This window comes from Salipiger aestuarii, from assembly GCF_003259905.1.
Lineage (GTDB): Bacteria > Pseudomonadota > Alphaproteobacteria > Rhodobacterales > Rhodobacteraceae > Salipiger > Salipiger aestuarii.
Genome location: NZ_QLMG01000008.1, coordinates 1 through 55,393, shown reverse-complemented (window position 1 = coordinate 55,393; position 55,393 = coordinate 1). Strand labels below are relative to the sequence as shown.

The 55,393-nt window shown below is 66.0% G+C and carries 54 protein-coding genes (1 of these 54 cut by a window edge); 15 read left to right on the top strand and 39 right to left on the bottom strand.

Going from position 1 to position 55,393, the window contains the following annotated elements:
- Positions 1–566, top strand: the 3' portion of a protein-coding gene (locus ATI53_RS06375; RefSeq protein ID WP_111549981.1) for an ABC transporter permease. Its footprint begins 160 nt before the window's first position; only the last 566 of its 726 coding nucleotides appear in the window; its start codon lies beyond the left edge, outside the window; its stop codon occupies positions 564–566.
- Positions 567–600: 34 nt separating this feature from the next.
- On the opposite strand, the gene ATI53_RS06370 is transcribed toward ATI53_RS06375, so the two are convergent.
- The 9 genes from ATI53_RS06370 to ATI53_RS06335 form a co-directional block, all read right to left on the bottom strand.
- Positions 601–1,941: a sigma-54-dependent transcriptional regulator gene (locus ATI53_RS06370; RefSeq protein WP_009506183.1), complete on the bottom strand. Its 1,341-nt coding sequence runs from the start codon at positions 1,939–1,941 to the stop codon at positions 601–603.
- Positions 1,942–1,954: 13 nt separating this feature from the next.
- Positions 1,955–2,080 carry a hypothetical protein gene (locus ATI53_RS24190; protein ID WP_009506182.1) on the bottom strand — a complete coding sequence of 42 codons (126 nt, stop codon included), beginning with the start codon at positions 2,078–2,080 and terminating at the stop codon, positions 1,955–1,957.
- Positions 2,081–2,162: 82 nt separating this feature from the next.
- A complete protein-coding gene (locus tag ATI53_RS06365; RefSeq protein ID WP_009506181.1) occupies positions 2,163–3,386 on the bottom strand; it encodes a formate dehydrogenase subunit gamma in 1,224 nt (407 codons plus the stop codon).
- Positions 3,387–3,553: 167 nt separating this feature from the next.
- A complete protein-coding gene (fdh3B, locus tag ATI53_RS06360; RefSeq protein WP_009506180.1) occupies positions 3,554–4,147 on the bottom strand; it encodes a formate dehydrogenase FDH3 subunit beta in 594 nt (197 codons plus the stop codon).
- Positions 4,148–4,158: 11 nt separating this feature from the next.
- Positions 4,159–7,140, bottom strand: coding sequence for a formate dehydrogenase subunit alpha (locus tag ATI53_RS06355; RefSeq protein ID WP_034453263.1), 2,982 nt, complete (start codon positions 7,138–7,140; stop codon positions 4,159–4,161).
- A gap of 146 nt (positions 7,141–7,286) precedes the next feature.
- Positions 7,287–7,487 (bottom strand): twin-arginine translocation signal domain-containing protein, encoded by a 201-nt coding sequence (locus ATI53_RS06350; RefSeq protein WP_111549980.1) that lies wholly within the window; start codon positions 7,485–7,487, stop codon positions 7,287–7,289.
- Positions 7,488–7,550: 63 nt separating this feature from the next.
- Positions 7,551–8,162, bottom strand: coding sequence for a TorD/DmsD family molecular chaperone (locus ATI53_RS06345; protein ID WP_111549979.1), 612 nt, complete (start codon positions 8,160–8,162; stop codon positions 7,551–7,553).
- A complete protein-coding gene (locus tag ATI53_RS06340) occupies positions 8,159–8,749 on the bottom strand; it encodes a DUF3306 domain-containing protein (protein ID WP_111549978.1) in 591 nt (196 codons plus the stop codon). The genes ATI53_RS06345 and ATI53_RS06340 overlap by 4 nt, the downstream gene beginning before the upstream one ends.
- Positions 8,746–9,282 (bottom strand): DUF3305 domain-containing protein, encoded by a 537-nt coding sequence (locus ATI53_RS06335; RefSeq protein ID WP_009506176.1) that lies wholly within the window; start codon positions 9,280–9,282, stop codon positions 8,746–8,748. Before ATI53_RS06335 ends, ATI53_RS06340 begins: the two co-directional genes overlap by 4 nt.
- Positions 9,283–9,654: 372 nt before the next feature.
- Between ATI53_RS06335 and ATI53_RS06330 the strand changes: the two genes are divergently transcribed.
- From ATI53_RS06330 to ATI53_RS06310, 5 genes are read left to right on the top strand one after another with little or no spacing between them, the layout of a single operon-like run.
- Positions 9,655–11,601, top strand: coding sequence for a 4Fe-4S binding protein (locus ATI53_RS06330; protein WP_170134533.1), 1,947 nt, complete (start codon positions 9,655–9,657; stop codon positions 11,599–11,601).
- A 25-nt stretch (positions 11,602–11,626) separates the two neighbouring features.
- The gene (locus ATI53_RS06325) at positions 11,627–11,827 is read left to right on the top strand and encodes a DUF6494 family protein (protein ID WP_009506174.1); all 201 of its coding nucleotides are present in this window, start codon (positions 11,627–11,629) and stop codon (positions 11,825–11,827) included.
- Positions 11,824–12,900 carry an Mrp/NBP35 family ATP-binding protein gene (locus tag ATI53_RS06320; protein WP_009506173.1) on the top strand — a complete coding sequence of 359 codons (1,077 nt, stop codon included), beginning with the start codon at positions 11,824–11,826 and terminating at the stop codon, positions 12,898–12,900. Before ATI53_RS06325 ends, ATI53_RS06320 begins: the two co-directional genes overlap by 4 nt.
- Positions 12,897–13,601: a biotin/lipoate--protein ligase family protein gene (locus tag ATI53_RS06315; RefSeq protein ID WP_009506172.1), complete on the top strand. Its 705-nt coding sequence runs from the start codon at positions 12,897–12,899 to the stop codon at positions 13,599–13,601. Before ATI53_RS06320 ends, ATI53_RS06315 begins: the two co-directional genes overlap by 4 nt.
- On the top strand, positions 13,598–14,113 hold the full coding sequence (locus tag ATI53_RS06310) for a DUF6505 family protein (protein ID WP_009506171.1): 516 nt from the start codon (positions 13,598–13,600) through the stop codon (positions 14,111–14,113). The genes ATI53_RS06315 and ATI53_RS06310 overlap by 4 nt, the downstream gene beginning before the upstream one ends.
- An 88-nt stretch (positions 14,114–14,201) precedes the next feature.
- Here the strand turns inward: ATI53_RS06310 and ATI53_RS06305 are convergent, their stop codons facing one another.
- From ATI53_RS06305 to ATI53_RS06285, 5 genes are all read right to left on the bottom strand, one after another.
- On the bottom strand, positions 14,202–15,011 hold the full coding sequence (locus ATI53_RS06305; RefSeq protein WP_111549976.1) for an ABC transporter substrate-binding protein: 810 nt from the start codon (positions 15,009–15,011) through the stop codon (positions 14,202–14,204).
- Entirely contained in the window at positions 15,008–15,721 is a 714-nt protein-coding gene (locus tag ATI53_RS06300; protein WP_111549975.1) for an ATP-binding cassette domain-containing protein, read from the bottom strand. The genes ATI53_RS06305 and ATI53_RS06300 overlap by 4 nt, the downstream gene beginning before the upstream one ends.
- The gene (locus ATI53_RS06295) at positions 15,718–16,422 is read right to left on the bottom strand and encodes an ABC transporter permease (RefSeq protein WP_009506168.1); all 705 of its coding nucleotides are present in this window, start codon (positions 16,420–16,422) and stop codon (positions 15,718–15,720) included. The genes ATI53_RS06300 and ATI53_RS06295 overlap by 4 nt, the downstream gene beginning before the upstream one ends.
- Positions 16,423–16,646: 224 nt before the next feature.
- Positions 16,647–17,639 carry a ParB/RepB/Spo0J family partition protein gene (locus ATI53_RS06290; protein ID WP_111549974.1) on the bottom strand — a complete coding sequence of 331 codons (993 nt, stop codon included), beginning with the start codon at positions 17,637–17,639 and terminating at the stop codon, positions 16,647–16,649.
- Positions 17,636–18,838, bottom strand: coding sequence for an AAA family ATPase (locus ATI53_RS06285; RefSeq protein ID WP_009504820.1), 1,203 nt, complete (start codon positions 18,836–18,838; stop codon positions 17,636–17,638). Before ATI53_RS06285 ends, ATI53_RS06290 begins: the two co-directional genes overlap by 4 nt.
- Before the next feature lie 646 nt (positions 18,839–19,484).
- On the opposite strand from ATI53_RS06285, the gene ATI53_RS06280 reads away from it, so the two are divergent.
- Genes ATI53_RS06280 through ATI53_RS06270 form a run of 3 tightly spaced genes read left to right on the top strand, consistent with a single transcriptional unit; the run spans position 19,485 to position 22,804 of the window.
- Positions 19,485–20,513, top strand: coding sequence for a replication initiation protein (locus ATI53_RS06280; RefSeq protein WP_009504818.1), 1,029 nt, complete (start codon positions 19,485–19,487; stop codon positions 20,511–20,513).
- 26 nt (positions 20,514–20,539) lie between these two features.
- Positions 20,540–22,567, top strand: a complete 2,028-nt coding sequence (locus ATI53_RS06275) for a sensor histidine kinase (protein ID WP_205912128.1) — start codon at positions 20,540–20,542, stop codon at positions 22,565–22,567.
- 9 nt (positions 22,568–22,576) lie between these two features.
- Positions 22,577–22,804, top strand: coding sequence for a sulfurtransferase TusA family protein (locus ATI53_RS06270; RefSeq protein WP_009504816.1), 228 nt, complete (start codon positions 22,577–22,579; stop codon positions 22,802–22,804).
- Here the strand turns inward: ATI53_RS06270 and ATI53_RS06265 are convergent.
- From ATI53_RS06265 to ATI53_RS06250, 4 genes are read right to left on the bottom strand one after another with little or no spacing between them, the layout of a single operon-like run.
- Positions 22,801–24,078, bottom strand: a complete 1,278-nt coding sequence (locus ATI53_RS06265; protein ID WP_111549973.1) for a molybdopterin-binding protein — start codon at positions 24,076–24,078, stop codon at positions 22,801–22,803. The two genes, ATI53_RS06270 and ATI53_RS06265, sit on opposite strands and share 4 nt — an antisense overlap.
- Positions 24,075–24,578 (bottom strand): molybdopterin-guanine dinucleotide biosynthesis protein B, encoded by a 504-nt coding sequence (mobB, locus tag ATI53_RS06260; protein ID WP_009504814.1) that lies wholly within the window; start codon positions 24,576–24,578, stop codon positions 24,075–24,077. Before mobB ends, ATI53_RS06265 begins: the two co-directional genes overlap by 4 nt.
- Positions 24,575–25,252 carry a molybdenum cofactor guanylyltransferase MobA gene (gene mobA / locus ATI53_RS06255; protein ID WP_111549972.1) on the bottom strand — a complete coding sequence of 226 codons (678 nt, stop codon included), beginning with the start codon at positions 25,250–25,252 and terminating at the stop codon, positions 24,575–24,577. Before mobA ends, mobB begins: the two co-directional genes overlap by 4 nt.
- The gene (locus ATI53_RS06250) at positions 25,249–26,127 is read right to left on the bottom strand and encodes a formate dehydrogenase accessory sulfurtransferase FdhD (RefSeq protein WP_009504812.1); all 879 of its coding nucleotides are present in this window, start codon (positions 26,125–26,127) and stop codon (positions 25,249–25,251) included. Before ATI53_RS06250 ends, mobA begins: the two co-directional genes overlap by 4 nt.
- Before the next feature lie 82 nt (positions 26,128–26,209).
- Here ATI53_RS06250 and ATI53_RS06245 point away from each other — a divergent pair, with 82 nt between their 5' ends.
- A complete protein-coding gene (locus ATI53_RS06245) occupies positions 26,210–26,749 on the top strand; it encodes a DUF2478 domain-containing protein (RefSeq protein ID WP_111549971.1) in 540 nt (179 codons plus the stop codon).
- A 1-nt stretch (position 26,750) separates the two neighbouring features.
- On the opposite strand, the gene ATI53_RS06240 is transcribed toward ATI53_RS06245, so the two are convergent.
- The 5 genes from ATI53_RS06240 to ATI53_RS06220 form a co-directional block, all read right to left on the bottom strand.
- Positions 26,751–28,874 (bottom strand): DEAD/DEAH box helicase, encoded by a 2,124-nt coding sequence (locus ATI53_RS06240; RefSeq protein ID WP_111550008.1) that lies wholly within the window; start codon positions 28,872–28,874, stop codon positions 26,751–26,753.
- Positions 28,875–28,999: 125 nt separating this feature from the next.
- The gene (locus ATI53_RS06235; protein WP_009504809.1) at positions 29,000–29,560 is read right to left on the bottom strand and encodes a DoxX family membrane protein; all 561 of its coding nucleotides are present in this window, start codon (positions 29,558–29,560) and stop codon (positions 29,000–29,002) included.
- Positions 29,560–30,240: an HvfC/BufC N-terminal domain-containing protein gene (locus ATI53_RS06230; protein WP_170134532.1), complete on the bottom strand. Its 681-nt coding sequence runs from the start codon at positions 30,238–30,240 to the stop codon at positions 29,560–29,562. Before ATI53_RS06230 ends, ATI53_RS06235 begins: the two co-directional genes overlap by 1 nt.
- Entirely contained in the window at positions 30,237–31,055 is an 819-nt protein-coding gene (gene bufB / locus ATI53_RS06225) for an MNIO family bufferin maturase (protein ID WP_111549969.1), read from the bottom strand. The genes ATI53_RS06230 and bufB overlap by 4 nt, the downstream gene beginning before the upstream one ends.
- Before the next feature lie 59 nt (positions 31,056–31,114).
- A complete protein-coding gene (locus ATI53_RS06220) occupies positions 31,115–31,417 on the bottom strand; it encodes a BufA1 family periplasmic bufferin-type metallophore (RefSeq protein WP_009504806.1) in 303 nt (100 codons plus the stop codon).
- Positions 31,418–31,599: 182 nt separating this feature from the next.
- On the opposite strand from ATI53_RS06220, the gene ATI53_RS06215 reads away from it, so the two are divergent.
- Both ATI53_RS06215 and ATI53_RS06210 read left to right on the top strand, forming a co-directional pair.
- The gene (locus ATI53_RS06215) at positions 31,600–32,154 is read left to right on the top strand and encodes a sigma factor (protein WP_034452597.1); all 555 of its coding nucleotides are present in this window, start codon (positions 31,600–31,602) and stop codon (positions 32,152–32,154) included.
- Positions 32,136–32,738: an NrsF family protein gene (locus ATI53_RS06210; RefSeq protein WP_009504804.1), complete on the top strand. Its 603-nt coding sequence runs from the start codon at positions 32,136–32,138 to the stop codon at positions 32,736–32,738. The genes ATI53_RS06215 and ATI53_RS06210 overlap by 19 nt, the downstream gene beginning before the upstream one ends.
- A 149-nt stretch (positions 32,739–32,887) precedes the next feature.
- On the opposite strand, the gene ATI53_RS06205 is transcribed toward ATI53_RS06210, so the two are convergent.
- On the bottom strand, positions 32,888–33,187 hold the full coding sequence (locus ATI53_RS06205; RefSeq protein WP_009504803.1) for an SH3 domain-containing protein: 300 nt from the start codon (positions 33,185–33,187) through the stop codon (positions 32,888–32,890).
- 950 nt (positions 33,188–34,137) lie between these two features.
- Here ATI53_RS06205 and ATI53_RS06200 point away from each other — a divergent pair.
- Entirely contained in the window at positions 34,138–35,199 is a 1,062-nt protein-coding gene (locus tag ATI53_RS06200; RefSeq protein WP_205912125.1) for an MBL fold metallo-hydrolase, read from the top strand.
- A gap of 20 nt (positions 35,200–35,219) precedes the next feature.
- Here the strand turns inward: ATI53_RS06200 and ATI53_RS06195 are convergent, their stop codons facing one another.
- The 13 genes from ATI53_RS06195 to ATI53_RS06135 form a co-directional block, all read right to left on the bottom strand.
- Positions 35,220–35,801: a DUF1190 domain-containing protein gene (locus ATI53_RS06195; RefSeq protein ID WP_111549967.1), complete on the bottom strand. Its 582-nt coding sequence runs from the start codon at positions 35,799–35,801 to the stop codon at positions 35,220–35,222.
- Between the two features lie 32 nt (positions 35,802–35,833).
- On the bottom strand, positions 35,834–37,039 hold the full coding sequence (locus ATI53_RS06190; protein WP_009506513.1) for a glutathionylspermidine synthase family protein: 1,206 nt from the start codon (positions 37,037–37,039) through the stop codon (positions 35,834–35,836).
- A 175-nt stretch (positions 37,040–37,214) separates the two neighbouring features.
- A complete protein-coding gene (locus ATI53_RS06185; RefSeq protein WP_111549966.1) occupies positions 37,215–39,500 on the bottom strand; it encodes an Erv1/Alr family FAD-linked sulfhydryl oxidase in 2,286 nt (761 codons plus the stop codon).
- Positions 39,501–39,530: 30 nt separating this feature from the next.
- Positions 39,531–40,322: an oxygen-binding di-iron domain-containing protein gene (locus ATI53_RS06180; protein ID WP_111549965.1), complete on the bottom strand. Its 792-nt coding sequence runs from the start codon at positions 40,320–40,322 to the stop codon at positions 39,531–39,533.
- 60 nt (positions 40,323–40,382) lie between these two features.
- Positions 40,383–40,712 (bottom strand): hypothetical protein, encoded by a 330-nt coding sequence (locus tag ATI53_RS06175; RefSeq protein WP_009506516.1) that lies wholly within the window; start codon positions 40,710–40,712, stop codon positions 40,383–40,385.
- Positions 40,713–40,735: 23 nt separating this feature from the next.
- A complete protein-coding gene (locus tag ATI53_RS06170) occupies positions 40,736–41,590 on the bottom strand; it encodes a sugar phosphate isomerase/epimerase family protein (RefSeq protein ID WP_009506517.1) in 855 nt (284 codons plus the stop codon).
- A 9-nt stretch (positions 41,591–41,599) separates the two neighbouring features.
- Positions 41,600–42,037 (bottom strand): PPC domain-containing DNA-binding protein, encoded by a 438-nt coding sequence (locus ATI53_RS06165; RefSeq protein WP_009506518.1) that lies wholly within the window; start codon positions 42,035–42,037, stop codon positions 41,600–41,602.
- 4 nt (positions 42,038–42,041) lie between these two features.
- Entirely contained in the window at positions 42,042–42,938 is an 897-nt protein-coding gene (gene iolE, locus ATI53_RS06160; RefSeq protein WP_009506519.1) for a myo-inosose-2 dehydratase, read from the bottom strand.
- A gap of 12 nt (positions 42,939–42,950) precedes the next feature.
- The gene (locus ATI53_RS06155; protein ID WP_111549964.1) at positions 42,951–43,433 is read right to left on the bottom strand and encodes a hypothetical protein; all 483 of its coding nucleotides are present in this window, start codon (positions 43,431–43,433) and stop codon (positions 42,951–42,953) included.
- The gene (locus ATI53_RS06150; RefSeq protein ID WP_009506521.1) at positions 43,430–44,509 is read right to left on the bottom strand and encodes a ferritin-like domain-containing protein; all 1,080 of its coding nucleotides are present in this window, start codon (positions 44,507–44,509) and stop codon (positions 43,430–43,432) included. The genes ATI53_RS06155 and ATI53_RS06150 overlap by 4 nt, the downstream gene beginning before the upstream one ends.
- The gene (locus tag ATI53_RS06145; protein WP_240778544.1) at positions 44,506–46,401 is read right to left on the bottom strand and encodes a GMC family oxidoreductase; all 1,896 of its coding nucleotides are present in this window, start codon (positions 46,399–46,401) and stop codon (positions 44,506–44,508) included. The genes ATI53_RS06150 and ATI53_RS06145 overlap by 4 nt, the downstream gene beginning before the upstream one ends.
- Before the next feature lie 134 nt (positions 46,402–46,535).
- The gene (locus ATI53_RS06140; protein WP_111549962.1) at positions 46,536–49,256 is read right to left on the bottom strand and encodes an MGH1-like glycoside hydrolase domain-containing protein; all 2,721 of its coding nucleotides are present in this window, start codon (positions 49,254–49,256) and stop codon (positions 46,536–46,538) included.
- A 19-nt stretch (positions 49,257–49,275) separates the two neighbouring features.
- Entirely contained in the window at positions 49,276–51,315 is a 2,040-nt protein-coding gene (locus ATI53_RS06135; RefSeq protein ID WP_009506524.1) for an amylo-alpha-1,6-glucosidase, read from the bottom strand.
- A gap of 262 nt (positions 51,316–51,577) precedes the next feature.
- Between ATI53_RS06135 and ATI53_RS06130 the strand changes: the two genes are divergently transcribed.
- On the top strand, positions 51,578–52,678 hold the full coding sequence (locus tag ATI53_RS06130; RefSeq protein WP_111549961.1) for an N-acetylglucosamine-6-phosphate deacetylase: 1,101 nt from the start codon (positions 51,578–51,580) through the stop codon (positions 52,676–52,678).
- On the opposite strand, the gene ATI53_RS06125 is transcribed toward ATI53_RS06130, so the two are convergent.
- Positions 52,658–53,545 (bottom strand): YihY/virulence factor BrkB family protein, encoded by an 888-nt coding sequence (locus ATI53_RS06125; RefSeq protein ID WP_111549960.1) that lies wholly within the window; start codon positions 53,543–53,545, stop codon positions 52,658–52,660. The two genes, ATI53_RS06130 and ATI53_RS06125, sit on opposite strands and share 21 nt — an antisense overlap.
- A 58-nt stretch (positions 53,546–53,603) precedes the next feature.
- Positions 53,604–54,437 (bottom strand): alpha/beta hydrolase, encoded by an 834-nt coding sequence (locus tag ATI53_RS06120; protein ID WP_111549959.1) that lies wholly within the window; start codon positions 54,435–54,437, stop codon positions 53,604–53,606.
- 176 nt (positions 54,438–54,613) lie between these two features.
- Between ATI53_RS06120 and ATI53_RS06115 the strand changes: the two genes are divergently transcribed.
- Positions 54,614–55,393, top strand: a 780-nt coding sequence (locus ATI53_RS06115) for an SDR family NAD(P)-dependent oxidoreductase (RefSeq protein WP_111550007.1), incomplete at its 3' end; no start/stop codon positions are given.

Here is a 55,393-nt window from a genome sequence, read left to right as displayed (position 1 = left end):
TGGGCCTGGTCGCGCTGTCGTCGCTTGCCGCGACGGCGGTGGCGGTGACGCTTGCGGTGCTGGTGACGCGGCCCTTCGGCGCGGCGTTCCGCCCGCTGGCGCGCACCGTCACCAACCTGGGCCAAACCTTTCCGCCCGTCGCGGTGCTGGCGCTGGCCGTGCCGGTCATGGGCTTTGGCGCGGGTCCGACGCTGGTGGCGCTGTTTCTGTACGGGCTGCTGCCGATCTTCGAAAACGCCATGGCCGGTCTGACCGCCCTGCCTCCGGCAACGCTCGACGCCGCGCGGGGCATGGGGTTCAGCCGCTGGCGTCAGCTGCGGCGGGTCGAGATTCCGCTGGCGTTGCCGGTGATCCTTGCCGGCGTCCGGCTGTCGGTGGTGATCGCGCTTGGCACCGCGACCATCGGGTCGACCGTCGCGGCGCGCACGCTGGGCGAGGTGATTATCGCCGGGCTTCTGACCAGCAACACCGCCTATGTGGTGCAAGGCGGGCTTGTCGTCGGGCTGTTCGCCGTGCTGATTCATGACGCGCTGGTACAGCTTGAACGGCGCCTGACCCGGCGGTGACGCGCGCGACATCATCCGCGACAGCGGCCGAGTGCTAGTCCTGCGACCAGAGCGCCATCTTGCGATCAACGGTCTTGCGCGACACACCAAGGCGGCGGGCGGCCTCGGCCCGGTTGCCCTTGCATTGCGCCAGGATATGCATGATGTGGCGCTGCATCACCAGATCCAGGCTTTCGATGGCCTGCACGCCGGTCACGCTGCCCTGCCCGGCGAATTCATCGGGAAATTCCCCCAGGATCACCGAGCGTTCGATCAGGTTCTTCAATTCGCGCACATTGCCGGGCCAGTCGTAGCGGCGCAGCTTCAGCAGCGTTTCCTCGTTCAGCTCCAGACCCGACATCCCCAATGACGCCTGAAACTGCGACAGGAACAGCGCCGCAAGATCGACGATGTCTTCGGACCGATCCCGCAGCGCGGGCATTTCGATGCGCATCACGTTGATGCGGTGATAAAGATCGGCGCGGAAGGTCCCGGCCTCGACCGCGGCGGGCAAATCGGCGTTGGTGGCAAAGACAAAGCGCAGGTCAAGCGGGATCTCGCGTTCGCCGCCCTCGGGGCGCAGGCGCAGGTCTTCGAGCACGCGCAGCAGCGCCGCCTGAAGCGGTTCGGGCATCTGCGCCACCTCGTCCAGAAACAGCGTGCCGCCGTCGGCCAGCAGCAACAGTCCCGGCGCGGGGCGGTCGCGTCCTTCGACCGTGCCGAACAGTTCGGGCACGATGCGGTCGGGTGCGATGGCGGCGCAGTTGACCGCCACGAACGGCTTGTCGCACCGCGCCGAAAGCCGATGCAGGTGGCGCGCGGCCAGTTCCTTGCCCGTGCCGCTGGCGCCCGTGAGCAGAACCGGCGTCGGCAAGGGGGCGAGCTTTGCCAGCATCGCGCGCACCGCCGCCATGGCATCGGATCGGCCCAGCAGCTTGCCCGCGCCGCTGCCGCCCGCGTGCAATTCGCGCCGCAACAGCGTGTTGTCGCGCCGCAGCACGCGCCGGTCGAGCGCCCGCGCCGCCGCCCCGAGGATCTGATTGGCACGAAACGGTTTCAGCACGAAATCCCCGACCCCGACCCGCAGCGCGGCAATCACGGTGTCCAGATCCGCATAGGCGGTCATCAGGATGGTTTCGGCGAACAGCCCCATGCGGCGCTGTTCCTCAAGCCATTGCAATCCGGTGCGTCCGGGCATGACATTGTCAACGATCACAAGGTCGAAATGGCTGTCATCCAGCTTGCGCGACGCCTCGCCGGGGGATGCCGCCTGTTCGACGCGCTTGACTCGCGGCCCAAGGATCTTGGTCAGGAAATTGCGCATTCCCGGTTCGTCATCGACCACAAGGATCGACGCGCCGCCCAGTTTCCCGCCGTAATCGTCCTTGTCGGTCATCGCCGCCTTCGTGTCAGTCGACCCTTGCGTTCGGGCTGGAATACACCTCTTGCGAGGAGAACCCCAGCGATTCAAGCGTGAAATACGCGCCGACGCCGATGATGACGATGGCGGCGAACCCGCTGAGCATGGCTTTCATGAAAACACCCTCCTTGAGGGGACATAGTCGTTGTGGGGCGTGGCGAAAGGCCCGCGCCGGGGCCTTTCCGAGGCGTCGCGGGTTACTCGGCGGGATCGGGCCGGATCTTGCCCGGCTTTTCTTCCTGAAGATGTTCCAGCCACAGCGAATGGTGCTGGTGCGCCCAGTTTTCATCCACAAGCCCCGAGCCCATGGCATCATAGGCGCCTTCCATGCCCAGCGTGCCGATGTAGATATGCCCAAGGATCACCGCCATCATCAGGAACGCCACGATCGCGTGCCACAGCTGCGCGAACTGCATTTCTTCCTGGGGGGCAAGGTTCACCGGAAGCGCATCGAACCCGAACCAGCCCGGAACGCCCCAACCGTTCAGCACATCGAAGCTATGCGAAAACAGCGGCAGCTCGAACGGGAACAGCAGCGAAATCCCCGAGGCGGACACCGAGACCCCCAGCACGATCACCGACCAGAAGATGATTTTCTGCCCGGCGTTGAATTTCCTGGCGGGCGGGTGCTTGTTGCCGATGATGCCGCCGGCCTGCTTGAACCAGATGATGTCGGTCTTGTCGGGAATATTGTGCCAGACCCACATCACGAACACCATCGCCAGCGCGATCATGAAGGCCCAGCTGACGTTGTTATGGATGAACTTCGATCCGGTCAGCAGCACCGAGTTGAATTCATGGCCAAAGGCCGGGATCAGGTATTTGCGCCCGAACAGCGTGAACAGCCCGGTAAAGCCGAGCAGGATGAACGACCCCGCCAGCACCCAATGCGCCATGCGTTCGACGAACTTGAAGCGCAGCACCAGGGTGCCGGTCTTGCCGCCGTCGATGCGGATGCGCCCACGGATCAGGTAGAACACCGCGAGCACGGCAATGGTGCCCAGCAGCAGCCAGCCGCCATAGGTGCGCAGCGGCCCCTTGCGCAGCTCTTCCCACCACATGCCCCCCGTCTGGATCAGCACGTCGCCGTTGGGGTTCAGCGTCGAATTGCGGATGTCGCCGTCGTTGAACCGGATCTGACGCCAGATGTCGGAATCCGACGACGCCCCCAGCGGCCCCATGCCTGGTGCCTGCAACGCATCGCCGCCAAGGTCATGGCTGCGCACGGGGTTGGCGGGGTCTTCGCCGCGCTGTCGCGCGAGGATGTCTTCCAGCGTCTGGCGCCCCGTGCTTGTCGCGGGGGAATCGTCAACGCTGGTGCCGGCGATGGGCGCCTCCGACGTCGGGTCGGTCTGCGCGGGTGCCGTCATCGGCAACGCCAGCAGAGTAAGGGTGAGTAGAGCCATCAGATGGCGCAGCATGGGAAGCTCCCTGGCATGTCGTTCGGAACGGCGCGGGTCCGGTGGGCCGGACCTCGGCGCTGTGAAATTCGCGGCAACGGCGAGACGTGTCGCCGCCGCCCTGATACGGCAGATAGCGCCCTGTCGCGCGGCGCACAGGGGGCGACGGACGCCCCCCGGTCGAAGGCTTACGGAGCCTTCTTTTCATAGGCCGTGCCCCAGCCCCAGGCGCCCGACCCGAACCCGCGCGCCACAACGCGCTCGCGGTAGATCGCGGACACCATGTCGCCGTCCCCGGCGAGCAGGGCCTTGGTCGAACACATCTCGGCGCAGATCGGCAGCTTGCCCTCGGCGATCCGGTTGCGGCCGTATTTGCGGAATTCCGCCTCAGAGCCGTTTTCCTCGGGGCCACCGGCGCAGAAGGTGCATTTGTCCATCTTGCCGCGAGAGCCGAAGTTGCCCGCCTGCGGGTACTGCGGCGCGCCGAACGGGCAGGCGTAAAAGCAGTAGCCGCAGCCGATGCACAGGTCCTTGGAATGCAGAACCACGCCTTCGTCGGTCTGGTAGAAGCAATCCACCGGACAGACCGCCATGCAGGGCGCATCCGAGCAATGCATGCAGGCGACGGAAATCGAGCGTTCGCCCGGTTTGCCGTCTTCGATGGTCACCACCCGGCGGCGGTTGATGCCCCAGGGCACCTCGTGTTCGTTCTTGCAGGCGGTGACGCAGGCGTTGCATTCGATGCAGCGTTCGGCGTCGCAGAGAAATTTCGCGCGTGCCATATATGGTCTCCTTACGCTGGCATGATCTTGCAAAGAGTCGCTTTGGTCTCTTGCATCATCGTCACCGAGTCATAGCCGTAGGTCTGCGCCGTGTTGGTGGATTCCCCCAGCACGATCGGATCGGCGCCATCGGGGTATTTGTCCCGCAGGTCCTTGCCTTCCATGTAGCCGCCGAAGTGGAAGGGCATGAAGGCGACGCCCTCGCCCACCCGTTCGGTGACCATGGCCATGACGCGAACCCTGCCGCCCTCGGGGCCTTCGACCCAGACATTGGAACCGTCGCGCACCCCAAGGTTGTTGGCGTCGCGGGGATTGATCTCGATGAACATGTTCTGCTGAAGCTCGGCCAGCCAGGGGTTGGACCGGGTTTCATCGCCGCCACCCTCGTATTCGACCAGACGGCCGGATGTAAGGATGATCGGATAGTCCTTCGAGAAGTCGTTCTTCTGGATCGACGCGTACAGCGTCGGCACCCGCCAGAACGTGCGGTCGTCATAGGTCGGGTAATCCTGCACCAGATCGCGCCGACTGGTATAAAGCGGCTCGCGGTGAACGGGCACCGGGTCGGGGAAGGTCCAGACCACGCAGCGGGCCTTGGCATTGCCGTAGGGCGCGCAGCCATGCAGGATTGCCACCCGCTGGATGCCGCCGGACAGGTCCGTCTTCCAGTTGACGCCGCCGATCTTGTCGGTCCAGTCCGACGGGTACGGCCCGGTCAACGTCTGTTCGCCGACCTCGGTTTTGGTCTCGGGCCGGGCTTCGAGATAGCCGGCCACATATTCGATCATGCCGCGTTCATATGCGGTCAGATCGCTGTCCCAGCCAAGGTCGATCAGCATCTGCATGGTGAATTCAGGGTAACCATCCTGAATTTCCGACCCCACGGTGTAGGTGCCTTCGGCCAGCAGGTTTTCCCCGTCGCGTTCCACGCCAAAGCGGGCGCGGAACGGCAGACCGCCTTTGGCCACGGGCAGCGACAGATCGTACAGGTTGGCCGAGCCGGGGTGGTTCATCTCCGGTGTGCCCCAGGCGGGCCAGGGCAGGCCGTAGAAATCGCCGTCGGCGGGGCCGCCATTGGCGCGCAGCGTGGTCTTGTCGAACGTGTGCTGGTTCTGCATGTGCATCTTCATGCGCTCCGGGCTTTGCCCGGTGTAGCCGATGGTCCACATGCCGCGGTTGAATTCGCGGGTGATGCTTTCGACGCTGGGGGTCTCGTCATCCTCCATCTCGATGTTGCGCAGCATCCGGTCGGCAAAGCCGAACTTTTTCGCGAACTTGGTCATGATGACGTGGTCGGGCAGCGATTCGAACAGCGGGTCCACCACCTGTTCGCGCCACTGCAGCGACCGGTTCGACGCCGTGACCGAGCCGCGCGTTTCGAACTGCGTCGCCGCCGGAAGCAGGTACACGCCATCGGTGCGGTCGTTCATCACCGCAGAAACCGTCGGGTACGGATCGACCACGACCAGAAGGTCGAGCTTTTCCATCGCCGTCTTCATTTCCTTGAGGCGGGTCTGCGAGTTCGGCGCGTGGCCCCAGAACACCATCGCGCGGGTGTTGTCGGGCTGTTCGATGTTCTCTTTCGCTTCAAGAACCCCGTCAATCCAGCGCGACACGGTGATGCCGGACAGGCCCATCATGGCCTTGTCCTTGCCATCCTTGCCCTTCATCGTGGCAAAGCGGCCCTTGAGCCAGTCAAGGTCTTCTTCCCAGACCCGCGCCCAATGCGCCCAGGCGCCCGCCGTCAGGCCGTAGTAACCCGGCAGCGTGTCGGCCAGAACGCCAAGGTCGGTCGCGCCCTGCACGTTGTCGTGGCCGCGGAAGATGTTGGTGCCGCCACCCGCGGTGCCCATGTTTCCCAGCGCAAGCTGAAGGATGCAATAGGCGCGGGTGTTGTTGTTGCCGTTGGTGTGCTGCGTGCCACCCATGCACCAGATCAGGGTGCCGGGGCGGTTGTTGGCCAGCGTGCGGGCCACGCGATGCAGCTGGGATTCCGGCACGCCGGTGACGCGCTCGACCTCATCGGGGGTCCAGCGGGCGACCTCGGTGCGGATGTCATCCATGCCCCAGACGCGGGTGCGGATGAATTCCTGATCTTCCCAGCCGTTTTCAAGGATATGCCACAGGATGCCCCAGACCAGCGCCACGTCCGAACCGGGCCGCATCCGCACAAATTCGTCGGCGTGCGCCGCGGTGCGGGTGAATCGCGGATCGCAGACGATCAGCGGTGCGTTGTTCTGTTCCTTGGCTTTCAGCACGTGCTGAAGCGACACCGGATGCGCCTCGGCCGGGTTGCCCCCGATGATAAAGATCGACCGGCTGTTGTGGATGTCGTTGTAACTGTTGGTCATGGCGCCGTAGCCCCATGTGTTCGCAACGCCCGCAACGGTGGTCGAATGACAGATCCGCGCCTGGTGGTCGACGTTGTTGGTGCCCCAATAGGCAGCGAATTTGCGGAACAGATAGGCCTGTTCGTTCGAATGCTTGGCGCTGCCCAGCCAGTAGACGGAATCGGGGCCGCTTTCTTCGCGGATCGCCAGCATCTGGTCGCCGATTTCGTCAATGGCCTGCGCCCAGCTGATGCGCTGCCATTCGCCGCCGACCTTCTTCATCGGGTATTTCAGCCGCCGTTCGCCGTGCGCGTGTTCACGCACCGAGGCCCCCTTGGCGCAATGGGCGCCCAGGTTGAACGGGCTGTCCCAGCCGGGTTCCTGCCCGATCCAGACACCGCCCTGTACCTCGGCGATGACGGTGCAGCCCACGGAACAATGGGTGCAGACGGATTTTCTGACTTCGATGTCTCCCGAAACCGCGGTGGCCGCGCTGGCCTGCTGCACGGTGCCGCCTGTCGCGGCGATGGCGGCAAGGCCGCCGATGGCCAGCCCCGACCCGCGCAGGAACGCGCGGCGATCGACCGAGGCATTGGCCACGTCCGACAGGATACTTGTCCGCTGGGGGCGTCTCGCAACCCCGTTGGTCTTTTTCCTCAACATGGTTCTCACTCCCTGAAAGCAGGAACTGGGCCCTGCCTCTTGGTGGCTGTTTGGGGTGGCGCGTGCAGTCGGGCGTTTCGCAACCAGTCGCAACGTGCCGGGTCTTGGGTGTCGGTCCGATGGCCGGGCCGGCGATTTTCAGGGCCTTAGAATCGGGCCGAGGCGTAATAGGCGCGGGTGTGCGCCGTGTCCTGCATCTTGTCCGACGACAGATCGGGGTCGGCCGGAGCCGCGTTGGCCTGCGAGCCCGCGCTTGTCACGGCAAGCGCCGCCGCGGGCGCGGCGGTGCCGGCCAGTTTCAGGAAATCGCGGCGCGCCTTGTTGGCGCCTTCGGTCTTTCCGGTCATGAGAGTCCTCCCTTGCTGGTTGCTCTCGGTGATGGCGCGCGGGGCGCCGGGTGATCGCGGGGCCTAGCCCGCGCTCATGCGAAAGCTTTCGGTTTCGATCTGCATGAAGCAGCGCCCCACCGTGCCCACGGGCACATAGAACACCGAATTCTTCGCGCCCTCCAGATCGGCAAAGAAATGCGCCGCCCAGGGTGCGATGTGTTTGTTGAAAAAGCCCTTCTGCTGATCCAGGCTGGCCGGGGGGCCGAACCGCCCCACGATCATCGCGCCCATCATTTCCATCAGCGACGCGATGTTGTCTTCGGGTTCGAACACGGTTTCGGCCCGCGCAAGCCCGCGCGCCAGCATATCCCGACGCAGCGCCGCCAGCGGCTTTTCATTCAGGAACCCGGTCAGATAGTAGCTGGCATAGGGCAGCAGCTCGCCCCGCCCCAGCCCGATGAACAGCCGGTTGAATTCGCTTTGCACCGTGGCGGGACGGGTCAGGCGGGCCAGTTTCGCCAGCGTGGCGATGCCCTGCCCCAGCTCGCTGGCATCGCCGTCAAGCCCGGCGGTCTGGTCCAGCAACAGGCCATCGGGCGGCGCGCTGAGCAGCAGGCCCAGAAAATTGTAAAGATCCGCGCGCAGCCGGTCTTCTTCGGCGACGGGAACGGGTTGGGGGGCGGGTTCGGTCATGCGGGGCCTTCGGGGTCGAACTGGAATTGCATCCGGCGCAGCCGGGGCGGCAGGGGGGCGTCTTGTTCCGTCTCCGCATCCGTCCCGGGCGCGGGCTCGGGTGCGGCGGCGATCCGGGCGGGCGGATCCGGCAGCGGGGCGGGCGCGGCTTCGACCATGGCGACGGGGTCGGATGCGGCGTCGGGTCCGGGCAGTTTTTCCGCCACCTCCTGCACCCGTTCGGCAAAGCCCCGGCCCACCTGGTACAGCGTCGTTACCGCGCCCTGCGCCACGGCGGCGTCGGTGAAATCGTCTTCGTAATCGTTCAGCCCGTCAAGGCAGGCCAGCACCGGGTTGCTGCGCCACAACGCCCGCAACGCCCGGCGTTTCAGCCGCTGGGGCAGCTGCGCCGCCAGAAAGCGGCGCAGGTCCTCGCCGCCCACCAGGGTTTCGGGTTCCGGCAGGTTCAGTTCGGCCAGCAGGTCTTCGTCGCTGCGCGCTTCCAGCTCGGCCTCTGTCCGGGAGCGGGCGGCGTCCTCCCGCGCTGCGGATTCGGCGCGGGTTTCGGCGGCGACAGCCTCGCGGCGGCGGGCCCAGAATCCGCTCATGACAGACGCCTGCGTTGCAGCGCGGGCGAGGCGTACACATCGCCCGCCCCGCCGATGCGCGGATCGCCGATACCGTCCTCGACCTTGTCGGTCCGCTCGCGGTGGCGCCGGCGCTTGATGAATTCCTCGTCCTCGTGAAACCGTTCGACGAAATCGCGCACCCAGGCTTCCAGCCCCGGCGTCATCGCGACCTTTTCCACCAGCTCTTCGCCGGTGTCGCAATAATCCTGCGCCTCGTAAGGGGACGCGGTGACCAGCAGCACCTCGAACGGGCGCGCGGCGTCGGTCGTCGCGCGCATCACCACATAGACGCAGGGCACCTGTGCGCCAAGGCCGTGCACATAGGCCTCGGTTTCCGCGCCGAACAGTTCCAGCGTCACGGTGCCGGCGTGAAATTCCACCACGTCGCCCGCGCGGCGCAGTTCGCGCCAGTCGGCATCCGGCGCGCCCGGCAGGATCGACGTCGCCTTCCAGCTGTGCCTGGCCCAACGGGTGACGCCCGGCTGTCGCTTGACCACGACGCCGATGGGCATGTTCCGATAAGGTCTGTCTTGATCGGTCACGATGGCTCCTTGCTGGACGCCCAAATTGAAGGCTTCGCACGGCCCGCGAAAGGGAAAACCGTGGCAAGGGTGCAAAAACCCTTGACCGGGGGACGATATGGGCAGCGCCGATCCGGACGCGGCGGAGAAAGGGACAATTTGTCCATCCCGACAAAATCACTCTGGATTTGGCGGCACACCACCCGAGCAACGGCGACTTGCGAATCGCCCCGATTCGGGGCCTTCCGACGCGGGCAGCCCAAACCGGAAACCCGGTTGCCGAGCCGGTTCGAACCTGCATAGCCTGCACATAGACCAGCGCCAGACCGGCCCCATGCGGGGCCTTAGCCAATGGGGAACAACATGGCCAAGACATTGATTACATGCGATTGTCTGGGCAGTCAGTCGATTGACGCCGAGGCCCTGTCACAGGCCACCGGACTGAACGTCGCGCCGCCCTGTTCGGCGCTTTGCACCACCCAGTCGGACCGGGCGGCACGGGCGCTGACCTCGGACGTGGCGTCGGACACGATCTTGTGCTGTACCCAGGAAGCCCGCCGTTTCGAGACGATGGCCGAAGATCTGGAGGTTGCGCCCCCTGCCCTTCTGGACCTGCGCGACCGGGCCGGATGGTCCGCCGATCCCGCGTCGAAACTGCCCAAAATGTCCGCCCTGGCCGCCGATGCGCTGCTGCCCGCGCCGCCCGAGCGGATGATGGACGTGGTGTCACACGGGCTGTGCCTGGTGCTGGGCGCCCCCGCCGATGCGCTCGCCGCGGCGGAACAGCTGCGCGACTTCCTGGGCGTGACCGTGCTGCTGGACGTGGGCACCGATCTTCCCGACAGTCCCGGTTACGACATCATCGTCGGGCAGCTGCGCCGCGCCACCGGCGCGCTTGGGCATTTCGAACTGGCCATCGACGCGCTGCAACAGGTTGAACCCGGCGGGCGCACGCCGTCCCTGGGCGCTCCCAGGGACGGCGCACGCAGCCAGTGCGACGTCATCCTTGATCTGCGCCGCGCGCCGCCGCTGTTTCCCGCCCATGAAAAGCGTGAAGGCTACCTGCGCGCCGATCCCGGCCGCCCCGCCGCCGTCGGCGCGGCGGTTCTGGCCGCGTCGCATCTGGTTGGCACCTTCGAAAAGCCGCTGTATATCCGCGCCGAACCGCTGCTGTGCGCCCATTCCCGCGCCGGGCAGACCGGCTGCACCCGCTGTCTGGACCTGTGCCCCACCGGAGCAATCACCCCCGACGGCGATCACGTCAGCATCGACCCGCTGATCTGCGCCGGCTGTGGCGCCTGTTCCGCCGCCTGCCCGTCGGGCGCGGTCAGCTATGACGCGCCGCCCGTCGATCTGATCATGCGCCGGGTGCAGACGCTGGCCAAGACCTATCTGGACGCCGGAGGCACCGCCCCCCGTCTGCTGGTCCACGATGCCCACGGCGCCGAGATGATCCGTCTGTCCGCCCGCCACGGGCGCGGCCTGCCCGCCGACGTCATCCCGCTGGATCTGCCCGTCATCGGCGCCTTTGGCCATGCCGAGGCACTGGCCGCGCGCGCTGCCGGGTTTGCGTCGGTCGCGCTGCTGCCCGGACCGGGCGCCGACCGCGACGCGCTGACGGCGCAGGTCGCGCTGGCGTCGGCCATCGCCGAAGGGATCGCGGTGCTGGAGACCCCGGACCCCGACGCGATGAGCGATGCGCTGTACGACGCGCCCGCGCCCGTTCCGGTTGCAACCCCGGTGCGCCCCATGGGCACCCGCCGCCAGATCGCCCGCCAGGCCGCGCGGGCGCTGCACCCGGACGAGGGCGCCCTGCCCCTGCCCCAGGGCGCGCCCTATGGCGCGGTGCTGGTCGATCAGGATGCCTGCACCCTGTGCCTGTCCTGCGTGTCGCTGTGCCCGTCGGGCGCGCTTGGCGACAACCCCGATCTGCCGCAGCTGCGGTTTCAGGAAGACGCGTGCCTGCAATGCGGGCTGTGCGCCACCGTCTGCCCCGAGAACGCCATCGCGCTGGAACCGCGCCTGAATCTGGATGCCGCCGCCCTGTCCCAGGCGGTGCTGAACGAGGAAGAACCGTTCCCTTGCGTCGAATGCGGCACACTGTTCGGGGTGAAATCCACCATTGACCGGATCACCGACAAGCTGCGCGGTCACGCGATGTTCGACGGAGACCGCCTGCGCATGATCCAGATGTGCGATGACTGCCGGATCAATGCGCAGTATCACAGCGCAGACAACCCTCTGGGCGGACCCGACCGCCCGCGCCCCCGCACCACCGACGACTACCTGTCCGGGCGGCGCGACCACTGACACCTTTCGCACAAGGAAGAGCCCCATGAGCGACGATTTCAACATGTCGATGCGCAAGTTCCTCAAGCAGGTCGGCGTGACCTCGCAACAAGCCATCGAAGAGGCGATGCGCAATGCCCCTGACGCCGGGCCGTTTCCCGTGCGCGCCGTCATCACCATCCCCGAACTCGGCCTCACCCACGAGGTGACCGGAGAGATCACACGCGGCGAGGCAGACAAGGAATGACCGGCACCCCCCTGTCGCGCGATGCGGTGCTGGCCGTTCTGAAAACCATCGAAGACCCGGTTGCCGGCGGTGACATCGTCGCCAGCGGCGTGATGCGGGCGCTGAATGTCAGCGACGGCGCGGTGCGCTTCGTGCTGGAAATCGCACCGACCCACGCCACCGCCTATGGCACCGCCAAGACCCGCGCCGAAGAGCTGCTGCGCGCCCTGCCCGGCTGCACTTCGGTGTCGATCGTGTTGACCGGACACACGGAAAAGGCGCCTCCGCCCGATCTGAAACCGCAGCGGGCCGCCGAACCGAAGGGCCCGCAAAAGGTGCCGGGGATCGACCGGATCCTCGCCATCGCCAGCGGCAAGGGCGGCGTCGGAAAATCCACCGTGGCCGCGAATCTTGCCGTGGCGCTGGCGCAGCAGGGGCGCCGCGTCGGGCTGCTGGACGCGGATGTCTACGGGCCAAGCCAGCCGCGCATGCTTGGCGTGTCGGGCCGCCCCGCCAGCCCGGATGGCAAGACCATCCTGCCGATGCGCAATCACGGTGTCACCATGATGTCGATCGGGTTGATGACCAACGAAGATCAGGCGGTGGTCTGGCGCGGTCCGATGCTGATGGGCGCGCTTCAGCAGATGCTGTCTCAGGTGCAATGGGGCGCGCTGGATGTGCTGATCGTCGATCTGCCGCCCGGCACCGGCGACGTGCAGATGACGCTGGCGCAAAAGGCAAAGGTCGATGGCGCGGTGATCGTGTCGACCCCGCAGGACGTGGCGCTGCTGGATGCCCGCAAGGGGATCGACATGTTCCAGCAACTGCATGTTCCCATCGTCGGGATGATCGAAAACATGAGCACGCATATCTGTTCCGCCTGCGGCCACGAGGAACACGTCTTTGGGCATGGTGGCGTCGCGGCCGAGGCCGCAAGGCTCGGCATTCCGCTGCTGGCCGAGGTACCGCTGGATCTGCAAATCCGCCTGGCCGCCGACGGCGGTGCCCCCATCGCGATCAGCCGGCCCGACAGCCCCCAGGCGCAGGCATTCCACGCCATCGCGCGCGATCTGGTGGCAAAGGGCGTGGCATGACGGACCCGCTTGGCTTTCCTCCGCTGATGTACGGCGAAGAGGTCCCGGCTGATGCCTTTGCCCATGCCTGCATGAAGGCGACCATGGGCTGCGATGCGGGCATGGTCGCCTATGCGTTCGGGCAGAACCGGATGGAGGCGGCGCTGATCTTTGCCCCCGAGGTGCCGCTGCGCCGCGCCATGGCGATGCTGCCGCTGTGCGGCGTCGGGTTTCAGAACGCGCTTGGCGCGCTGGCCCCGCCCGAAGTCGCGGTGCATCTGGGCTGGGACGGCACGATCTACCTCAACGGCGCGCGTTGCGGCGGGTTCCGCGCCATGGCGTCGGACCCCGACCCCGACGCGGTGCCCGACTGGCTGGTGATCGGCCTTGCCCTGCCGCTGTGGCCCGAAACCGACAGCCCCGGCGACACCCCTGACCAGACCACGCTCTATGGCGAGGGCTGCCCGGACGTGATGCCCCCGCACCTTGTGGAAGCATGGGCGCGCCACACGCTGCACCATCTCAACACCTGGGAACAGGACGGCCCGCGCGCGCTGCATTCGGACTGGCGCGCCCTGGCGCAGGCGATGGGGGAAACCGTGACGCAGGGCGCGCTGACGGGCAGCTTTCTGGGCGTCGACGAAGATTTCGCCATGCTGCTGCGCGATGCCGCCGGAGACACCCACCTTATCCCTCTCACCACTCTGCTGGAGCAGCCATGACCCACGACCAGACCGGCCCGCTGCAACTTGCCCGCGCCATCCATTTCGACGAAAGCGACATGCGCGTCTTTGCCAGCCCCGCGCGCACCGGCGAATGGTGTCTGTCGGGTGGGTTCGAATTTTCTGACTGGTCCGAAGCCGACCTGGCGGGCAAGGCGCGCCAGGCCTTTGCCAACGGCTGGCTGGGGCTGGAAACCTTTGGCCGGGTGACATTTGTCGCGGTGACACAGGTGGAACCGGGCGAACTGGACGCCCTGACAGACAAGCTTGCGGCGCATTTCGTCACCTATTATGGCGCGCCCTCAACCGAGGCGGCACGCCCCGTTGCCGCCGAAGAACTGTCTCAGATGGTCGACCTGTGCGCCGGGCATGCGCCCAACACGCTGCTGACCGTGGCGCGCGAGCTTAGCGCCGTGGGCGTGCGCGAATCGTTTCGGGTGATCGAGCCGCAATCAGCCGAGCTGGATCTGTTCGCCGTGCACGGATCGCTGGACGACCCGCACGAGCACTGACCCAGGAAATTGCCCATGGGCAATTTATCCGCCCCGGCAAAAGGCCGCGCCCTGAGACGCGGCCTTTTGGGTTTCGCGCGGGATGTGCCTAGTTGGCGCCCGCGTTGAAAACGAACAGCTGTTCGCCGCCGATTCGATAGCTGTCGATCAGATCCCTGGCGCGGTCCGACACCAGCCATGCCTCCAGCTTGTTGACCAGGTCCGTCTGCACATGGGCGTGCCTTTCCGAGTTCACCGGCAGATAGGCGTACTGGTTGAAAAGCACCGGGTCGCCCGCAAACAACAGCGCCAGATCGGCCTTGTTGCCGAAATTCAGCCAGCTGGCCCGATCCGACAGGATGTAGCCATTCATCCCCGCCGCGGTGTTCAGCGCAGCGCCCATGCCGGAACCCACCGCGTTGTACCAGTCGCCAAACCCTGCCGCATCAAGCCCGGCCTCCTGCCACAGCGCCAGTTCCTTTTTGTGCGTCCCGCTGTCGTCGCCCCGGCTGACGAAATCGGCCTTGGCGGCGGCGATGTCCTGCAGCGCCTCGACCGCCGTGGCATCACCGGCGATGCCTGCCGGGTCGTCGGACGGGCCAATGAAGACGAAATCATTATACATGATTTCGGTGCGGTGCGTGCCGTAGCCTTCCGCCACGAAACGGTTTTCCGCGGGGCGCGAATGCACCAGAATCGCATCGACATCGCCAGCTTCGCCCAGCTTGATCGCCTGGCCGGTGCCGACCACCAGCAACTGAACCTCAAGATCCAGATCCCTGGCGATCTCGGGCAGCAGCACCTCGGCCAGACCCGAATTGTTGAACGATGTGGTCACCGCCATCTTCATCACATCGGCAGCCTGCGCCGCCGTGGCGCCCGCGACAAGCGCGGCGCCCAGCATCAGTTTCGGTATCATTCCACGATGTCTCCTTGTAAAAAAGCCCGCGCCCGGGACGTTCGGGGCCGGGCAAAAAATTCTGCTGCGGGGCCGCTGTCATGCAAGCGGCCCCGCAGCAGAAACAGCACGTCATCGCCAAGCCGCCGGGCCTGGCCCATGTCGTGCGTCGACAGGATCAGCCGCCTGCCGGACGCACGCGCCTGTATCAGGATCTGTTCTATCTCGCGCATCGCACGGCCATCCAGCGACGCGCAGGGTTCGTCCAGAAACAGCACATCGGGCGCGATGATAAGCGCGCGGGCAAGGGCGAGCTTTTGCTGTTCGCCGCCCGAAAGCCGGGGCGCATCCCGGTTCAGCATTCCCGCAAGGCCCACCTGCGCCGCGGCGGTTTCGGCCCGCGACAGCGCCTCCCGCCGGGGCACACCACGGATGCGCAGGGGATAGGCGATATTGTCCACCACGCTGCGGCGCAACATCACCGGACGTTGAAAGACGAACGCCTGTGCGTGGCGGGCCTCGTCGATCGGGCAGGCCCAGTCGATGCGCCCCCCGGACAGCCGCGCGGTGCCGTGCAGCAGGTTCAGCAGGCTGGTCTTGCCGGCACCGTTTGGCCCGATCAGTACGGTGATGCCCGGCCCGTCGATGCGCAGATCCACCGGGCCGACAAGGGTGCGCCCGCCGCGGCGACTGGTGGCCGCCTTGGCGACGAGAGGCAGAAGGCGGCTCACCAGCGGTCTCCGCGTTCGGTGCGGCCCAGCCAGTGGATCGACAGGTTGACCGCCACCGCCAGCCCGATCAGCACGAACCCCAGCGCCAGCGCGAGACCGAAATCGCCCTTGCCGGTTTCCAGCGCGATGGCCGTGGTCAGCACCCGCGTCGCGTGGTCGATGTTGCCGCCCACGATCATGATCGCGCCGACCTCGCCGATGGCGCGGCCAAAGCCCGCCAACGCCGCCGTCAGCAGCGCCCGGCGCGAATCCCACAGCAGGGTTCGGATCTTCTGGCCTTCGGTCACGTTCATCGAAATCAGCAGATCGTGGTATTCGGCCCAAAGCTCGCGGATCGACTGATGCGCCACCGATGCGATCAGCGGCACGATGATGACCGTCTGCGCGATAATCATGGCGGTGGGCGTGAACAGCAGCCCCAGCACCCCCAGCGGGCCGGACCGCGACAGGATCACATAGAGCACAAGCCCCACCACCACCGGCGGCAACCCCATCAGCGCATTGAGCAGGGCGATGATGCCACGCCGCCAGCGAAACCGGCGCACCGCGAGAAACGCGGCCAGGGGCAGGGCGATGCAGGACGCGATCAGCAGCGCCGTAAACGTCACCCGCAGTGAACGCAGCGAGATTTCCACCAGCGCGCTGTCCAGCGTCACCATCAGCCAGAATGCCTGGGACACCCCGTTCCAGATATCGACCATGGGCCGATCCCCTCCCCATGCCACCAGCGCGGACCGCCTTCGTGTTCTTTCGGGCCGGAGTGTGTCAGGGGCGGGGACGCTCTGCCAGCCCCCCTTGCGGGAAAACCCGGCCCTGGGCCAGTCTGTCCAGAACTAATTCGGCGGCGTGCGGATGCAGGACATTTTGTCCGATGCCCCGAGCGCGCGGACGCGACTGGAATTGCCCATGGGCAATCCGGGGGGCCTCAGCCGTCGAACCGGCTTTGCAGGTAGTGGGCAAAGGCGGCTTCCAGCTGGTCGCGGGTCAGGCCGTCGTCAAAGCTGACCGTGACCTTGCGCCCCCTGGTCTGCACCGCGATGCCCGGCGTGCCGAACACCGCGCGGTCAACGGGCACCTCGGGGCGGGAAGGGCGCCCGGCACGCGTCAGCCGCCGCATCACCGCCGCCGCATCGACATAGGCGCCCTGGCCGTCGCGCGCCGCCTGCTGCTGGCGGGCAAGGGACGCGGCCGCATCCAGCACCGCATCGCAGGTTTCGGGATCCCCCAGCAGCGGCTTGAGCTCGCGCGCGTTGCGTTCGCGGATCTCGCGCACATTGGCAAAGGCGGCGATCACCACGTCGGGCAGTTTCGCCAATTGCAGGTAGCGCGACAGCCAGGGCTGGCTGACCTCCAGCCGCTCTGCCATCGCTTTTTGCTTGCCGCCGTAATAGCGCGCGACGGCATCGGCATAGTCGATGGCGCGCTCGTAATCCGAAATATCCTCACGGTCGCGGTTTTCGATGTCCGCCAGGCGGAACGCTTCTTCGTCGGTCAGCGTCCGGGTTTCGATCAGATAGCGGAACTGGGTGTAGTTGTGCGCGCGCAGCCAGCTGACGGCGAAATGGCGACGGGCGCCGCAGATCACCTCGTAATCGTAATCCGTGTCATCCACAGGGCGCACGATGGCGGGAAATTCCTGCCGCCCCTGGGCGCGGATACCGTCGATCAGATCGCGGCAATTGTCTTCGGTCAGCAGCGCGTATTCGCGGTTGTGACGTGTCCACATCCGGCAGCGGGCCGGGTCGATCCAGCGCAGGGTCTTTTCCTCGATCTCGCCGGCCAGCCGTTCGCTGATGGTGGTCGAGCGTTTCAGAAACCGCGCGCTGCCCGCGTCATGGTCCGGCGTGGCGCGCGGGGCGGACGGCGCGTCAAGGCCGCTCAGAACATCGTCGAAGATGGCGTCGTGCTTGCGGGTCATAGCAGCCCCTCCTTGCGCAGCTGTGCGTGGTGACTTGGCCAGGTCTTGCGGATCAGGATTTCAACCTCGCGCCCCACCGCATCCAGATAGGCGCGGCAGCGCTTGTGCGTCTCGGTCCGGGTCGCGGTGCCGGTCAGCTCATAGACGGTGCTGAGGTTGGCCGTCGCATTGTCGATTTCCGCGCTGTCCTTGAGCACGGCTTGCAGCATGTCCATCGGAAACACCGCATCCATCATCCGCTTGATCGCCAGATGCGCCGATTTGCCGTCGTTCATTTTGGTTGCCAGGATCTTGACAAAGGCATAGTCACGCGGGCCCCCGGCGCGGGCAAGTTCGTTCAGCGTGGCGCTGAGCATCTTGAGAAAATGCGCCGTCGAGCCAAAGTCGATGTTGTTGGGCGGGGCCGGAATCACCAGCGCATTGGCCGCGCGCAGCACCGACAGCGACAGCATCCCCAGCGCGGGCGGTGGGTCCAGCAGGATGACATCGAACCGGTCCTTGATGGTTTCGATCCCCGCGCGCAGCCGGTCCAGCACAAAGGCCTGTTCACGCGCCATCCGTGCGGCAAATTCGTATTCCGCGTCGTACAGCCCGAGGTTCGCCGGGATCAGCGCGATGTTGGGCCAGTAGGTCGAGCGCAGCGCATAGGACAGATCCGGCGGGCCACCGTGGCGAAAGAACGGATAAAGCGTGTCTTCTTCCTCATCCACGTCGATGTCCGGATTCAGCCCGAAGATCGACGTGGTCGAGGCCTGGCTGTCGCAGTCGATCACGCAGACGCGATACCCCTTCAGCGCAAGATACTGCGCCAGATGACAGACGGTGGTGGATTTGCCCACGCCGCCCTTGAAGTTCTGGATCGCCAGAACCATCGCCGGATCACTGGGCGCGCGATGGGGCAGGGTGCCGAACACGCTGCGCATCCGGTTCACGTCGGCAAGGCTGTAGCCGGTGCGCCGCCCGGTCTGGGGGTCCTTCTCCGGTTCGGGCAGGCGGCCGTCGCCTTCGGCATCGCGAATCAGCTTTTCGCTGCGTCCGACCATTTCCGCGGCACGGCGGACGTTGAACTGCACATCCAGCGTCTTTTGCGTGCCGGGGGCATAAAGGCGATCGCGCAGCCGGTTGATGACGGTCGACGCGCGGGTGGCAAGGCGGTCAAGCTCGTCAAGGGAAACCGCGGGTAGGGCGGACTGCTCCATGGCATCCTCTTGTCTGACGGTTTCGATAGCTTCGAAACCTGGGATCTGGTCGAATCATGGCGCCATGCCGGGTCCGGCTCAAGTGCGAATATTTCGGGAAACCCCGAAAAAAAGCGGAAATCGCGGTATGGCCACGAAATCACCGGAAACCATGGGCTGTTGCGCCGGGATCCGATCTTTTTACCAGTCTTTCAAGGCATATTCCCCGATTTGTAAGCCTTCTTCGTGGCAGGGGCCTTTGGGTGACGGTTTCCGGCCCTGATTGCCGGCGGGGTTGCTGTTGCGTCTTGCCCGGCTGTTCAGGATTCTGGTGTTCTTGATTCAGACGCGGCAGAGATTTGATATTAATGGGAAATTTTCACCAATTCTTACTTGGCGGGATCGTTTGCCTTACGCTTCGGGGCTGGTGGCCATACGTCCTGGGGCGGCAAAGCTTACAGATTGGGAACACCCTTATCCTTACGTTTCGGGTGACTCGCAGGGCGTCACCAAACCCCTTGATTTACTGGCTTATTCGTTATCTGCCGCCGAATCGCCCTGACCGGCCCCTGCATTCAAACCTTACCTTTTGGGTGCTGGACCGACCGGCGCCTTTCAGATAAATTACATCCAAAGACTACAAAAGTAAGCGCAGGCAGGTAACACAATGGCGCAGGCTCCTTCTTCCTCCAGACCCTATCGCACAATCGAGGCCCGGCCCAATGCCGAAAGTCTCATCAAACCCGGAGAGCTGGTCGACCTTGTCGAGGTCACGCCGCTGACCCTCGCCGACCGGCGCATCTATAACCAGTTGCTGGAAAACGCCTGGGATGTGATCGACAAGCCCGTCACCCATGTCATCGCCAAATCCGATCTGCGCGGGTCGCACAATTCCAACGACCGCGTGGGCGAAACGATCGAGCGGCTGATGTCGGCCATCGTCAAGGTGCGCGTCACCCGCGACGGCGAAGACGCCATCGAACGGGTGCAACTGCTGGGCGGCAACATCGAGACCACGCGGCGCGACGGGCTGCTGGAATATGAAATCCCCCAACGCCTGCGCCGGATCATCAAGGACAGCACGGTGTTCGCCCGGCTTCAGCGCGAGGTGATGTTCGCGCTCAGTTCGAAATACGCGCTGACCCTGTACGAGATGATCCAGAAGCGCGGCAACCTGCGCTATCGCAGTTCCGAGAAATTTTCCCTGGATGATTTGCGCGGTATTCTGGGGGTGTCGCGTGGCAAGCTGACCTCGTGGTCCAACCTCAAGCTGCGCGCCATCGACCCGGCGGTGGCCGAGGTCAACGCCCTGTCGGATTATGTGGTCGAGGTGGCGCCGCTGAAGACGGGCCGCCGCGTCACCCATGTGGAGCTGCGCTGGTGGCGCAAGGACGACAGCACCAGCGCCGAGGTCGAACGCGAACTCAGCTTTTCCAAGGTCGGTCGCAAGGCCCGGATGACCGGCACCGAAGACACCCTGACAGACCCCAGACCCCGGCCCGCCTGGCTGGACGCGCGCGGCCCCGCGCTGCGCACCGAAACCTATGAAACCGCGCGCCTGCGGTACCCCGGCTACGACATCTACCACGTCGAAGGCGAATGGCGCGCCTGGGCCAGGGGCCGCGACGAGGCGCGCGACCCCGACCGCGCCTTCCTGGCCTTTTTCCGCAGCTTTGCCGAAAAGACTCCGCTGTGACCGGCCTGCGCGACCGGGCGCGGCGCATGCTGCATTCGGTGCGCTTGCGGCTTCTGGTGCTGGCGCTGGTGCCGCTTATCATTCTGATGCCGCTGTTGTTGACCATCGGCATGGCGCGCTGGACGGCCGATTACGACGATCTGCTGATAGCCAACGTGGAAAGCGATCTGCGCATCGCCCAGCAATACCTCAACCGCCTGATGGAGGGCGCCGGCGCCGATGTCGCGGCCGAGGCGCGTTCGGCCGATCTGTTGCAAACCCTGGGCGAGGATGCCCGGACGCGGGATGCCTACCTTGCGCGCGCGCGGCAACGGCTGGGCCTCGATTTCCTGTATTATCTGCCCGCGCCCCCGACCCCCCCGGCATGGCCCGTGATCGCGCGCGCGCTGACGGGCACGGCGGACGCGCGAATCGACCTGTTCGATGCCGCCCAACTGGATGCGCGCGCCCCCGGTCTGGCGGCGCGCGCACGGATTGCGCCAGTCAAGAACGAGCCGGTCAAGAGCGACCCCGCCACCGGCGACGCGCCGGATGCGGCGGCGCTGGAAACGCGCGGCATGGTGCTGCACGCCGCGGCCCCGGTGCGGTTTGCGAACCGCCCTCCGGGCGTTCTGGTGGGGGGCGTGCTGCTGAACCGCAACCTGACCTTCATCGACACGCTCAACGAACTGGTGTTCCTGAATCCGGTCACCGGGGGTGATCGCAAGGGCACGGTGACCGTGTTCATGGACGATTTGCGGATCTCGACCAACGTCAGCCTGTTCGAGGGTCGTCGCGCCATCGGCACGCGGGTGTCCGAAGCGGTGCGCGACCGGGTGCTGGGTCAGGGCCGGATCTGGCTTGATCGGGCCTATGTGGTCAACGACTGGTACATGTCGGGCTATGTGCCGCTGCGCGACAGCTTCGGCGCGCGGGTGGGGATGTTGTACGTCGGCTTTCTCGAAGCGCCGTTCGACGCGGCCAAGCGGGCGGCGTATTTGTGGATGCTGGCGGCCTTTTCGGCGGTTCTGGCGTTGTCGGCGCCGGTGTTCCTGTTGCTGGCGCGCGGCGTCTTTGCCCCGCTGGAAGCGATGACGCAGGTCATGGCGCGGGTGCGCGGCGGCGATCTGGCCGCGCGCATCGGTCCCAGCGCCAAGCGCGACGAGGTGGCACAGGTCGGCGCGCATCTCAACGAGTTGCTCGAACAGGTTCAGGACCGCGACCGCCGCCTGCGCGCCTGGGCGGATGAACTGAACGCCCGCGTCGATCAGCGCACCGCCGAGCTGCGTGAGGCGAACGACAAGCTGGAACAGGCGTTCCACCAGCTGGTGATGCGCGAAAAGCTGGCCTCGATCGGGGAAATCACCGCCGGTGTCGCGCATGAGATCAACAACCCCGTCGCGGTGATTCAGGGCAATGTCGATGTCATCCGCGAGGTTCTGGGCCCGCAGGCCGAGGATCTGGGCACCGAGCTTGATCTGATCGACGATCAGGTCCGGCGCATCGACACCATCGTGGGCAAGCTGCTGCGGTTCGCGCGGCCCGGCGATTATGGCACCTTCTTTGGCCAGGTGGCTCTGGGGCCGGTGCTGCGCGACTGTCTGGTGCTGGTCGAACATGTCATCACCGGCGCCGACGTCACCGTGACCACCGACATCGCCGATACGCCCCCGGTGCGCGTCGACCCCGGCGAGGTGCAGCAGGTGGTGGTCAACCTGATCGTCAACGCGGTGCAGGCGATGGGCGCGCGGGGGCGGCTGGACCTGTCGCTGGCGCCCATGACGCAGGCCGGGCAGCCGGGGGCGGCGCTGCGGGTGCGCGACAGCGGGCCGGGCATCCCCGAGGACAAGCTGACATCGGTGTTCGACCCGTTCTTCACCACCAAGCAGGTCGAAGGCACCGGTCTGGGCCTGTCGATCTCGCAAAGCCTGGTGCAGCGCGCGGGCGGGCTGATCTCGGTGCGCAATCTGTCCGGTGCGGATGGCGCGGTGACGGGGGCGGAATTCACCGTCTGGCTGCCGGCGGCGAACCCTGGGGGCGATGGCGATATGGACAGATCCGGCCCGACCGATTAGCAAGGGCGCATGGAAATCACCGCCGACTTCGATGCGATCGGGCTGCTGTGCCCGCTGCCCGTGCTCAAGGCCCGCAAGCGCCTGTCGCAGATGGCGCCGGGCGAGGTGCTGCGCATCCGCGCCGACGATCCGGCGGCGGTGATCGACGTTCCGCATTTCTGTGCGGAATCGGGCCATGAACTGGTCAGCGCAAGTGACGACGGCACGGTGCAGACCTATCTTGTGCGCCGCCGTTAACGCAGGCCGAACGCTTCATAGGGGATGAAACGCACCGGGGTGCCGGGGGTGATGTCAGCGGCGCCATCGGGCAGTTCGACAAGGCCGGTGGCCCAGCTGAGCCCGCTGATGCGGCCCGACCCCTCCGAGGCGAAGACCTCTGCATGGCCGGCATTGTTCAGCCGAGCGCGCAGGTATTCGCGTCGCCCCGGCTTCTTGCGTTTGGAAAAGGCTGCGGGCGCCGCAAAGCCCTGCGGCGCGACCCAGCCCGCGCCCGCCAGCAGCGACAGCGCGGGCCGCGCAAAGATCAGCGCGCAGACCAGCGCCGCCACCGGGTTGCCCGGCAGGCCGAACACCGGCACCCCGTTCCATGTGGCCAGCGCCAGCGGACGCCCCGGTTTCAACGCGATGCGCCAGGCCGACAGCGTGCCCCGCGCGCGCAGCAGGGCCGACACATGGTCTTCGTCCCCGGCCGAGGCCCCGCCCGAGGTCAGCACCACATCACAATCGCGCGCGCCCGCATCCAGCCGCGCGGCGATGGCGGCGGGGTCGTCATTCACATGGCCCAGGTCGACCGGCGCGTAATCCCAGCCGGACGCCAGCGCCAACAGCATGGGGCGGTTGGCGTCCCAGATCTGATGCGGCAGGGCGGGGGCGCCCGGCTCCGCGATGATCTCATCCCCGGTCGACAACACGCCGACCCGCAGGGGCCGGAACACCGTGACCTGGCCCAGCCCCAGCGCCGACAGCAACGCAAGATCGGGCGCGCGCAGCCGGTGCCCGGCGGGCAGGGCAAGCTGGCCCTCGGCCACATCCTCACCCGCCTTGCGGGTGTTGGCACGCGGCCTGATCGGCCCGTCAAAGGCGACATGCCCGGCTCCTGTGGCGCAGTCTTCTTCCAGCACCACGGTATCGACGCCGTCGGGCAGGATGGCGCCGGTCAGGATGCGCACGGCCTCGCCCGAAGCCACCGCGCCGTCAAAGGGTTGTCCGGCGGCGGCGCGTCCCTGCACCAGCGGCAGGCGCATCACCCCCACCCCCGTGGCCGCATGGGCAAAGCCATAGCCATCCACCGCGGAATTGGGGCGCGGCGGGTTGGACCGCGTCGCGATAGCGTCGTCCGCCAGAACGCGACCCCGCGCGGCGTGGGTGGGCACGGTTTCTGCGCCAGTGACGGGGTGAAGCGCCGCGCGCAGTCGCGACAGGGCGTCCTGCACCGGCACCCAGTCCACGCCCTGCGGCATGGCAAAGCAATCGTCGCGCAGGCGGGGCGGGGTAAGCGGGGCGCCGGTCATGATGCGCCTCGGATGCCAAGTTCGGACAGGATGAAATCCGCGATCCCGGCGGTATCGTCCAGATCGTAGCGGGGCAGGGGGGTGTCCTGCGGCGTGTCGGATGCCACCGCGCGCACGGTGGCGTCGCGCGATGCCAGCAGCGCCTTGCCGGTGGCGGCGCGACAAGCCTCGATCTTGGGGTGGGGCGCGGTCTTGTAGCCTTCGATCAGCACCAGATCGACCGGCGCAAGCTGTGCCAGCAGCGCGTCCAGCGGCGGTTCACTGGCCCCGCGCAGCTCGGTCATCAGCGCCCAGCGGTTGGGCGAGGCGAGCATGACCTGCCCCGCCCCGGCGCTGCGGTGGCGAAAGCTGTCGGTACCGGGCTGATCCACATCGGTGTCGTGATGGGCGTGTTTCACGGTGGACACCGTCAGCCCGCGCGCCGCCATCTCGGCCACCAGCCGTTCCATCAGGCCGGTCTTGCCTGCGTTTTTCCACCCGGTGATGCCGTAGACCTTCACGCCGTGCCCCCGGACAGCGCCCCGATCTGCGCCCCGATCTGCGCCCTGGCCAGCGCCTTGGCCAGCGCCAGATCATCCGGCGTGTTGACGTTGAAGAACGGGTCGAATGGCGTTGCGGGAAACAGCGCCTCGCCCGCGCCATGGAGGTCGGTCCAGGCAACCACCTTGCGCAGGCCATCCCCCAGTGCCGCGCGCAGATCGTCGCGCAGTGCAACCGGCCAGAGCCCAAAGGTCGGATGCCGGTTCACGCCTCGCCCGCCGGATTTCAGCGCGTCACCGTCGCGCGGCGTGGCGGCAAGCGCCAGAAGGTGCGCGCGCCCCTCGGCGGCCAGCAGCAGCCGTGGCACCAGATCGCAGGGAAAGAACGGCGTGTCCCCCGCCACGGTGACGATGCTGTCGGCGCCCTGTGCGGCGGCCCAGTCCAGCCCCGCAAGCACCCCCGCCAAAGGCCCGGCAAAGCCGTCCACCGTGTCGGGCAGCACCGGCAGGCAGGCATCGGCAAACCGCGCGCCATCGCCATTGGCATTCAGCGCAAGACCCGCGACCTGCGGCTCGATCCGGTCGATCACACGCGACAAAAGGCTTTGCCCCGCGACGGTCAGCAGCGTCTTGTCGCCGCCGCCCATCCGGGTCGCAAGACCGCCGGCAAGGATCACGCCGAGGGGCTGTTTCATGCCGCCCCCTGCGCGCCCTTGCGGCGCGATTTTCGGGTGTCGCCGGCGATCGTCGCGGGGTCGGCATCGCGGATCAGCCGGCTCTCGCCCGACAGGCAGACAAAGCGGTTCCCCCGCATCCGCCCGATCACCGTGAGGCCCACCTGACGGGCGATTTCAACCCCCCAGGCGGTAAACCCCGACCGCGACGCGAGCACCGGGATGCCCATCAGCGCGGCCTTGATCACCATCTCGGAGGTCAGCCGCCCGGTGGTATACAGGATCTTGTCGCTTGCCGGGATGTCATGGCGGAACATTGCCCCGGCGATCTTGTCCACCGCGTTGTGCCGTCCGACATCTTCCATATAGATCAACGGATTGTCCTGATGGCACAGCACGGTGCCGTGGATCGCCCCGGCCTCAAGATACAGCGACGGGGTGGTGTTGATCCGGTGCGCCAGCGCATACAGCCAGCTCGTGCGCACCTGCGTTTGCGGCAGGGTCAAGCCATCCAGCCCTTCCATCATGTCGCCAAACACCGTGCCCACCGCGCAGCCCGAGGTGCGGGTTTTCTTTTGCAGCTTTTCTTCATAGCTGGTCTGCCGCTTTGTCCGTACCACGACGGTTTCCACCTCGTCGTCGTAATCGACGCCGGTCAGTATGTCATCGGCGCGCAGCATCCCCTGATTGCGCAGGAATCCCACCGCCAGATATTCGGGATAATCGTTGATCGTCATCGCGGTGACGATTTCCTGCCGGTTGAGGTAAATGGTGAGGGGGCGTTCCTCGACCACGGAAATCTCGGTTTCGGCGCCGGTCTGGTCGTGCCCGGTGACGCGGCGCGTCAGGCCGGGGCGCGCCAGATCGGGCAGCAGCGGGAGTTGCAGGGACGGCACGGGTTGCCTCCGGTCAGGGGTGTCTTTTCGGCACGGTCCATGTCTAGTATGACCGACCTTGCAGACGCAATAGGAGCCGCCCATGCTGGGATATGTGGTCACCAATGCCGAAGGCCAGGCCGACCGCCTGATTGGCGAGGCGGCGCAGGCGCTGTGCGACCGGGGCCTGCGGCTGGCGGGGGCGGTGCAGGTCAACCGCCACATCGGGCCGGGGCGCAAATGCGCGATGAATCTGCATAGCCTGTCGGGTGGCGGCGTGGTGCGCATCAGTCAGGATCTGGGGGCGCGGTCGCAGGGGTGCCGGCTGGACCCGGACGGGCTGGAACGCGCGGTCGGGCTGGCGCAGGCGGCGTTGACGCGCGGCGCGGATCTGTTCGTGGTGAACAAGTTCGGCAAGCAGGAAATCGCCGGGCGCGGATTTCGCCCGCTGATCAACGAGGCGTTGACGATGGGGCTGCCAGTGCTGACGGCGGTCAGCGCGGGCAATCTCGCCGCGTTCGAAAGCTATGCCGATGGGTTTGGCACGCGCCTGTCCGCTGATCTTGCAGCGGTTCTGGCTTGGGCCGTGACCGTGATCCCGGTGCGCGAAGCGGGCGCACCGGGGGTTTGTTTGTCGTCGTGACCTAGTCGCGCTTGTCGCGGCGGGGCGCATCCTTGCCGCCCTCGCCGGCGCGGCGCGGTTTGCCACCCGGTCTGGCGAATTTCCCGGCGGGCTTGCCGCCCGGTTTTCCGCCCGGTTTGCGCGCGCCGCCCGGCGGAACAAAGCGTTTGGACGTGTCATTCGCAGACGGTTTGGGCGCGGGGTCCTTGCGGGGGCCTTTGCCGGCGAACTTACCCTCGGGCTTGCGCCCTGCCTTGTCCGCGACCTTGCGGGAGTCACCGTCCGTGCGCGGACCGCGCGCTTCGCGATGCGGCGCGTCGGGGCCGGTTTCGCGGGGGGGCCGTTCGGGTTTGCGCTCGGGCTTGGGGGCCGGACGATCAGACGGGCCATCGGCCTTGTCGCGGTGCGGTTTGTAGGGCCGGTCCGAGGCATCGCGCGGTTTGCGATCGCCTTCGGGGCGGTCACGGCGCGGGCCGCCCTTGTGGCCGGGCCCGTCACCTCTGGGCCCGTCACCTCTGGATCTGTCACCTCTGGATCTGTCATCACGAGGCGGGCGGCCCTGCGGGGCGAATGTCGGCACGCCATCCAGAACGCGCGCCGAAATGCCGTCTTCCAGCAGGCCGCCGTCGCCAAGATGCGACACGAAGCCATCGACGCTGCTTGCCTTCAGCTCGACAAAGGTTTCGCTTTCCTGCACGCGGATGGCGCCGATGTCGTCCTTGTTCAGATCGCCCGCGCGGCACAGCAGCGGCAAAATCCAGCGCGGTTCGGCCCGGTTGCCACGACCCACCGTCAACGAGACCCACTTGCTGGGGCCAAAATCGCGCGGCTCTCGCTTTTCGGGTTTGGAATCTGGGGGCAGCAGGTCTTCGGGGGCGGCCTGACGCGACTGGTACAGCCGCAGGTAGGCGGCGGCGATGACCTCGGGGCTGCGCTGTTCCAGCAGCTTGGCGGCAAAGACCGACTGTTCATCGGTGATCGTCTCGTCCCAGGCGGGATCGGCCAGAAGGCGCGTTTCGTCCTGCGCGCGGATTTCATCGGCGGTGGGGGCGACAACCCATTCCGCGTTGATCTTGGCCCATTTCAGCAGGCGCTCGGCCTTTTTCGCGACGCGGGGCGGCACGATCAGCGCCGAAATCCCCTTGCGCCCGGCGCGCCCGGTGCGGCCCGAGCGATGCAGCAGGCTTTCGGTGTTGGTCGGCAGATCGGCGTGGATCACAAGGTTGAGGTTCGGCAGGTCGATGCCGCGCGCCGCAACATCGGTGGCAACGCAAACCCGCGCCCGCCCGTCGCGCATGGCTTGCAGCGCGTGGGTGCGTTCGGTCTGGCTAAGCTCGCCGGACAGGCTGACGGTGTTCAGCCCGCGATTGGTCAGCCGCGCCGACAGGTGGTTCACCGCCGCGCGGGTGTTGGCAAACACGATGGCGCTTTGGTCGTGGTGAAAGCGCAGCATGTTGAAAATGGCGTGCTCGGAATCCGACGCGGCCACGCGCACCGCCTGATATTCGATATCGGTGTGCTGACGCGAGCTGTCGATGGTGCTGACCCGGTGCGCATCCTTCTGGAACGTCTCGGCCAGCTTGGCGATGGCGGGGGGCACGGTGGCGGAAAACAACAGGGTGCGGCGGCTTTCGGGGGCGGCGCCCAGAATGAATTCAAGGTCTTCGCGAAAGCCGAGGTCAAGCATCTCGTCGGCTTCGTCCAGCACGACGGCGCGCAGGCCCGACAGATCCAGGGCGCGGCGTTCGATGTGGTCGCGCAGCCGGCCCGGCGTGCCGACGACGATGTGCACACCGCGTTCCAGCGCGCGGCGTTCCTGGCGCGCGTCCATGCCGCCCACGCAGGACGCCACGACAGCGCCGGTGCGCCCGTAAAGCCAGTCGAGCTCCTGACGCACCTGAAAGGCCAGCTCGCGCGTCGGCGCGATAATCAGCGCCATCGGTTCGGCGGCGGGGCCAAAGCGGGGGTCTTCGCCCAGCAGGGTCGGGGCGATGGCGATGCCAAAACCCACGGTCTTGCCGGACCCGGTCTGTGCCGAAACCAGCAGGTCGCGGTCGGTCAATGCGGGGTCGCCCACGGCCTCCTGAACGGGGGTGAGCGTGTCGAATCCACGCTCCGTGAGCGCCTCGGACAGGGAAGGGTTCATGAGGGGGAATTCCATGGGGTCGGTCAGGGGACAAGAGCGGCGAAACCGGCGCCGTGACATGGCCGGAAACACCGTAATCAGCGCCTGCGCGGCGCGGGATCACCCCCCTTAGAGCATGTCGTGCCTCAAGTACAGGGGCTTTCTGACCCTCGGGCGCTGCGTCCCGCGACACGTTTTTGCAACATCCGATCCACCGACAGCGGACCCGCGCCGGTCAGGGCCAGACCGCCCAGAAGCCACGCCCATAACAGGCGCTGATCCCAGACCAGACCGGTCGCGTCGCGATCGAACGGTGCGCCGATGGTTTCGGCGCCGATGCCGTGGCCGACGATGTCGGTCAGCGTCATCACCGCCAGAAAGCCCAGCATCCCCACCGCCGATAGCCGGGTGAACAGCCCCAGCAGGATCAGCAGAGGCAGCGCGAATTCCGCCAGCGTCCCGGCGGCGGTCACCGCATGGGCCAGCGCGGGCAGGGCCGAGGGGTCGTAGCCCGCCGCCTCCATCTGCCGTGGAAATATCTGGATATAGGCGTTGGCCGACAGGCCGGTCCCATCCAGCTTGGTCAGCCCCGAGGCCCAGAAATACCCGGCAAGAACGGCGCCAAAGACCAGTCTCGCGCTTGCCCCGATAACGGCAGAGGCACAGGGAAGGGGGGCGGTGTTCGCCTTGAGAAACGCGGCAATCATCACGGGGTCCTTTCGATCAGGGCACCGGCCGAAAACAGGCAGGCGAGAATTTCGGCATGGGGCGCACCGTCGGGCAGCGCGGCGCCAAGCGGGTGCCCCTGCGCCAGCGCCGCAAGCGTGGCGCCGGTGCCGGCGGGCGCGGGGCGGGCCTGCACCGACAGGGCGGGGCGGCAGATCAGGACCTCTCCGGCGGGGGCATTGGCCAACTCGGGCCGGTCGGTGTTGCGCGCCCAGATCGACAGCGCGGGCCAGCGCGTGGTCAGGCTGCGCACCGAAGGGTGCGGGGCAAGGGTCAGCGCGTCGGGGTCGGTGGCCAGCCGGGTCACATCCAGCGGCGGCGCATCGGCGGCGTGGCACGAGACGCGCCATGCCTGTTCGATGGCGGCAACCTCGGGCAGATAGGGCAGCGCGGCGGCGGGGGCGAATCCCTTCAGCCAGCCGGGCAGCGCGTCGCCATAGAGCGCCATGACCGGGTGGCGCGGCGGATGGGCGCGCAGAAAATCCCGCGCCATCGCATCGAAGAACCGCCGTCCCACCAGCTTTGCCACCGCGGGAAAGGCCTCGGCCAATGTGGCGCTCAGCGCGGCGGTGACGGAATTGCGATAAACCTCGAACCGGGCGGCGCCGACGGGCGGGGCGGCATCCGACAGCAGGGCCGCGACAAAGCCGTGCTGCGTCATGCGGGCACCCGCCGCGTCAGGAGCGCGTGCGCGCGGGCGGCCTCGGCCTGCAGGGTGGCGAAATCGGGCACATCGGCATCCCATTCGATCAGCGTCGGCGTCGGGCCGATGCGGTCAAGCACGCGGGCATACAGCGCCCAGACCGGGTCGGTCACCGGGGCGCTGTGGGTGTCGATCAGCACGTCGTCGCCGGGGGCGTGTCCGGCAAGGTGGATCTCGCCCACCATGTCCAGCGGGTAGGCATCAAGGTAGCGTTCCGGGGCAAACCCAAGGTTTTGCGCCGACAGGAACACGTTTTCGATGTCCAGCAACATGCCACAGCCGGTGCGCCGACCGATGCGGGCCAGGAAATCGGTTTCCGACATCGTGCTGTCGTCGAAGACCATGTAGCTGGTCGGGTTTTCCAGCAGCATCTGCCGCCCGAGATACTGCTGCACCTCGTCGATATGGGCGCAGACCCGGTCCAGCGTGGCGGTGTTGCAGGGCAGCGGCAGCAAATCGTTCAGGTAGGCGCCGCCGTGCGACGACCATGCCAGATGTTCGGAAAACCGAGCGGGGTTCAGCCAGTCGAGCAATCCGCGCAGCCGCGCCAGGTGATCGGGGTCAAGCGGGTCTTCGCCGCCGATCGACAGCCCCACGCCATGGGCCGACATCGCGAACCGCTGCGACATTTCCGCCAGCAGGGCCAGCCGGGGGCCACCGTCGACCATGTAATTCTCGGCGTGGATTTCCAGCCAGGACACGGCGCCGGGGGCGTCAAGGGCGCGGGCATGTTGCGGTTTGAAACCGATACCGGCGGCGGGGGGAAGGGGCATGGCGCTCTCCTGTCAGGCGGGCAGGGGCGCGGCGAAGGCATCGCCGCGCCGGGTCGGGTTCAGCCCATCGGCAGGTCGCGGTCGAGCGCCTCAAGCGATCCCGTGCGCGCGGTGCCGTCGGCCATCGCGGGCAGGTCGATTTCGGCGCAGGTGCCCTCGGGAACCAGCGACCAGGCGTTGCCCTGATAATCGACCTTGGAGGTGCCGGCGCAGGTGGTGCCGGGCCCGGCGGCGCAGCCGTTTTCGCCGGCCATCGCGACGCCAAAGCATTTTTCCTGACCCTGGGCGTGAACGGGCAGGGTCATCTGGGCAAGGCCCGCGGCCACGGCAAGGGCAAGCGTGGTGTTGGTGCGTGCGGTCATGGTGTCGTCTCCGATGCTGGGTTGGCAGATCGTCCTGTCTGCATCGGGGTATTCGGGGCAGGGGGCGCGGATGTTACACCGCTCGCGGGGTCGTGACCGGCTGAAACACCCCGCCGGAGTTTTTTTTGCCGATTTGCGGTACGGGCTGTAACGGACGGGCCGGAACGTGCGTATAACAGCCCATGACAGCCATGGATGCCGAGATCGAGGATCTGATGCGGCAAGGGCTTGCGGGGGACCGCAAGGCCTATGCCCGCGGTCTTGCGCGGCTTGCGCCCCGGATGCGGGCCATGGCGCTGCGCGATCTGCCCGCGCCGATGCGGCACATGGCCGAAGACGTGGTGCAGGAGGCGCTGCTGTCGATCCATCTCAAGCGCGGCAGCTGGGATGTGTCGCGCCCCCTGATGCCGTGGGTCAGGATCATCACGAAGCACAAGGCCATCGACGCGATCCGCGCCGGAGCGCGCCGACAGCACGAGCCGATCGAGAACCACGCGCATCTTGGCGCCCCCGAGGTCGATCCGCTGGAAAGTCTGCACATCGAACAGGCGCTGGCGCGGCTGTCGGATCGCGACGCGGCGCTGGTGCGCGAACACGCGGTGCACGGCGCCGACGCCGAGACCCTGTCCAGCCGGTTCGACCTTGGGCCCGGTGCGCTAAGGGTGGCGCTGCACCGCGCGCTGCGGCGGCTGTCCGATGCCGCCAGAAAGGACGAGGAATGGAAACCGACGACCTGATTGCCGTGCTCGCCGCCGACAAGGTGGCGCCGAAACGCCCGCATCTTGCGCGGCGCGTGCTTCCGGGGCTGGTGCTTTCGGCGCTGTTGGTCGGGCTGGTCTGGCAGATCCGGCCCGATTGGGCGCAGGCCATTCTCCGCGCGCCGGTGCTGGTGAAATCGCTGCTGCCGCTGGCGCTGGCGGCGCTGGCGGGGGCGCTGTTGCTGCGCCGCGCGCCCGACCGGCGCCTGCCCGTCGCGCCCTTTGCCATGGTGGCGGCGATGGCGGCGTGCGGCTGGGCGGTCGCGGTGGCGACGGGGGGCGATGTGATGGGCAACAGCGCGCTGCAATGCCTGGTGTCGATCCCGGTGCTGGCCCTGCCCATCGGCCTGCCGCTGGTGCTGGGGTTGCGCCACCGGGTTGAACCGCGCCCCGCGCGCGCCGGTCTGCTGGCCGGTCTGTTCGCGGGCGCGGCGGCCACGGCGCTTTATGCGCTACACTGCAACGAAGACGGCGCGGCGTTTTTCCTGCTGTGGTACGGGCTTGGCATCGCGATCTGTGGCTTTGCCGGGCGCGTGGCCGGGCGGCGTATGCTGGGGGTCTGACCCCGCCGCCGCCCTGAAAGCTACACGAACGGGCCTCCACGATCCGCTGGCCGGTGATCCGGCGCGCCGCTGCCGCTGTCGATCCTGTTGCCCGGTGCGGATCCCTGGCGCCTCGACTGCCGCGCAAGGGAGACCTTGCGGGCTGACCGTTACAGCTTGCGCAGATAGGCGTTTGACACATAGCCCCGCAGCCCCTGCGCCCGGTCCATCGACACCTCGCACCAGCGGGTGCCGCCGGTCTGCGTGCAGTCATGCACCCACAGTACGGTGCCGTTGGGCAGCCCGGTGATGATGTTGAACCCGGTGCCCGGCCCGGCGCGCATCTTGAGCATGTCCGGCGCCTCGACGCCGTACACCTCGTGGCGTGTCTGAAAGATGTCGGCGGGCTGCGAGCCGCATGCTGTCATCAGCATGGCCCCCGCCAGCGCGCCAAGAACGGGTCCGCGCATCGTTCGCTCCTGTTGTTTGCCATGTTCGGTCTGTTTGCCTCGGGGGCAGTGTAATGCGGTCGCGGGCGGAACGGAACGCTGGAATGGGGATCTTCGTCGCGGCGGCGAACCGCCGTGCCCCGATCTGTTGCAAGACCCGCGACCGCCGCCGCTGGCGCAGGTCATCGGGACATGGTCCGGCGGCGGGCGGATCAACAGGTTCGATACCCAGCGCGAATCGTATCGCGTTGTTCGATTTGCATCCAGCGCGCGGGAACAGGCGAAACCGCAGCCGCAACGTCATGCCCGTGGTGGTGCCAAGCGGCTCTGCGACGCCCCTGACGCGGGCGGAGTTCAAATGGGTCGCCATGCGATCTGCCTTGCACGATGCGTCGACCGGACCACCCGGCCGCGCGTTCCAGCGCAAGACCGCAATTCAGCGCGCGCGGGATCGGCGGCGTGGATCGCGAAGCGGCGTGTGCCGATGGCCGCGAACCGCGTGCGGTCGGTGATCGAACCCGCGCCGATGAAAGATAAATTCCTTGCCGTGTTTCACCACCCGGTCACGGATGTGCAAGGCCACCATGCGGGTGTCGTCGTTCAAGGCGGAGGTCCGGGAGTGGAGCGAATTCGGCCCCTGTCCGCCCACGGGCGATGAGTCCATCGTGACGCGGTGGTGCCATGGCGGGCAGGGTTGCCGGGGCGCGAAGCGGCACGGGGGCGCGACGCAAAGCGATGCCGGGACTTGTCCAAACTTATGCATGCATGCACCATGTGATGCGGTATTGGCCCTTGCGCTTACCTTTTGTCCGATGCTGTGCTCGTGGACGGTTGAAACGGGTGTTTTGTTTGTTTCTGCCGGGCAGGGTACGGCGTGCCGTTACGCGCGCCCTCGCCGGGGCGGCGATTTCCGGGTAGGAGGGCGCAGGAAGACGAAGGATCACCTCCCTCATGTGCTCTGGATTTGGGCGATGAATCGCCGCACCCTGTTCCGGTCGCTCGCCGCGACGCTTGGCCTCGGCACTGTCGGGGGCACCGTCGCGGCCTGCGTGGCCGACCGACGCAACCCTTATTATCAGGGCCCGGTCAGCGACCATTTCGATGGCACACGGTTTTTCAATCCGAACGGCGCCGCGCCGCGCGGCTTTCGCGATCTGCTGCGCTGGCGCTTTGGCGACCCCCCCGCGAAATGGCCTGACAAGGTCCCGCTTGCGGACCCGGCGCGCCCCGCGGCGCGGGTCGAGGACATGACCGTGACGATGGTGGGACACGCCAGCTTGCTGATCCAGATGCAGGGCGTGAACATCCTGACCGATCCGGTCTGGTCAGAGCGCGCCTCGCCCCTGTCGTTTGCCGGGCCGAAGCGGGTCGTCGCGCCGGGCATACCCTTTGACGCGCTGCCGCCCATCGACCATGTGCTGCTGTCGCACAACCACTACGACCACCTTGACCTGGACACCCTGAAACGGCTCAAGGCGGTGCATGACCCGCATGTGGTCACGCCGCTGGGCAACGATACGATCCTTGCGCCCACCGGCCTGCGCTGTCGCGCGATGGACTGGGCAGAGCAGGCGCGGTTGGGGCCGCTGGGGGTGGAATGCGTGCCGTCGCATCACTGGTCCGCGCGGGGGGCGGGCGACAGGTCGATGGCGCTTTGGGGCGGGTTCCTGCTGCGCGGCGCGGTGGGCGCGTTGCTGTTCATCGGTGATACCGGGTTCGACGGCGGCAGGCCCTACCGCGACTTGCCCGGGCGCTCGGGTCCGATCCGGGCGGCGCTGCTGCCCATCGGGGCCTATGACCCGCGCTGGTTCATGGCCGAACAGCATCAGAACCCGGACGAAGCGGTGCAGGGCCTGAAGCTGTGCGGCGCGGCCTACGGGATCGGCCACCATTGGGGCACGATCCAGCTGACGAATGAGGCCCGCGAGGCTCCGGCGCGGGCGCTTGAACTGGCGCTGGCCCGGCATCGACTGGCTCAGGACCGGTTCCGCGCCCTGCGCCCCGGCGAGGCCCGGGCCATTCCGCCGATCTGACGGGCTGCGGCGGGGTGGGCCTAGCCGCCGAACCCGCGCAGCCCGGTGCCCGTGCTGCGCGTGCCAAATCCCCCCCGCGAGGCTGCCGTCGCCCGTGACATCGGCGGCTTGCCCGCCGTCACCGGCGCCTTGGCAAAGGCCTGCGGCGTCAGTTTGGCGCGACCGGTGTTGTTCGCATAGCTGGTGCCGCCGCCCGGCGTGGTGAACCGCCCGTCCGCGCCGCGATACATCGGTTGTGCTCCGATTCCGCGCCCGCCCAGCATGTTGCCGATCAGATAACCCGCGATCAGCGGCATGAAGATGCTGCCCGATCCGCCCCCGGTCGCCTGCGCCTCGGTGTCGCAATTGCCCGCCCCGTACTGTTCTTCGCAGACCTCCCGGCTGTCGTAGCGGGGTGCGGTTTCGGCGTGCAGGGTCTGCGCCTCGGCAAAGGCGGTTTCGCAATCCTGTCGCGAAAACAGGCTGTCCGGGCCGACCGATGCCTGACAGCTTTGCAGATCGGGAAAGGCGCGCGCGTCAACGGGATCTTCGCGACATCCGGCCAGCGCGAACGAGGCGGCGCCGACGATGGCAAGGGCTGCGGTGCGGGAGCGTTTCGTCATGAGGGGGCCTTTTCGGGTCAGCTATGGCGGGGTCAATCCCGGATGAAATGCGGCTTGAACCGCGACAGATCCTGCGTGATGCGGCCGCGATCCTCGCGAATGCCGATGCCCGCGCAGGTGTCGCCCGCGATCCAGGACCCGATGACCGGGCGGAATCCGCCCATTACGGGCAGCGGGTGGTAGGCCTGCGCGATGCGCGGATGGGCGGCATAGGCATCGTTGGTCGCGGTTTCGGTGATCGCGCCGTCTTCGACGATGGTGATCGACGCGCCTTCGCGCGAAAAGATCGGTTTGAGCACATGGCCCGGCGCCATCGCATCCGCTGCGCGATCCAGACGCGCGGCCGCGTCCGCGCCGGGGCTTGTCAGATCCTGTTCGAAAAACGCGGGCAGCAGGTTGGGGTGATCTTCGAACAATTCCCACAGCACTGGCAGGATGCCCTTGTTCGACAGAATGGCCTTCCACGGCGGTTCGATCATGCGGCAACCCGAGGTGGCAAGATGGGCGGCGTAATCGTCCCGCAGAAGGTCTTCCCATGGGTAAAGCTTGAACAGGGCGCCGATCACCCGGTCTTCGTCGTCCAGAAACTGGCCGTCGTCGCTGACCCCGATTTTTTCCAGATCGGTGTAATGCGCCCCCAGACCCGCTTCGCGCGCGGCCCATCCCAGCGCCTCGACGGTGGCGTAATCCTCGGGCGCGCCGGCCATGGCGGTCAGGTGCAGATCAAAGCCCTGCGGGAACATCTGCGCCAGCCGCGCGGCGATCGCCTCGTGGATGCCGTTGAACTGGTCGTCGTCGGGCCCAAGCACGCCAAGCGCCTGGCTGTCTTCGAACCACTGCCACTGAAAGGCGGCGCTTTCGTAAAGCGAGGTGGGCGTGTCGGCGTTGTATTCCAGCAACTTGGCGGGACCGTCGCCCCCATACGCCAGATCCATGCGGCCATAGAGCTCGGGTTCGTCGTCGCGCCAGCTTTGGGCGATGTAGTCGCGATGCGCCTCGGGAATGGCCAGCCGGTCGAGCAATTCTTCGGAGCCGATCACATGATCGACGGCTTGCCGACACAGGGCGTGCAGCTCGGTGGACGGATCCTCGATCTGCCGTTCGATCTCATCCAGGGTAAAGCTGTAGGCCGAACTTTCGTCCCAATAGGGCTCGCCGTGCATGTCGGCAAAGGTAAAGCCCTGGTCCTGCGCCTTGGCGCGCCAGTCCGGGCGTTCCGGCAAGTCGATTTTGCGCACCTGTCAGTCGAGTCCTTTGCCGCGAGTGGTCTGGAAACACATGGGTCATGACGGGCGAAATGTGAATGGCCGGGCGCGAAATAAGCGCCGCGCAGGGGGGTGCGACAGCGGATGCCGGCCGGTCGACCGGATTTCGCGGCGCCCCCACCGGATCGTCCGCGCCGCCCTACCCGCCCTATCGTTCGACGAATACCCCGCTGCGCGCGAATGTCTCCTGTATGGCGTCAACGGTGGGGGGCAGGCCCGCTTGCGCGGGATCATAGGCATATTTTCGCGTCAGGAACGACGCCTCCTCGATGGCCAGTTCAAGATCGGCGATGGCGCCTTCGGCCCGGTCAATCGTTTGCGCCACAGACGCCTTGTCGTCAGCGCGAAGCGCGCGGGTCAGTTCGTCACGAAGGACGGCAAGATGCGCTGCGGGTTTTGTGATACCGTAAATTTCGGTCACTTTCGCAATCGCGACGGCGTCATGCCCCGAAGCTGCCGAGCGGGCCATTTCAGCTTCGATGCTGGGCCAGAATCGCGACGTGTAAAGCGGTTTCGGCTGACGATGATACCAAGGTTCGGTGCGCGCGATAGACGACGAAACCGCGTTGTGCAGTTTCCACAAGAAGACGCGCAAGGCACCGGGCGCCGTGATCGTGGCAAGTTTGTCATCTAGAGTGATGCCGGTATCGTGGCGGCCCGGCTGGCGCCCCAGCAACAGAAATTCGACCGGATACATATCGACTTCGCGGTTGCGGATCACATAGCGATTCAAATGATAACGACAGTAGGGGCAGGGGTACATCGTCGCAAAGCCGCGAAAGAATGCGGCGAAACGGTCTGTTCCGCGGCGCCGGACGGCATCGGGCATCGTCTCGATCAATTCGGCGGAACCATGCAGGAACGCCCAGACTGCAGGCCCGATGTAATAGGGAAAGCTCAGGCGCATATCGGCAGTGGCGACATCGTTGCGCCCCAAATGCACATCTATAAACGCCACATATTCGCTGAGGAATCCACTGTCGCGGCCAAATTCGGCACGCTCGCGGCGTTTTTCTATTCCGGTCAGATATGGCGCGGTCAGAATCCACGCCTGCTTCAGCATCCGTTTGACGCCAAAAGAGCAGGCGGCGAAGCCGTCGCGCAGATCTGTTGCGAAGCGATCAAAGGCGCCTTGCGCCCTGAGTTCCGCGTGCCATGTGTCAAGATCCTGTTCGGTGGTCCCACGCGCGTGGCGCAGGTCATCCGCGGTGATCAGCGATGCGCATAGCAGAAGCTGCGGCATGAATTCATCATACCAGAACCGGGTTGGCATAATGGCGCCATCAATGCGTGCATCGGCATCGGATAGAATTACGCGATTCCAGCTGTCTCGGTAATCGGTGTCGGCATCCCAAGGCCTCGGGATCGACGCGTTCCGATGGGTTTCGGCGCGCAGGTCCTGATGGCGCAGACGGTTTATTTCATGCCCCGCGAGCGCATCGACGCCGGACCGATCGACGCGAAGCCCGTGGAGCCGCAGCGACAGGACAAGTTCCATAACAGCCCGGCACAGGTGCTGGCGACGGGACAGGCCATCGCGTTCGTCCGCGATTTTGGCCTGAGCGGCCAGCATTCCCGGCGTCCTGGGAATTGTCGGCCAAGTCCGCACGCGTGTGTGCAGCCGATCCAGTTCGGCTTGCACGATTTCGTCCAGACGTCGAAATTCCGCGATGCATGCCGCATCTGTAATGAGGCCAAGAGCCAGGTAGTAATCAATGGTCACGGTTGTGAATCTGGCGAAATCCTCAATCGTATATGGCAGGTCGCGCGCTCTGATATGAGTTTCGGAATTCGCGGAATAGTTTTCCCGAAAACTGCGATACGCCGCTCCCTGCATCAGTCGGAAAAAGCCGATGCGCAGGTGCAGCGGGGATATGCCGGCATCCGCGTCGTGGTCCGGATGGGGTTTGGCGGTGGCGGTCGACGGCGCGGGCATGCCGGGAAATGCCCCAAGGTGATGATCCGGTACATGGGTGGCGCGATAGGTCTGGGCCACAGGGGGCGGCGCGCCGTCCAGATACTGCACAAGGTCGGCCAGCGATATTCGCCCGTCGCCGTCAGCGTCGATTTCATCGGCCAGCAGTCCGGCCTCTTCGGGGGTATCGGCAAAGGCGCCGGTCACGGTCAGCAGATCGGTCTTGGCAATGGTCTGGTCCGCATCCGCATCGAAAGCCGCGAAAGCGTGGCGCAGGCGCAGCGCCGGATCGCCAAGCAGCGCGACCATGCAGTCGGTAAACCGCGCGGCACTGCGGCTTGCCTCGCGGTCGGCGCCGGCAAGGGCGAATGACACCTCCTGCGATGACACCAGGGTGCCGTGGGTCCGCAATACATCGCTGAGGATCGTTTCGGGGGGATCCGCCGGACGCGTTGCAATGGCGCCCTGCCAGTCGTTCCACAGCGCGCCAATCTGATCGTAATCGTGCATCCGGGCCATTTCGATTCCCCCCCTTTGGAAAGCTGTGTTTCAGGCGGCGTCGGGCGCGCGCAGCATATCTTCGAATTCGACCTGGCTGGGAAGATGCACCGGCGTCATGCCGGAAATCCGCTTGATCCGATCACACATGAGCGCGGTGTTCTTGCGTTCGACCGGGCCGTGGCCGCTGACGATCAGCTTGGAATCCAGCGCCTTGATGCGGTCCGCCGCCGCGCCAATGATTTCTTCGCGGATATGTTCGAACCAGATGTGGTTGACCCGGTTCATCCAGAAGAAGCCTTCTTCGTACTCGGTTTCCGACAGCTCGTCGGTGTATTGGTGGGTTTCGGGGTGCACGGTGCCAAAGCAATCGGCAGCGAAATACACTTCGGTCTTGGGGTCCCACAGGCCTGCGGTGGCCGAACTGTCGAACAGCGGAGGGCGCAGCGCGGTGACGACGCGGTCGCCGATGTCGAGCTGGTCGCCATCGTTCATCAGGTACACGCGATCAGGCGGGATGCTGAATTCCTCGCACAGCTTGCCGAGACCCAGAAAGCTGGTGATCAGCCTGGCGTTCGGGCACATGTCCAGAACCTGCTTGATCGAGCCCGAGTGATCCCTGTCCTCGTGGCTGAGAAACAGCCAGCGCACGTCTTCGGGCTCGACGATCTTGAACGCTTCTTCAAGATAGATGTCGCGGTGTACAGTTGCGAGCGTGTCCAGCAACATCGGTTGTTGCCCCCGGATCACCATCGCGTTGACGGCCATCTTGCCGACGCCGGGCACCGGGACGGATTCGGGAATGACAAAGGTTTCGGGGGCAACGGTAAAGGATTCAGGCATGATGTGATCCCATCGGAAAAGGGTGTGGGACAGCGGCAGCCGCTGCCGCTGTCAAGGCCGTCAGGCGGCCGCGTCGTCCGTCGAAAGCTTGTAGAAATCTTCCAGCCTGTAGCGCACCATCTGGAAGGTCGACATGTCGATGCAGGCGGTAAAGGCCTTGGTGCCGGGCGCATCGACGAACTTGTTCATCGACGCCTGCGCATCCTCGGCGCTTGCCCAGTGCAGAACCACGATCCAGCCGCCCTCGGCGGATTTGCCGGTGTCGCGGTCGATGAATCCGGGCAGCTTGCCCAGAAAGTCGCGCTCCATGGTCTTGGTCTCGGCGATGAATGCCTCATCGCTGACGCCGTCGGCGAGGCGGAAGGTGACGATTTCGATAGTCTTGGCCATTTGGAAGCCCTTCGATGCTGTGGTCAGGTTGGATTGATTTCGGCGTATTTGGCGCGCAGAAAGGCAAGACCATCGCGCGCCAGATCTTCGGGAGAGGCGGCAAAGTCGCGCCAGATACAGACAAGGCCCGCCAATCGTTCAAGCCCCGGATTGAACGATTCAAGGGTGATGCAACTGTCATAGCCAATGTCGCGCAGCGCCCGGAACGTGTCGTCCCATGGTACCATGTCCCGACCGGGCACGCCGCGATGGCTGCCGCAGGCGTGGAAATAGGCCATCCGATCGCCGGTGGCACGGATCGCAGCGGCGATGTCGTCTTCTTCGCGGATCATGTGAAAGGTGTCGAGGTGGACAGCGGCGTTGGGCAGGCCGACATCTTCGACAAAGCGCACGGCGTCGGCGGCGGTGTTGAGGTAGAAGGATTCGAACCGGTTCAGGGTTTCCGCAGCAACGATCAGCGGCGATCCGGCGGCGTGTTCGCAGATCGCGCGATAGGAGTCGACGCCCCGGTTCCATTCGTCCGTCGTGCGCCTGCGCCCCGTCTGGTAGCCCCACGCGCAGTAATTCGCACCGCAATAAATGCCCACGCCCGCCTCGACGCAAAGGTCGATCACCTTTTTGGACAGTTCGACCCCGCGGGCACGAACGGCCGGGTCGGGGTCGATGGTGTTGGCGTCGGCGGGCAGGGCGAAGTTGGCGTTGAGTTGAAGGTCCAGATCCCGAGCGCGCTGCGCCAGGGCACGGGCAGGAAAGGTGTCGGGATCGACCGGCGTAACCTCGAACGTGTCGAAGCCCATCGCCTGGACCTTGTCGAGCAGTTCCAGGTCGGTTTCGTCGAAGGTGCCGGAAAACAGCAGGGAATTGACGCCAAAACGCATGGATGTCTCCTAGGGTTGAAGCAGGACGAGGCCGCTTTTGGCATCGACGCCGCGTGCCAGATGGGCCGGCGATTCCTCGAGCACGATTTCAAGCGTGGGGCGCACCGATGCCTCGATCAGATGCCCGCCACGGGTTGTCGCGTCGATGCAGCCAAGCACCACATGAACATGCAACTTATGCTTGCCGTCGGCCTCGACAGCGATGTTGCCGATCATCGACAGAACCTCGGTCTGATCTGTGATGTCGTTCTGGCGAAACTCTTTGGTGGCGGGATTGAAATAGCCCAGTGAGGCCTGGGCAAAGGCGCCGATCCCGGTCAGGCTGGTGGCGCCCAGATCGTGGTCCTGCGCGAAGGCGGTGATGCTTTCGATCGCGTTTTCGCCCGCATCCAATGCCAGCACGAACTTGCGGCGACCGCCGATGTCTTCGAGAAGCTTGTACCGCATGGCCCTAGACCCCCGCCGTTTCGCGAATATAGGCGCGCGCCATGCGCGCGTATTGCAGCGGATTGGCCTTGGCGGGGTCCTGTTCCGCCTCGACCATCAACCAGCCGGCATAATCGGCGTCTGCAAGCGCCTGAAAGATCGGAGCAAAGTCGATGACCCCGTCGCCGGGAACGGTGAACACGCCTTGCATCACCGATTCGATGAACGTGCGGTTTGTGGCGTTGCACCGGTCCATCACGTCATGGCGGATGTCCTTGAGATGCACATGGCGGATCCGGTCGGCATAGGCGCGTGCCATGGCAAGCGGGTCGTCGCCGGCCCAGTACAGGTGGCCGGTGTCGAGCAGCAGGTGAACGACCTCGGCGTCGGTTTCGGCCATCAGCCGATCGACCTCGGGCCGGGTCATGACGCCGGTGCCCATGTGGTGGTGGTAGCACAGTCGCATCTCCGCATCGGCGGCGATTCGCCCCAGATCGTTCAGCCCGGTGGTCAGCGAGTCCCATTGGGCATCGTCGAAATGCGGTTTGTTGGCGATGGGCGGGACGGGCTGTTGATGCACCGCATGCCCCAGTTCGGCGACGACAATGGACGTGCCGCCCATGCGCTTGATGAAGGCCATCGAATCGCGAAAGCTTTCGATCGTGCGGTCGTGCATGTCGTTCACGGTAAAGAACGTGCTGGACCAGGGTTCAGACACACGCAGGCCGCGCTGGGACAGTTCGCGTTCCAGGATGTCGGGGTCCTTGGGGAACTTGTGCCCGACGCTGCATCCCGAAAAACCGGCCAGCGCCATTTCGGTCACGCATTGCCCGAACGAGATTTCTTCGCCCAGCGACGGGTAGTCGTCATTTGTCCATCCGGTGGGGGTGATGCCCACCAGAACCTTGTCGGGATTCAGCATTTTGCGTCTCCTTCAGGCGCGGAATACGCGCGGAGGGTTGGCCCACATGCCGTACCCAAACGGTTTTGCACCGGGCGGGTTGGCGCCGATGGCAGGCCACAGCAGGCCTTCGGTGTAGGAGGTGGGGGAAGGGATGTGATCGTGGTCGGCGGGGTTGCCGCCATAACTTTCGTGCCAGTCTCGGGGCAGGCAATGCCATGTCCCGGTGTACCACAGCTTGACCAGGTTTCTGGCCAAAGGGCCGTGGCGGGGATGGCTGAGTATGCACAGGCGCAGGTGGCGGTCCAGTGCCGCCTTGTCATCACCGATAGCGCAGGCACAAAACGCGTCGAGCATATCTGCGATGCAGTCGGATCTGGCCATGTCGCAGACGGTTTGCAGATAGATCATTGTCTGTCCGGTGCCGAGCAACTCGTGTTCGCTGAAACCTGTCAACGCGGTCGACAGCGCAAGAAAGCCGGGCCTGAGGTCGTTGTGCGGGGTGTCGGGCGTCATGCTGTCTTCTCCGTCGAACGGTCGATTTCAAATGTCGGGGCGCCGTGCAGATCCGAAGCGTCGCCAATGGGTTGACGCATGATGCGGTAGAACAGCTCCTTGATGTGGAACATGTCGCCGACGGCGGGGATGAACTGTTCGGGGGCGCCCCGAAACGCGCGCGTCAGCCGGTCGAGGAATGTCGCATAGGTCCGGTTGAAACTCTCGGCCGCATTGCGCAGGTCGGACCCCATCGGAAAATCGTCGAGCCGCGCATTCGTCTTGATCGGATAGACCGCCGACCAGTCGACGGGAACGGGACCCCCTGTCGGCGCGTCGCGCGCGTCACCCTGTTGATAATACCGACCCAGGACCAGCTGCTGAAACCGGTAATAATGGGCGATCTCGCCGTCTTCGTCAAAGATCGTATCGGTCACGCCTTCGCCCTGTTCGGCAATCAGATCCAGCGCCGCCTTCGCCGAGGCCATATCGGTGACTTCGATCAGGCCCCCGCCCCCGGAATAATAGTATTCCGGCCCGATCTGTCGCGCCGGATCGCCGCTGAACAATGCATCGCCGATGTCGGCGTATAGCCGGTCGAGGCCGTCTTCGATGGCCTTGTAAAATTCGCCGATGCTGAAGAAATGTTCTTCGGTGGCGGCGCCGGTGTGGCCTGCCGTGACGGCCCCGGCAACCTTTTGCCGGGTGACGGTCTTCCCCCCTTGCTGGCGGTGATTCAGATCTGCCGGTCGTTCGATGCGCAGGAAAGTCTCGATCGCTTCGGGCGAGAATTTCTGGCAATCGACGGCAAAATCCTCTTCGCCATCGGGCAGCATTGCCGGGTAGGTCGCGACGAAACCGGCGGTGGTCAGATCAGGTGTGCCGCCGACCGCGTTCAGCAGGTTGGCGACGAGCGTCAGGTGCAGCATTTCTTCGACCGCGACCGCGCGGATGATGTCGAAGGCTTCGGTGTTGCTGCCCGGCCTGATGGAATACAGCGCGGTCAGGTAGGGGGGGATCGTCGCGTGTTCAAGCTGCATCGCGGCTTCGAGATGGTGATGCAGCCCGGCAAGGTCGGTGATCTGGAACAGGCTCATGCGGAAACCCCTTCGCGGCGGGTCGAAGCCGACGGCGCGGCGGTGCCGGGCGCAAGGTCGTGGGCAATGGCATCGGCGGTGCGCAGGCAAAGGGCGGCCAGCGTCAGGGTCGTGTTGGCGGTGCCGATGCTGGGCATGGATCCGGCCCCGGCAAGGTAGAGGTTGTCGTGATCCCAGGACCGCTGCGTGGCGTCGACGACCGAAGTTTTTGCGTGGGTGCCCATGATGTGGGTTCCGGCCCAGTGGTTGCCACCGCGCACCGTGAAGCCTTCGCCGTCATGGGTTACCCAGCCCGGCGCCGACGGGGTGTAATGCGAATGATCCTCGGCCCCCAGCCGCTGGTAGATGCGGCGGGTCAACCTGCGTGAAAAGGCAACGGTTTCAAGCGTGTAATCCGGGATGTCGAATGAAACGACGGGGCGCGGGTTGCCCATCTGGTCCAGATGACGCGGGTCGACCGAAATGCGGTTGCTCTCTTCAGGCAGCACCTCGATCATGCAGTCGAGCAGAAGCTGCCGCCCGACCCGGTCGATCAGGGCGTTGCGCAGGGCGATCCCGGTCAGGTTGCGCGCATCGACCAGGTCGGCAAGATCGGTGTAGGGGGCGCCGGTGGCCCAGCCCCACCCGTCGTTGTGAATGCTGAAGCGGACGGCGGCATGATGGCTGCGATAGGCGCCGGTGCGAATATCCTCGATGCCAGAGGTGCATAGCGGCCCGCGCCCGGTGCCCACGACCTGAGGCATCAGCCCCCAGGTCAGCAGATAGGCGTGATCCATGAGGTTGCGCCCCATGAGATTGCTCGAACCGTGCAGATCGGAAGCCAGCATCAGCCGCGCGTTTTCGACCGCATTCGCGGCAAGCACATAGGTTGTCGCATTGAGCGTGCCGGTGATATGGCCGGGCGCATCCTTGTTGGCATAGGTTTTGCAGGTCACCCCGGTAACGCGGCCCGTGGTGCTGTCGATCTCGACCCGCGCGGCGACGGTGCGCGGCAAGAGATGCACGTGCCCGGTATCCATCGCGGCCAGAAGCGTGCGGCGCGCATCGTATTTCGCCTGAACCGGGCAAATCGGAACGCAATTCGTATTGCCCTGGCAGCGCTCGCCCATTTCCGCCTGATGAATGCTGACGGCCCCGGTGGGGGTAAAGCCTTTGCCCCCGTCATAGGCTGCATTGGGGATGCCGTTTCGGGCCTGGGGCGTGCTGCGGACGTTCAACGAGAAGGTCTCGTCGCCGACCGTCACTTCAAGCCCGTCCAGGTCCTTTGCCATGGTCTTGTCCAGAAACGACGGGGGCATCCGTTTCATCGGATAGACGTACCCGTCTTCGAATGTCAGCCCGCCATAGCCCTGATCCTCGACATTGCCGGACACGCCAAGTTCGCGCTCGGCGCGGATGTAATCGGGCGCCAGATCGTCGTAACCGATGGGCCAGTCGCGGCCGCGCCCAAACGCACTTTGCATGCGGAAGTCGTCCGGCAGCATACGCAGCGCCTTGGCTTCCCAATGGCGGGTGGTGCCGCCCAGGACGCGCGAATATGTGCTGTCGATTTCGAACGGGCCGTTCTGCACCAGATAACCACGGTCGTTCGGCTGTCCGTCGTGCAGTTTGACCGCGTCATAATCGCGGGGCATCGGCGCATTGCGGCTGTGGGCGTAGGGCGCGTTGTTATCCTTGGATACGGCGCTGTAGAAACGTTCCACGCTTTTGGTGTAATCGGCAATGGTGACATCCTCGCCAGGCCCGGCTTCGACGACAATCACTCTGAGACCGCGCGCTGCCAGAGATTTTGCGATCAACGCACCGCTGACGCCCGATCCGATGATCGCAACGTCATAGCGGGTTTCAAAAGCCACCTCTGGCGGAATTGTAAATGGGTCGGTGCCGGTCATATGCGTGAAAATCCTATCCATCTGCGCCGATCGGCGGAATTGTTTTTCCACTGACCCAGCGTTACCCTAGTCTTTTGGCGCGGTTTATTTACCGCAAGGTTAAGTTGAGACAGCAATTGCAAGAGAAGTTCTTGTCAGGCGACTTTTGCCGAAACAGAGGCCTTTTGCGCCGCCACCAAGGGCACTGTGACAGCCGCTTGTGTGGCTTTCGCCTGAGCCAGACTTTCGACCAGGACGGCGACAAGGCCGGTCCATCCGGTCTGATGCGATGCCCCGATGCCGGCGCCGATATCCCCATGAAAATACTCATAGAACAGAATATTGTCGCGCCAGTGCGGATCGTTCTGCATCTTGGTCGTGCCGCCGTATACGGGCCGATTACCGGCTGGATCCCGTTCGAAAATCGCCGCCAGACGGCCCGCGATGTCGTCGGCGACCTCGTCCAGCGTCATCATTTGTCCGGACCCCGTGGGGCATTCAACGCGCAGTGTGTCGCCATAATGGGCATGATGGGTGCGCAGCGCATCTATCAGGATATAGTTCATCGGAATCCAGATCGGTCCGCGCCAATTGGAATTGCCGCCGAACATGCCCGAATGCGATTCCGCCGGTTGATAGCCCGCATCGAATGTACCGCCCTCGATGGTGATCGAGAAAGGATCGTCAAGATGCCGCCGCGAAAGCGAGCGAATGCCGTAGGGAGACAGGAATTCGGCTTCGTCAAGCATTGGGCCAAGCAGCCGTATCAGACGGTCGCGTCCGACAAAGGACAGCAGCAGGCTGGAGTCTTCGCCGGCGCCATGTGCCGCCTTTCCCAGCAGATCGTCCTGCTCGCGCCGGAACCAGTCGAGCCTTTCCCTGAAAAGCGGGTCGTCCGCCTCGTTGAGCGAGGACAGATCCAGCGCGGCCACCGCGATCATCGGAATGAGGCTCACCAGCGAGCGGGCTTTCAGCGGCAGGAAATCATCCCCGATGCGCAGCACATCGAAATACAGCCCGTCTTCCTCGCTCCACAAATCGGCCAGCCCATCGGATTCGCGGCCCAGATGGTCCAGAGAATCGGCAATAAACACAAAATGCTGAAAAAACTTCGACGCCATTTCCGCATATGCGGGGTCGGATGTTTGTAATTTTTGTGCCATTTGCATCATTTGCAGCGCGAAAAAGCCAACCCAGGTGGTTCCGTCCGATTGATACAGGCGCCCCCCGCCGGGCAAATTTCCGGAAGATCGGTCAAAGACGGATATATTGTCCAAGCCGAGAAATCCGCCCTGAAACAGATTGTTGCCCTCGGCATCCTTGCGATTTACCCACCAGGTGAAATAAAGCAGGCTGTGGTCGAACAGGCGCCGCATGAAGGCGTGATCCGTGGTGCCGAATGTTTCCAGTTCGTATTCGGCGATCTTTAGCCCGGCCCAAACCTGCAAGGGCGGGTTTACGTCGTCGAATGCCCATTCATAAGCGGGCACCTGCCCATCGGGCTTCATGAACCATTCGCGACACAAAAGCATAACCTGCTCTTTCGCAAAAGTCAGGTCCGTGCGTGCCAGTGCGATTGTATGGAAACACAGATCCCAGCTGGCAAACCAAGGATATTCCCAGGTGTCGGGCATCGAAATGATGTCTTCGGAATAGAAATGGCGCCAATGCGCGTTGCGGCCTTTGTGACGTCCCGCCGGGGGGGGCACATCGTCGCCATCCAGCCAATCGGCCACTACGAAGTGAAAGAATTGCTTGGACCACAGCATCCCCGCATGGGCCTGACGCGCGATGTCCGCTCGGTCGGGCGTCAGGCCTGTGGGAAGGCGGGCGGCGTAGAACGCATCTGCCTCGGCCAGGCGGGCGGCGAAAACGCCGTCCGCGTCCGGGCCAAGATCGGTCGCCGTACCGTCGGCTGCAAGCCGCAGCACGATGCGGACTGACTGGCCGGGGGCGACATCACGGCGATAAATCGCGGCGGCCTTGGTTCCCGTCTGGTCGGGGTTCACCGCGGGGGCGCCATGCAGCAGGTGATCGTTGATCCCGTCCTTGGGAAAGGTCGGCCCCGGCACACCGTAAAGCCGCTGCGTGTTGGTTTCGTTTTCCACGAAAAGCAGGGCATCGGCCTCCGGGCAGATCAGGCGCGTGGTGCCAAGGGCGCTGTGGCGGGTCTCGATTGCGGCGCTGCCGGAAGGTGTGGGAACCGCCGACATTTCGGGACGGTCCGAGCCGGCACGCCAGCTCCAAGTGTTGCGGAAGACAAGCGTGGGCAAAAGCCAGATCGGATGCGGTTCGGGCCCACGATTGGTGGCGGTGATCCGGACCAGAATATCGTCGGCCGATCGCTTGGCGTATTCGACGCCGATGTCGAAATAGCGATCTTCGTCGAACAGGCCGGTGTCCATCAGCTCGTATTCCAGCGCGGCGGAATCGGTCGCCTTGCGATGGGCGTTTTCCGCCATCAGATCGCTGTAGGGGAACGCGGAATGTGGGTATTTGTACAGCATTTTCATGTAGCTGTGGGTCGGCGTGCTGTCCTGATAGAAATAGTATTCCTTGACGTCTTCACCGTGATTACCCTGATCGTTGGTCAGGCCGTACATCCGTTCCTTGAGGATGGGATCGTTGCCGTTCCACAGTGCCAGACTCAGACACAGGCGCTGGCGGTCGTCGGACAGTCCGGCAATGCCATCCTCGCCCCAGCGGTAGGCCTGACTGCGCGCATTGTCATGGGGCAGGTGATCCCAGGCGGTGCCGCCTTCGGAATAATCCTCGCGCACGGTGCCCCATTGGCGTTCGCTCAGATACGGACCCCAGCGCATCCAGTCGGCGCGCGCGGGGCCATTCAGGCGCTTGTCTTCGGCGGTATCGGTCATCTGGGCTCTCCGGATGTGTTCAGGGCTTTGAGGGGGCAGCGGACGCGCGGGCGATCAGTGTCCAGGCGCGGATGCATTCCGCCACGCTCCAGGCTTGCGAAACGCAGCCGCGCGGGGCGTGCGGCGCGTCGGCCTCGAATATCTCGTTGATGGTGCCGATCCCCTCGATCCGCAGCTGGTCGGCCATGGGCGCAAGGATTTCCGCGGCGCGGCCGGGATCGGCGAAGGCGTTCAGATGCGCCTCGATGAAGGGTCCGATCAGCCAGGCCCAGACGGTGCCCTGATGATAAGCACCATCGCGCGCGGTCTGATCGCCGGCGTAGCGGGGGCGGTATCCGGGTTCGTCCGGCCCGAGCGAGCGCAGCCCGGCGGGGGTCAGCAGCGCGGCTTCGCAGCGGCGCACGATCTCGCGGCAGCGGGCGTCATCAAACACCCCGGTGGCCGGACGGGCGGCGAATATCTGGTTGGGGCGCAAGGCATCCTCGTGACCGTCTGGCCCGTCGAGAACATCGTAGCAAAACCCGCGTTCGGCGTTCCAGAAGCGTTCGAACCCCACGCGCGCCTTGGTCAGCAAGGCGTTGTAGGGAGCGCTGTCGCGTCCAAGCAGCCCCGCGGCGCGCGCCATGAACCGCAGACCCGACAGCCAAAGCGCGTTCACCTCGATCGGTTTGCCGATGCGGGGCGTGACGACCCAGTCGCCGATTTTGGCGTCCATCCAGGTCAGTTGCACCCCCGGTTCACCGGCGGTGATCAACCCATCTGCGGGATCGACGCGAATGCCGTAGCGGGTGCCCTTTTCCATGTGCTTAACGATGCTTTCAAGCACCTCGAACAGTTCGCCCAGCAGCGCGGTATCTCCGGTGGCATCGACGTGGGCGGCCACAGCCTCGATGAACCAGAAGGACGCATCGACGGTGTTGTATTCCGGATCGGTGCCGCCGTCGGGAAAGCGGTTGGGGATCATCCCGGCATCGACGACATCGGCAAAACTGCGCAGGATCGACGCGGCGATGTCGGCGCGCCCGGTCGCGATGGTCAGACCCGGAAGGCTGATCATCGTGTCGCGCCCCCAGTCGGCAAACCAGTGATAGCCGGCGATGACGGTGTGCCCCCCGGAGCCGTCGCGCAGCGCGCGCCGGGCGACGAACTGGTCGGCGGTCAGAACCAGCCGGTCGATCCACGCCGGCGCGGCGGGCCCGGCGGGGCGCGCCTTTTCCCAGGCATCAAGAACGGCGTGCTGGCGCGCAACCTCGGCGGCAAGCCCGTCTGGCGGGTTTTCGGCGGGGGGCAGCGACGCGCCTGCGGCAAAGCGCAGGGTTTCGCCCGGCGCCAGCGTGACCTCGAACGCGCCGGTCTGAACGTGGTCTTCCTGATCGGTCAGACCGCGCGCCCGTTCCTGCGCCAGGTCGACGCCCCGGTACCACGCGGCAGACGCGGTGGCGCGGGCGCCAGGCGCATGCAGGTGCATCGCGCGCGCGGCATCGCCCCAGCCCACGGTCAGCCGGTCGCCCTGCGCGGTCACCTCGGGCAGCCAGTCGCTGGCGAAGGACCGGCTGTGGTAATCGCGGCAATCGGCGATCGGACGCAGGGTCAGGGACACGGGCGCCTCGGCCCGAAGGCAGCTGTACCGGATGCGCGTGACATTCGCGCCGTGGTCCATGAACACCCGTTTTTCAAGGGTGAACTGCGGGGTGACGTATGTCCAGACCGGCAGCGTGCCTTCGAAGCGGACGTCTTGCAGATGGCGCGCGCCGTCCGGTGCCATGGTCCCGTCTGCCCAGCGAAGACTGCCCAGATCGAAAGCGCGATCCCCCACCGTCACCGTTTCCAGCAGGGTCACGAGCATCAGCGTGCGCCCGACCGGCGGATCCAGCGCCGCGACCAGCAGGCCGTGATAGCCCCGCGTCGGCAGTCCGGCCACGGTCCCGGCAGCATATCCGCCGATGCCGTTGGTCACGAGCCATTCGGCCGCCTCGGCGCCGGCCGGAAGCGTGCAGATGTCGCGCCCCAGCCGGTCGCCGGGCAGATCGGCGCTCTTCATCTGTTTATATGCGAACATCCCGCGCCCTCTGCTTGGTCCCGGACCAGCGCCGGATTTGGACAAAGCGCCGCCGCAAGCGGCATTCGCTGCCATCGCGCCGATCGCTCTTTGCCGTTGACGGAACGCTATGGGCAAAGGCCTAAGCGTCCCTTAATCGTTTCCCCCAAGTCCGTAGAATGCGACCTATCCTTCGCCCGCGTACCGGCGGGGCGCGACGCCAGGCCTTGACCTTGGCCGCGCCTGTCGCCATCGCTCGGGCGGCAATCGGAGGGCAGGACTGATGCGGCAGGTTATCGCGCCCCGAGGCGTCTGGCTGGACGGGGCGCTGCGGCCCGGAATGGAACTGGTGGTCGACGCCGGCAGGCTGGCGCAGATCCGCCCGCGTACCGATGTCGCGGCCCGCGCAGTGACGCTTGTGACGCCGCTGCTGAGCGACCTGCAGGTGAACGGCGGCGGCGGTGTGATGGTGAACGACATGCCCACCCCCGACGGGCTGGCCGCCATCGCGCGCGCGCACCGGGCGCTTGGCACTGGCGATATCCTTCCCACGGTGATCACCGACGCGCCGCAGGTGGCCGAAGCCGCCGCCGATGCGGTGCTGGCGTGCCGCGACGAGCAAGGCATCCTCGGGTTGCATCTTGAAGGCCCGCACCTGTCGCCCGCCCGGCGCGGCACCCACGCGCCGCAATACCTGCGTCCGCTCGATGCGCGCACGGTCGCGCTGGTAGAGCGGCTGCGGGCCCGCGATGTGCCGGTGATGATTACGCTGGCGCCCGAACGCGCCGACCCCGCGCTGCTTGCCGCGCTGGTCGCCAGCAAGGCGGTGGTGTCCGCCGGGCACAGCAGCGCCACGGCGGAACAGGCGCAAGAGGCGTTCGCGCGCGGCGTGACCTGCGTGACGCATCTTTTCAATGCGATGGACGGGATGGAATCGCGCAGGCCGGGCCTTCTGGGGGCCGCGATTGATTCGAAAGTGGCCTGCGGGCTGATCTGCGACGGCATCCATGTGTCATGGCAGATGCTGCGCATCGCGCTGCGGGCGCGTCCCGAAAAGGGGCTGTGCTTTGCGGTCAGCGACGCCATGGAGACGGTGGGCGGGGCGGATCATTTCATGCTTTATGGCCAGAGGATCGACCTGCGCGACGGCCGCCTTGTCAACGCCGAGGGTGCGCTGGCGGGCGCCCATGTCAGCCTGCGCGACTGTCTGGTCAACCTGATAACGCGGGTGGGCGTGCCCCCGGACGAGGCGGTGGCGATGACGACGGACATACCCCGCCGCCTGATGGGGCTGGCGCCGCGCCGGATCCTGCCCGGAATGGCGATGGACGATCTGCTGGTGCTGGATGCTCCCGAGCTGGGCTCAGCTTTGGGGGTCGGCTAGGGTTCGCGCTTCGAGAGCGGCATTGATGCGGGCGCCAAGCAGCACGATAAAAGCCGAAATCCACAGCCAGAACAGCAGGATGATCACGCCGGCAAGCGAGCCGAAGGTTTCCTGGTAGCTGCCGAAATTCTCGGCATAAAGCGAAAACCCGAACGACGCGGCGACCCACAGAAAGCAGGCGATCAGCGCGCCGGGCGTGATCCAGCGCCAGTTGGCGGGCGCCCTGTCCGGTCCGAAATGATAGATCAGACCGATGCCCGCCACGGTCAGCCCCAGCAACAGGATCCAGCGCAGAACCGACACCGTGGCTTCGACCGCGCCGCCAAGGTTGACCACCGCCAGCACGCCGGGCAGCACCAGAACCACCGCCAGCGCGATCACCAGCCCAAGGATCATCAGCAGCGTCATCATCATTGTCACCGCCTTGAGCTTGACGAAATTGCGCGTCTCGTGCGTGCCATAGCACACGTTCAGCCCCTGAATGAGGTTCGACACCCCCGCCGATGCCGAATAAAGCGCAATGACGATGCCGAGCGCCGCGGCGATGCCCAGCCCGCCCTGATCGGACCCGGCCACGCCCTTGGCCTGCTCAATGACGATCTCGGCGGCGCTTTGCGGCATCATCTGCGACACCTGGGTGATCTGGGCGGTGACGTCTCCGGGGGTCAGGAACAGCCCGGCGATGGCCATCAGCGCGGTGATCGCGGGGAACAGCGCCAGCAGCCCGAAAAAGGCGATCCCGGCGGCGATCAGGCTTAGCTTGTCCCGGGAAATGGCGCGCCAGACCTCCAGTGCGGCGGTCTTGAAATCGCCGCGGCGCAGCTCTGCCGGATGATCGGCCTGGGTCGTTTCGGGGGTCGCGGTCATGTGGGGCTCCTGTCTTGCACGGTCAACCCGCTGCGAGGCTGGCGGGTTCCCGCCGACGTTACGTTGATCCGCCCCGCGCGCTGCACCGCGTCGCAAACCGCGCGATGCGCGCAAGCGCGGCGGCGCCTTCAGGGACCGCGTCGGGCCAGAGCGCGAACAGATGGAACAGCCCCGGCGTAACGTGCAGATGGGTTTGGACGCCTTGCAGCGCGGCGGCGCGGGCCAGCAGCAGCCCGTCGTCAAGCAGCATCTCGGCGCCGGCCAGCTCGATGTGCAGGGGCGCCAGTCCGGCCAGATCCGCCAGCAGGGGCGACAGGTCCGGATCGTCCGGCGGCATATCCGGCATCGCGATGGCCGCCAGCCAGGCGTCGGTGGCATCGTCGTTCATCGCATCCCCCGTGCGCCCGCGTGTCGCGCTGCGCCCCGTCCGGTCGGTGTTCGGCGAGATCAGCGCCACGCCGGCGCAAGCCCGGCGCCGGGCGATCGCAAGCGCAAGATGCCCACCCGCGCTGTCCCCGCCCACCACCACCGGCCTCGGTCCCAGCGCGTCGCGCACCGCAAGCGCGTCGTCCAGCATCGCGGGCCAGACGTGTTCAGGGGCAAGGCGATACTCGGGCAGCACCACCCGCACGCCCCCCGCCGCAAGGGCGTGTGCAAGGGTCAGATGGGTCTGCGCCGAGCCGACCACATAGCCCCCGCCGTGCAGCCACAGCAGCACCGGCCCGTCGCCCACGGCAAGGCAGGGCACACCGCCCATATCGACCCGTTCGGCCCCGGGCTGCGGGCCCGCCAGCCGGGCGAACCCGGCGCGCCGGGCGGGAATGTCGCCATTCATGGCGATGCTGTCGATATGGGTGCGCAGGGCGGTTTCGGTGCGGGGGCGGTGTGTCATCGGAGCCTCTGATCGGGGGAACGGGTCTTAACGCGCCAGCCGCCCTCCGGGTCGATCACGGACCCGCGAGGGGGATGTTTTCCGCGGCCTCGCCGGAACATCCCGGCCCCGCCGGTTGTTGGCGCAGCGACCCCGCCACCGACGGGACCAAGGATTTCATCACACAGGATACCCCCATGGACCTACAGATCACAGGACGGCTTGCGGTTGTCACGGGCGCCGCCGGCGGCATCGCCAGGGCCACCGCCAAGGCGCTCGCCACCGAAGGCGCCCATCTTTTCCTGACCGATGTGGATGCGGACAAGCTGTCGGCCTGCGCGCGCGAGCTGGGCGAGGCGGTGGTCGGAACCCGTGCCGTCGATCTGACCAGTGACACCGATGTCGCGGCCCTCGCCGATGAGGTCGCCGGCAAGGGCGGGGCCGACATTCTGGTCCACATGGCCGGCATCACCGGCGCCAAGGGCGACCCGCTCGACATGGAATATGACGACTGGTTCGCCTGTTGGAACACCAACTTCATGTCCGGCGTCCGCATGGCCAGGGCGCTTGTGCCGCACATGGCCGCGCAGGGCTGGGGCAGGGTGGTGTTCACCGTGTCGGAAAACGCCGTGCAACCCTATCCGGACGAGGCCGTCTACAACGCGTCCAAGGCGGCGCTGCTCAGCTTCGTCAAGGCGCTGTCGCAGCCCTACGGTCCAAAGGGCGTGCTGGTGAACGCCGTCATGCCCGCCTTTATCGAAAGCCCGATGACCGACGGCATGATGGAAAAGCGCGCCGCCGCGCGGGGGGTATCAAAGGAAGACGCGATCCAGACCTTCCTGGCCGAGGAACGCCCCTACCTGACGCTTGGACGGCGCGGCAAGGCCGACGAAGTCGCGGTCGCCGCGGCGATGCTGTGTTCAGAGCGGGCAAGCTTTACCAACGGGTCGGCCTGGCGGGTCGACGGTGGCGCGGTG

Coding starts and splice junctions, on each gene's coding strand:
- ATI53_RS06370 (WP_009506183.1), bottom strand. CDS start 1,941: ATGACCGACAAGGACGATTACGGCGGGAAACTGGGCGGCGCGTCGATC.
- ATI53_RS24190 (WP_009506182.1), bottom strand. CDS start 2,080: ATGAAAGCCATGCTCAGCGGGTTCGCCGCCATCGTCATCATCGGCGTC.
- ATI53_RS06365 (WP_009506181.1), bottom strand. CDS start 3,386: ATGCTGCGCCATCTGATGGCTCTACTCACCCTTACTCTGCTGGCGTTG.
- fdh3B (WP_009506180.1), bottom strand. CDS start 4,147: ATGGCACGCGCGAAATTTCTCTGCGACGCCGAACGCTGCATCGAATGC.
- ATI53_RS06355 (WP_034453263.1), bottom strand. CDS start 7,140: ATGTTGAGGAAAAAGACCAACGGGGTTGCGAGACGCCCCCAGCGGACA.
- ATI53_RS06350 (WP_111549980.1), bottom strand. CDS start 7,487: ATGACCGGAAAGACCGAAGGCGCCAACAAGGCGCGCCGCGATTTCCTG.
- ATI53_RS06345 (WP_111549979.1), bottom strand. CDS start 8,162: ATGACCGAACCCGCCCCCCAACCCGTTCCCGTCGCCGAAGAAGACCGG.
- ATI53_RS06340 (WP_111549978.1), bottom strand. CDS start 8,749: ATGAGCGGATTCTGGGCCCGCCGCCGCGAGGCTGTCGCCGCCGAAACC.
- ATI53_RS06335 (WP_009506176.1), bottom strand. CDS start 9,282: ATGCCCATCGGCGTCGTGGTCAAGCGACAGCCGGGCGTCACCCGTTGG.
- ATI53_RS06330 (WP_170134533.1), top strand. CDS start 9,655: ATGGCCAAGACATTGATTACATGCGATTGTCTGGGCAGTCAGTCGATT.
- ATI53_RS06325 (WP_009506174.1), top strand. CDS start 11,627: ATGAGCGACGATTTCAACATGTCGATGCGCAAGTTCCTCAAGCAGGTC.
- ATI53_RS06320 (WP_009506173.1), top strand. CDS start 11,824: ATGACCGGCACCCCCCTGTCGCGCGATGCGGTGCTGGCCGTTCTGAAA.
- ATI53_RS06315 (WP_009506172.1), top strand. CDS start 12,897: ATGACGGACCCGCTTGGCTTTCCTCCGCTGATGTACGGCGAAGAGGTC.
- ATI53_RS06310 (WP_009506171.1), top strand. CDS start 13,598: ATGACCCACGACCAGACCGGCCCGCTGCAACTTGCCCGCGCCATCCAT.
- ATI53_RS06305 (WP_111549976.1), bottom strand. CDS start 15,011: ATGATACCGAAACTGATGCTGGGCGCCGCGCTTGTCGCGGGCGCCACG.
- ATI53_RS06295 (WP_009506168.1), bottom strand. CDS start 16,422: ATGGTCGATATCTGGAACGGGGTGTCCCAGGCATTCTGGCTGATGGTG.
- ATI53_RS06290 (WP_111549974.1), bottom strand. CDS start 17,639: ATGACCCGCAAGCACGACGCCATCTTCGACGATGTTCTGAGCGGCCTT.
- ATI53_RS06285 (WP_009504820.1), bottom strand. CDS start 18,838: ATGGAGCAGTCCGCCCTACCCGCGGTTTCCCTTGACGAGCTTGACCGC.
- ATI53_RS06280 (WP_009504818.1), top strand. CDS start 19,485: ATGGCGCAGGCTCCTTCTTCCTCCAGACCCTATCGCACAATCGAGGCC.
- ATI53_RS06275 (WP_205912128.1), top strand. CDS start 20,540: ATGCTGCATTCGGTGCGCTTGCGGCTTCTGGTGCTGGCGCTGGTGCCG.
- ATI53_RS06270 (WP_009504816.1), top strand. CDS start 22,577: ATGGAAATCACCGCCGACTTCGATGCGATCGGGCTGCTGTGCCCGCTG.
- ATI53_RS06265 (WP_111549973.1), bottom strand. CDS start 24,078: ATGACCGGCGCCCCGCTTACCCCGCCCCGCCTGCGCGACGATTGCTTT.
- mobA (WP_111549972.1), bottom strand. CDS start 25,252: ATGAAACAGCCCCTCGGCGTGATCCTTGCCGGCGGTCTTGCGACCCGG.
- ATI53_RS06245 (WP_111549971.1), top strand. CDS start 26,210: ATGCTGGGATATGTGGTCACCAATGCCGAAGGCCAGGCCGACCGCCTG.
- ATI53_RS06240 (WP_111550008.1), bottom strand. CDS start 28,874: ATGAACCCTTCCCTGTCCGAGGCGCTCACGGAGCGTGGATTCGACACG.
- ATI53_RS06235 (WP_009504809.1), bottom strand. CDS start 29,560: ATGATTGCCGCGTTTCTCAAGGCGAACACCGCCCCCCTTCCCTGTGCC.
- ATI53_RS06230 (WP_170134532.1), bottom strand. CDS start 30,240: ATGACGCAGCACGGCTTTGTCGCGGCCCTGCTGTCGGATGCCGCCCCG.
- bufB (WP_111549969.1), bottom strand. CDS start 31,055: ATGCCCCTTCCCCCCGCCGCCGGTATCGGTTTCAAACCGCAACATGCC.
- ATI53_RS06220 (WP_009504806.1), bottom strand. CDS start 31,417: ATGACCGCACGCACCAACACCACGCTTGCCCTTGCCGTGGCCGCGGGC.
- ATI53_RS06215 (WP_034452597.1), top strand. CDS start 31,600: ATGACAGCCATGGATGCCGAGATCGAGGATCTGATGCGGCAAGGGCTT.
- ATI53_RS06210 (WP_009504804.1), top strand. CDS start 32,136: ATGGAAACCGACGACCTGATTGCCGTGCTCGCCGCCGACAAGGTGGCG.
- ATI53_RS06205 (WP_009504803.1), bottom strand. CDS start 33,187: ATGCGCGGACCCGTTCTTGGCGCGCTGGCGGGGGCCATGCTGATGACA.
- ATI53_RS06200 (WP_205912125.1), top strand. CDS start 34,138: ATGAATCGCCGCACCCTGTTCCGGTCGCTCGCCGCGACGCTTGGCCTC.
- ATI53_RS06195 (WP_111549967.1), bottom strand. CDS start 35,801: ATGACGAAACGCTCCCGCACCGCAGCCCTTGCCATCGTCGGCGCCGCC.
- ATI53_RS06185 (WP_111549966.1), bottom strand. CDS start 39,500: ATGGCCCGGATGCACGATTACGATCAGATTGGCGCGCTGTGGAACGAC.
- ATI53_RS06180 (WP_111549965.1), bottom strand. CDS start 40,322: ATGCCTGAATCCTTTACCGTTGCCCCCGAAACCTTTGTCATTCCCGAA.
- ATI53_RS06175 (WP_009506516.1), bottom strand. CDS start 40,712: ATGGCCAAGACTATCGAAATCGTCACCTTCCGCCTCGCCGACGGCGTC.
- ATI53_RS06170 (WP_009506517.1), bottom strand. CDS start 41,590: ATGCGTTTTGGCGTCAATTCCCTGCTGTTTTCCGGCACCTTCGACGAA.
- ATI53_RS06165 (WP_009506518.1), bottom strand. CDS start 42,037: ATGCGGTACAAGCTTCTCGAAGACATCGGCGGTCGCCGCAAGTTCGTG.
- iolE (WP_009506519.1), bottom strand. CDS start 42,938: ATGCTGAATCCCGACAAGGTTCTGGTGGGCATCACCCCCACCGGATGG.
- ATI53_RS06155 (WP_111549964.1), bottom strand. CDS start 43,433: ATGACGCCCGACACCCCGCACAACGACCTCAGGCCCGGCTTTCTTGCG.
- ATI53_RS06150 (WP_009506521.1), bottom strand. CDS start 44,509: ATGAGCCTGTTCCAGATCACCGACCTTGCCGGGCTGCATCACCATCTC.
- ATI53_RS06145 (WP_240778544.1), bottom strand. CDS start 46,401: ATGACCGGCACCGACCCATTTACAATTCCGCCAGAGGTGGCTTTTGAA.
- ATI53_RS06140 (WP_111549962.1), bottom strand. CDS start 49,256: ATGACCGATACCGCCGAAGACAAGCGCCTGAATGGCCCCGCGCGCGCC.
- ATI53_RS06135 (WP_009506524.1), bottom strand. CDS start 51,315: ATGTTCGCATATAAACAGATGAAGAGCGCCGATCTGCCCGGCGACCGG.
- ATI53_RS06130 (WP_111549961.1), top strand. CDS start 51,578: ATGCGGCAGGTTATCGCGCCCCGAGGCGTCTGGCTGGACGGGGCGCTG.
- ATI53_RS06125 (WP_111549960.1), bottom strand. CDS start 53,545: ATGACCGCGACCCCCGAAACGACCCAGGCCGATCATCCGGCAGAGCTG.
- ATI53_RS06120 (WP_111549959.1), bottom strand. CDS start 54,437: ATGACACACCGCCCCCGCACCGAAACCGCCCTGCGCACCCATATCGAC.